Annotated in this window: 46 protein-coding genes, 1 tRNA gene and 1 pseudogene (1 of these 48 running past the window's edge); 15 read left to right on the forward strand and 33 right to left on the reverse strand. The window is 61.0% G+C overall.

Annotation, left to right across the window (positions count from 1 at the left end):
* Positions 1-145: 145 nt before the first annotated feature.
* The 3 genes from ACIPY2_RS06440 to ACIPY2_RS06450 are packed head-to-tail and all read left to right on the forward strand — an operon-like array spanning position 146 to position 4,575.
* On the forward strand, positions 146-487 hold the full coding sequence (locus tag ACIPY2_RS06440; RefSeq protein WP_400265534.1) for a hypothetical protein: 342 nt from the start codon (positions 146-148) through the stop codon (positions 485-487).
* On the forward strand, positions 484-4,047 hold the full coding sequence (mobF, locus tag ACIPY2_RS06445) for a MobF family relaxase (protein WP_400265535.1): 3,564 nt from the start codon (positions 484-486) through the stop codon (positions 4,045-4,047). The genes ACIPY2_RS06440 and mobF overlap by 4 nt, the downstream gene beginning before the upstream one ends.
* A 21-nt stretch (positions 4,048-4,068) precedes the next feature.
* Complete coding sequence (locus ACIPY2_RS06450) at positions 4,069-4,575, forward strand: hypothetical protein (RefSeq protein ID WP_400265536.1); 507 nt, start codon at positions 4,069-4,071, stop codon at positions 4,573-4,575.
* 68 nt (positions 4,576-4,643) lie between these two features.
* Here ACIPY2_RS06450 and ACIPY2_RS06455 read toward each other — a convergent pair whose 3' ends face one another.
* From ACIPY2_RS06455 to ACIPY2_RS06495, 9 genes are all read right to left on the reverse strand, one after another.
* Entirely contained in the window at positions 4,644-4,925 is a 282-nt protein-coding gene (locus ACIPY2_RS06455) for a hypothetical protein (RefSeq protein WP_223948729.1), read from the reverse strand.
* Positions 4,926-5,030: 105 nt separating this feature from the next.
* Positions 5,031-5,537 carry a single-stranded DNA-binding protein gene (locus ACIPY2_RS06460; RefSeq protein ID WP_400265537.1) on the reverse strand — a complete coding sequence of 169 codons (507 nt, stop codon included), beginning with the start codon at positions 5,535-5,537 and terminating at the stop codon, positions 5,031-5,033.
* Between the two features lie 53 nt (positions 5,538-5,590).
* The gene (locus ACIPY2_RS06465; RefSeq protein WP_400265538.1) at positions 5,591-6,736 is read right to left on the reverse strand and encodes an ArdC-like ssDNA-binding domain-containing protein; all 1,146 of its coding nucleotides are present in this window, start codon (positions 6,734-6,736) and stop codon (positions 5,591-5,593) included.
* A gap of 85 nt (positions 6,737-6,821) precedes the next feature.
* Complete coding sequence (locus tag ACIPY2_RS06470) at positions 6,822-7,322, reverse strand: hypothetical protein (protein ID WP_400265539.1); 501 nt, start codon at positions 7,320-7,322, stop codon at positions 6,822-6,824.
* Complete coding sequence (locus tag ACIPY2_RS06475) at positions 7,319-9,112, reverse strand: type IV secretory system conjugative DNA transfer family protein (protein WP_400265540.1); 1,794 nt, start codon at positions 9,110-9,112, stop codon at positions 7,319-7,321. Before ACIPY2_RS06475 ends, ACIPY2_RS06470 begins: the two co-directional genes overlap by 4 nt.
* Positions 9,109-10,566 (reverse strand): ATP-binding protein, encoded by a 1,458-nt coding sequence (locus ACIPY2_RS06480; protein WP_400265541.1) that lies wholly within the window; start codon positions 10,564-10,566, stop codon positions 9,109-9,111. The genes ACIPY2_RS06475 and ACIPY2_RS06480 overlap by 4 nt, the downstream gene beginning before the upstream one ends.
* Positions 10,563-12,041: an SCO6880 family protein gene (locus ACIPY2_RS06485; protein WP_400265542.1), complete on the reverse strand. Its 1,479-nt coding sequence runs from the start codon at positions 12,039-12,041 to the stop codon at positions 10,563-10,565. Before ACIPY2_RS06485 ends, ACIPY2_RS06480 begins: the two co-directional genes overlap by 4 nt.
* A complete protein-coding gene (locus ACIPY2_RS06490) occupies positions 12,034-13,443 on the reverse strand; it encodes a type IV secretion system protein (RefSeq protein ID WP_400265543.1) in 1,410 nt (469 codons plus the stop codon). Before ACIPY2_RS06490 ends, ACIPY2_RS06485 begins: the two co-directional genes overlap by 8 nt.
* A gap of 6 nt (positions 13,444-13,449) precedes the next feature.
* A complete protein-coding gene (locus ACIPY2_RS06495; RefSeq protein WP_056625817.1) occupies positions 13,450-13,749 on the reverse strand; it encodes a hypothetical protein in 300 nt (99 codons plus the stop codon).
* 870 nt (positions 13,750-14,619) lie between these two features.
* On the opposite strand from ACIPY2_RS06495, the gene ACIPY2_RS06500 reads away from it, so the two are divergent.
* Positions 14,620-15,351, forward strand: a complete 732-nt coding sequence (locus ACIPY2_RS06500; RefSeq protein WP_400265544.1) for a hypothetical protein — start codon at positions 14,620-14,622, stop codon at positions 15,349-15,351.
* Positions 15,352-16,090: 739 nt separating this feature from the next.
* On the forward strand, positions 16,091-16,300 hold the full coding sequence (locus ACIPY2_RS06505) for a hypothetical protein (protein ID WP_400265753.1): 210 nt from the start codon (positions 16,091-16,093) through the stop codon (positions 16,298-16,300).
* 733 nt (positions 16,301-17,033) lie between these two features.
* Here the strand turns inward: ACIPY2_RS06505 and ACIPY2_RS06510 are convergent.
* Together ACIPY2_RS06510 and ACIPY2_RS06515 are read right to left on the reverse strand one after the other, a co-directional pair.
* Positions 17,034-19,085, reverse strand: a complete 2,052-nt coding sequence (locus tag ACIPY2_RS06510; protein WP_400265545.1) for an ATP-binding protein — start codon at positions 19,083-19,085, stop codon at positions 17,034-17,036.
* 814 nt (positions 19,086-19,899) lie between these two features.
* Positions 19,900-21,486, reverse strand: coding sequence for a hypothetical protein (locus ACIPY2_RS06515; RefSeq protein ID WP_400265546.1), 1,587 nt, complete (start codon positions 21,484-21,486; stop codon positions 19,900-19,902).
* A gap of 484 nt (positions 21,487-21,970) precedes the next feature.
* Here ACIPY2_RS06515 and ACIPY2_RS06520 point away from each other — a divergent pair, with 484 nt between their 5' ends.
* Positions 21,971-23,734 (forward strand): DUF6119 family protein, encoded by a 1,764-nt coding sequence (locus tag ACIPY2_RS06520; RefSeq protein ID WP_400265547.1) that lies wholly within the window; start codon positions 21,971-21,973, stop codon positions 23,732-23,734.
* A 308-nt stretch (positions 23,735-24,042) separates the two neighbouring features.
* On the opposite strand, the gene ACIPY2_RS06525 is transcribed toward ACIPY2_RS06520, so the two are convergent.
* On the reverse strand, positions 24,043-25,083 hold the full coding sequence (locus ACIPY2_RS06525) for an NlpC/P60 family protein (protein ID WP_400265548.1): 1,041 nt from the start codon (positions 25,081-25,083) through the stop codon (positions 24,043-24,045).
* An 839-nt stretch (positions 25,084-25,922) separates the two neighbouring features.
* Positions 25,923-26,816 (reverse strand): hypothetical protein, encoded by an 894-nt coding sequence (locus tag ACIPY2_RS06530; protein ID WP_400265549.1) that lies wholly within the window; start codon positions 26,814-26,816, stop codon positions 25,923-25,925.
* 180 nt (positions 26,817-26,996) lie between these two features.
* Between ACIPY2_RS06530 and ACIPY2_RS06535 the strand changes: the two genes are divergently transcribed.
* Complete coding sequence (locus ACIPY2_RS06535; protein WP_400265550.1) at positions 26,997-27,320, forward strand: ArsR/SmtB family transcription factor; 324 nt, start codon at positions 26,997-26,999, stop codon at positions 27,318-27,320.
* On the opposite strand, the gene ACIPY2_RS06540 is transcribed toward ACIPY2_RS06535, so the two are convergent.
* On the reverse strand, positions 27,274-27,777 hold the full coding sequence (locus ACIPY2_RS06540; RefSeq protein WP_400265551.1) for a hypothetical protein: 504 nt from the start codon (positions 27,775-27,777) through the stop codon (positions 27,274-27,276). The two genes, ACIPY2_RS06535 and ACIPY2_RS06540, sit on opposite strands and share 47 nt — an antisense overlap.
* Before the next feature lie 195 nt (positions 27,778-27,972).
* On the opposite strand from ACIPY2_RS06540, the gene ACIPY2_RS06545 reads away from it, so the two are divergent.
* Positions 27,973-28,245: a helix-turn-helix domain-containing protein gene (locus ACIPY2_RS06545; RefSeq protein WP_400265552.1), complete on the forward strand. Its 273-nt coding sequence runs from the start codon at positions 27,973-27,975 to the stop codon at positions 28,243-28,245.
* Here the strand turns inward: ACIPY2_RS06545 and ACIPY2_RS06550 are convergent.
* The 10 genes from ACIPY2_RS06550 to ACIPY2_RS06595 form a co-directional block, all read right to left on the reverse strand.
* Positions 28,208-29,152 (reverse strand): alpha/beta hydrolase family protein, encoded by a 945-nt coding sequence (locus tag ACIPY2_RS06550; RefSeq protein ID WP_400265553.1) that lies wholly within the window; start codon positions 29,150-29,152, stop codon positions 28,208-28,210. The two genes, ACIPY2_RS06545 and ACIPY2_RS06550, sit on opposite strands and share 38 nt — an antisense overlap.
* A 253-nt stretch (positions 29,153-29,405) precedes the next feature.
* Positions 29,406-29,861 carry a hypothetical protein gene (locus tag ACIPY2_RS06555; protein ID WP_400265554.1) on the reverse strand — a complete coding sequence of 152 codons (456 nt, stop codon included), beginning with the start codon at positions 29,859-29,861 and terminating at the stop codon, positions 29,406-29,408.
* Positions 29,858-30,871: a hypothetical protein gene (locus ACIPY2_RS06560; RefSeq protein ID WP_400265555.1), complete on the reverse strand. Its 1,014-nt coding sequence runs from the start codon at positions 30,869-30,871 to the stop codon at positions 29,858-29,860. Before ACIPY2_RS06560 ends, ACIPY2_RS06555 begins: the two co-directional genes overlap by 4 nt.
* Positions 30,868-31,359: a hypothetical protein gene (locus tag ACIPY2_RS06565; protein ID WP_400265556.1), complete on the reverse strand. Its 492-nt coding sequence runs from the start codon at positions 31,357-31,359 to the stop codon at positions 30,868-30,870. Before ACIPY2_RS06565 ends, ACIPY2_RS06560 begins: the two co-directional genes overlap by 4 nt.
* 1,593 nt (positions 31,360-32,952) lie before the next feature.
* Positions 32,953-33,297: a hypothetical protein gene (locus ACIPY2_RS06570; protein ID WP_400265557.1), complete on the reverse strand. Its 345-nt coding sequence runs from the start codon at positions 33,295-33,297 to the stop codon at positions 32,953-32,955.
* Positions 33,298-33,398: 101 nt separating this feature from the next.
* Positions 33,399-34,265 carry an amino acid ABC transporter permease gene (locus tag ACIPY2_RS06575; protein ID WP_400265558.1) on the reverse strand — a complete coding sequence of 289 codons (867 nt, stop codon included), beginning with the start codon at positions 34,263-34,265 and terminating at the stop codon, positions 33,399-33,401.
* On the reverse strand, positions 34,262-34,942 hold the full coding sequence (locus ACIPY2_RS06580; RefSeq protein ID WP_400265559.1) for an amino acid ABC transporter permease: 681 nt from the start codon (positions 34,940-34,942) through the stop codon (positions 34,262-34,264). Before ACIPY2_RS06580 ends, ACIPY2_RS06575 begins: the two co-directional genes overlap by 4 nt.
* A gap of 40 nt (positions 34,943-34,982) precedes the next feature.
* The gene (locus ACIPY2_RS06585; protein WP_400265560.1) at positions 34,983-35,819 is read right to left on the reverse strand and encodes a glutamate ABC transporter substrate-binding protein; all 837 of its coding nucleotides are present in this window, start codon (positions 35,817-35,819) and stop codon (positions 34,983-34,985) included.
* Between the two features lie 34 nt (positions 35,820-35,853).
* Positions 35,854-36,582, reverse strand: coding sequence for an amino acid ABC transporter ATP-binding protein (locus tag ACIPY2_RS06590; RefSeq protein WP_400265754.1), 729 nt, complete (start codon positions 36,580-36,582; stop codon positions 35,854-35,856).
* A 68-nt stretch (positions 36,583-36,650) separates the two neighbouring features.
* Entirely contained in the window at positions 36,651-37,337 is a 687-nt protein-coding gene (locus ACIPY2_RS06595; RefSeq protein WP_400265561.1) for an RraA family protein, read from the reverse strand.
* Between the two features lie 453 nt (positions 37,338-37,790).
* On the opposite strand from ACIPY2_RS06595, the gene ACIPY2_RS06600 reads away from it, so the two are divergent.
* From ACIPY2_RS06600 to ACIPY2_RS06615, 4 genes and pseudogenes are all read left to right on the forward strand, one after another.
* Positions 37,791-38,936 carry a pyridoxal phosphate-dependent aminotransferase gene (locus ACIPY2_RS06600; protein ID WP_400265562.1) on the forward strand — a complete coding sequence of 382 codons (1,146 nt, stop codon included), beginning with the start codon at positions 37,791-37,793 and terminating at the stop codon, positions 38,934-38,936.
* Entirely contained in the window at positions 38,933-39,556 is a 624-nt protein-coding gene (locus ACIPY2_RS06605; RefSeq protein WP_400265563.1) for a TetR/AcrR family transcriptional regulator, read from the forward strand. The genes ACIPY2_RS06600 and ACIPY2_RS06605 overlap by 4 nt, the downstream gene beginning before the upstream one ends.
* 155 nt (positions 39,557-39,711) lie before the next feature.
* Positions 39,712-40,156 (forward strand): annotated as a pseudogene (locus ACIPY2_RS06610) (universal stress protein).
* A 262-nt stretch (positions 40,157-40,418) separates the two neighbouring features.
* Positions 40,419-41,864 (forward strand): APC family permease, encoded by a 1,446-nt coding sequence (locus ACIPY2_RS06615; RefSeq protein ID WP_400265755.1) that lies wholly within the window; start codon positions 40,419-40,421, stop codon positions 41,862-41,864.
* Between the two features lie 300 nt (positions 41,865-42,164).
* Here ACIPY2_RS06615 and ACIPY2_RS06620 read toward each other — a convergent pair whose 3' ends face one another.
* The 3 genes from ACIPY2_RS06620 to ACIPY2_RS06630 form a co-directional block, all read right to left on the reverse strand.
* Positions 42,165-42,545, reverse strand: a complete 381-nt coding sequence (locus ACIPY2_RS06620; protein WP_400265564.1) for a hypothetical protein — start codon at positions 42,543-42,545, stop codon at positions 42,165-42,167.
* 527 nt (positions 42,546-43,072) lie between these two features.
* Positions 43,073-44,203: a tyrosine-type recombinase/integrase gene (locus tag ACIPY2_RS06625; protein ID WP_400265565.1), complete on the reverse strand. Its 1,131-nt coding sequence runs from the start codon at positions 44,201-44,203 to the stop codon at positions 43,073-43,075.
* 86 nt (positions 44,204-44,289) lie between these two features.
* A tRNA-Leu gene (locus ACIPY2_RS06630) sits at positions 44,290-44,371 on the reverse strand.
* A gap of 187 nt (positions 44,372-44,558) precedes the next feature.
* Between ACIPY2_RS06630 and ACIPY2_RS06635 the strand changes: the two genes are divergently transcribed.
* From ACIPY2_RS06635 to ACIPY2_RS06645, 3 genes are all read left to right on the forward strand, one after another.
* Positions 44,559-45,164, forward strand: a complete 606-nt coding sequence (locus ACIPY2_RS06635; RefSeq protein WP_021473049.1) for an ANTAR domain-containing response regulator — start codon at positions 44,559-44,561, stop codon at positions 45,162-45,164.
* A 153-nt stretch (positions 45,165-45,317) separates the two neighbouring features.
* Positions 45,318-45,911, forward strand: a complete 594-nt coding sequence (locus tag ACIPY2_RS06640; protein WP_400265566.1) for an RNA polymerase sigma factor — start codon at positions 45,318-45,320, stop codon at positions 45,909-45,911.
* On the forward strand, positions 45,877-46,923 hold the full coding sequence (locus tag ACIPY2_RS06645; protein ID WP_400265567.1) for a CU044_5270 family protein: 1,047 nt from the start codon (positions 45,877-45,879) through the stop codon (positions 46,921-46,923). Before ACIPY2_RS06640 ends, ACIPY2_RS06645 begins: the two co-directional genes overlap by 35 nt.
* Positions 46,924-47,052: 129 nt before the next feature.
* Here ACIPY2_RS06645 and pyk read toward each other — a convergent pair whose 3' ends face one another.
* From pyk to trpB, 6 genes are all read right to left on the reverse strand, one after another.
* Positions 47,053-48,543: a pyruvate kinase gene (gene pyk, locus ACIPY2_RS06650; protein ID WP_400265568.1), complete on the reverse strand. Its 1,491-nt coding sequence runs from the start codon at positions 48,541-48,543 to the stop codon at positions 47,053-47,055.
* A gap of 55 nt (positions 48,544-48,598) precedes the next feature.
* Complete coding sequence (locus ACIPY2_RS06655) at positions 48,599-50,056, reverse strand: glutamate synthase subunit beta (RefSeq protein WP_400265569.1); 1,458 nt, start codon at positions 50,054-50,056, stop codon at positions 48,599-48,601.
* Positions 50,049-54,662 carry a glutamate synthase large subunit gene (gene gltB / locus ACIPY2_RS06660; RefSeq protein ID WP_400265570.1) on the reverse strand — a complete coding sequence of 1,538 codons (4,614 nt, stop codon included), beginning with the start codon at positions 54,660-54,662 and terminating at the stop codon, positions 50,049-50,051. The genes ACIPY2_RS06655 and gltB overlap by 8 nt, the downstream gene beginning before the upstream one ends.
* Positions 54,663-54,922: 260 nt before the next feature.
* Positions 54,923-56,077: a prolipoprotein diacylglyceryl transferase gene (lgt, locus tag ACIPY2_RS06665; protein ID WP_400265571.1), complete on the reverse strand. Its 1,155-nt coding sequence runs from the start codon at positions 56,075-56,077 to the stop codon at positions 54,923-54,925.
* 21 nt (positions 56,078-56,098) lie between these two features.
* Positions 56,099-56,911 (reverse strand): tryptophan synthase subunit alpha, encoded by an 813-nt coding sequence (gene trpA, locus ACIPY2_RS06670; RefSeq protein WP_400265572.1) that lies wholly within the window; start codon positions 56,909-56,911, stop codon positions 56,099-56,101.
* A protein-coding gene (gene trpB / locus ACIPY2_RS06675) for a tryptophan synthase subunit beta (protein WP_400265573.1) crosses the window boundary here: on the reverse strand, positions 56,911-57,671 show its 3' portion. 607 nt of this gene lie beyond the right edge of the window; 761 of the gene's 1,368 nt are visible here — the last part of the coding sequence; its start codon lies off the right edge, out of view; it ends in the stop codon at positions 56,911-56,913. Before trpB ends, trpA begins: the two co-directional genes overlap by 1 nt.

A 57,671-nucleotide genomic window follows, 5' to 3' on the forward strand; every position in this document is an offset into this window, starting at 1 on the left:
TAGACGCTGAATCAGCCAACGACGCTCATACTCGTGTAGTTCCAGGGCCTCACGCAGCTGTCACACCTCTGGCATCCAAGGTCCGGTGCTCCAAATTCGAGGCGTTCCGTCATGCACGGCGTCGATGACTTCACCATGAACGTTCGTGAACAAGAAGAATTCCGGAGCGACCGAAAGCACGAAGCAGGGTGCCTGCGAAGACCGCGTCGATCGCCTCACCACCGAACTGAGGTCCCAATCGACCGAACTCGAGCGCCTCCACGCCATCTACGACGAACTCGACACGCGGAACGGGCTCCTCCACAACGAAGTCCTCCGACTGAAACGGGCCCAGCGCACGAACGTCCAGGATCTCGCTCATGTGGCCGCAGCTCTCGTCCACATGTCGAAAGTGAAGGGCGTCGCCCTCGACCCAACCACTGTCGGCATCCTCCGCCGTCGAGGCTGGCTGCCCAGCAAGAGCAGAACCGGGGCGCTTCGTGCATGACCATGTCCATCGCCCGGCTGTCCGTGAAGTCCGGGCTGAAGTACCTCTTCAAATCGACAATGCTCGACGACGCGCGCCCCACGCCGGCGGACACCATCAGCTACTACATGGCCACCGGCACACCCCAAGGCCGCTGGATCGGTCGCGGACTCGACGGCATCAACCGAACCGCCGGACAGACAATAACGGAATCCGACGCAAGATCAATCTTTCAGGACGCCCAACACCCTGACACAGCAGCGCCCCTCGGCCGCGCTTACGGCGAAGCCACCATCACCCAAAAGAACCGCGGACAAACCACCACCAACCACGCCGTCGCCGGCTTCGACCTCGCCTTCAGCAACCCCAAGTCGGTCTCCGCACTCTGGGCCCTCAGCCCACGCCAACTTCAAGAGCAGATCCTCCAAACCCACCACGAAGCCGTCGACGCAACGCTCCGCTGGTTGGAGGACTTGGTCATCAACACTCGCGCTGGCCGAAACGGCATCGCTCACCTCGGAACACGGGGAGTCATCGCCGCCGCATTCGACCATTGGGAATCACGAGCCGGCGACCCGCAACTCCACACCCACGTCGTGATCGCTAACCGCGTCCAGCGCATCACCGACGGCGCCTGGACCACACTCGACTCGCGAAGCCTCTACAAGGCGGTGGTCGCGGCCAGCGAACACTACAACGGCCTGCTCTTCGACGCGCTGAAACAAAACCTCGGAACCGACACGGACATCCGCGCACCAGCCCAAAACACCCACAATCCTAGCCAACAACTGACCGGAATCGACGACGCCCTCATCCGCGAATTCTCCAACCGATCAAGACTCATCGACGTCGAGACAGACCGACTGGTCAACGAATGGATCGCCGAACACGGCACCCGCCCATCGGCAACCACCACCGTCAAGCTGCGGCAACAAGCGACCCTCTCCACAAGAAACCCAAAAGAAGCCACCCCCACTCCCCTGCGCGAGCTTTCCGCCACCTGGCGCGATCGCTCAAGAGCCAGGGGCTTCGACCCCGAACGAGTCGTCGCCTCCACCATCCGACGGTCCCACAACCGGCCATTCCGCATAGGCAACTTCGACCCTGACTGGATCGCCGCCGTCGGGCACGTCACCCGTCAGCGCGTCGCCGCAAAGCGGTCAACCTGGAACCGCTGGAACCTGATCGCGGAAGCAGAGCGCGTTTGCGCCGAGATCCGTTGCGCCTCACCGGAGGACCGTAACGCGATGATCGACGCCGTCGCCACGGCAGCGGAGCTCCAGTCGGTGCCCCTGAACGAATACCGCTACAGCCTCCCTACCGAGGTTGCCGACGATCTTCGTTTCGCGAACCGGAGCGTCTTCGATTTTCACGGATCGCGCCTCTACACGGACGAGGCGACTCTCGCTTTCGAGGACCAGATGCTTGCGGCAAGGAACGACGACGGCGGCCCGGCTGTCAGTGCAGATGTCGCCATGGCGTCACTTGCCTCGTACAGAAAGGATGGCTCGTCGGAGCTGCACGAAGACCAAAGGGCGGCGGCCGCCGAAATCCTGCTGAGCTCCCATCGACTGGACGCCATCGTTGGCCCGGCCGGCACGGGAAAGACCACAACCCTCGGCGCGATCAAAGCCGCTTGGGAATTGCAGTTCGGTGCAGGCAGCGTTGTCGGCTTGGCTCCGGCAGCTGCGAGCGCGGAGGTTCTTGGCTCGGAGTTGGCTTTGGTTGCCGAGAATGTCTCCAAGTGGCTCTACGAGTCTGTGGGTAGCGGAGCGGCGCAAAGGAGTTCGGCCTTCTTTGATGCGGAGTCTCAGCTAGCCTCACACGGGACGACGAACGCTACGAAGGCACTGATCGAGCAACGGATCACCCGGTTGGCGGCAGAGCAAACGCAATGGACCTTCAGGGCGAATCAGCTTGTGGTGGTCGACGAGGCGTCAATGGTTTCCACCCAGCAGCTTGCGGCCATCGTGGCACAAGCCCAACAGGCCCAGGCGAAGGTGCTGTTGGTCGGCGATCCGGCTCAGCTTGATTCCATCGACGCCGGCGGAGTGCTGGGTTGGCTCGATCGGCAAAGCAAAGCTGCAAGGTTGAGTTCAATTTGGCGATTCCAGCACCAGTGGGAGGCGTCCGCTTCCATGGGTCTCCGTGCAGGCGACTTTTCCGCCATAGCGGACTACGAGCATCACGGTCGGATCACTCACGGCACCTACTTAGACGTGATGGACCGCGCCTATGCCGCTTGGCACTCCGACGTCTTTTTAGGGCACGCTTCGGTCCTGATCGCTCCCGACAACGAGACGGTCAACATGCTCAACCAGCGGGCCCAAGCTGACAGGGTGATTCTGGGCGTCGCCGACGCAGAACAGACACTCATGCTGAGGGATGGGCTGCGGGCGGGTCGCGGCGACATCATCATTGCCCGTCGAAATGAACGATCCCTTGTAGACGGGCAGGGTGCATTCATCCGAAACGGGACACTCCTGGAAATACTCAGTGTCAACGTACGCCAACGATCACTACAAGCTCGGCGGACGGATACCGGAGCGATAGTCGAACTCGGCGCCTCATATCTGGAGTCATCGGTCGAACTTGGTTATGCCACCACTGCCCACCGGTCCCAAGGCATAACGGTGGACTCCGCCCACGTCGTCGTCACACCTGGCCGGCTCACCCGTGAACTCCTCTACGTCAGCATGACCCGGGGACGGCTCTCCAATATGGCCTATGTCAGTGAGAATGACCCCGACGAAGACGAAATCCTAGACCCAACCGCTCGATCCACCTGGCGGGCGATTCTCGGCGAAGTCCTGGCCGCGGAAGGTGCTGAGCGAACCGCCCACGAGGTCCGCGACCGTGAACGTTCCCACGCGGACAGCCTAGAGCGGCTGAGCCGCGAGTACGACTACCTGGCTCAACTAGCTGCGAGCGCGGATCTGGCAAGAACTCTCGAGCCACTCTTACCCGGCCTGGCTGACACACTGCGAGTCTCCCCCGCATGGGGAGCGGCAGTAGCTACATGGCGCCAGGCGACAAACACCAATAGCCCAGGGGCGCATCGCGTACTCTCCGAATCCCTTGCCGCAGGCGCCACGGCCGAGGACCTCACCGCGGTGATCCACTCACGCCTTCGTCGCTACTGCTCCGCGATGCCCCACACAACCATCGAGCCCATGACAGAACGGCTCGTCGTCGAACGTGACGACTTGAATGAGACTCTGGATCAAGTACGACGGCGGATTGGGAACCGCACGGAATATGTCGCCAGAGCTGCACTACTTGAGGAACCTGAATGGAAGACAGCCCTTGCCGCGGAGCTCGGGGTTCAAGTGGATTCGTACGCAATCGGGGCCCTGGTTCGCGAAGTTGCCCTCTACAGAGACCGTTGGGGTATCCACGACTCCCCTCTCCCTTTCGGTGCATCTCCCGCCGATTGGGAGTGGGAACAGCGATCGCAATGGGAACACCTCCAACGGGCAGTCCCAAGAGCGGCCCGGCCACTCCTCGAGGCTCCGGCCATCATCGACTTCAACGAAATGCAAATTCAGCGAAGCCTTATCAGTACGCGTTTGCAGCTTTAAACTGGGAACTGGAGAAAAGGCATGCCAGTAAATCCAGTACTCAAGCCGAAAGTTGCGACACCCACTCTGATCGTCATAAGCGCGGTGACACTGGCACTTGCTATCCCCCTGGCTGCGATGACTTTTTCGTTTCCCACTAACAGCTGGGCCCTGGCAGTAGTCGCGGCGGCAGGTCTCATCTTGTCCTTCGTCTGGTACAGACGAATCCACGCCAACCGCGCGTGGAAGACTTCGAGCCGCGAGCAATGGCAGGTACTGGAATCCTTGAAGAACACCGCCGTGACCACCACGGAGGTGACCGTCCTCAGCGTTGACTCGCCACAGCCAACGGGAGCCTGGATCACAATCCGCTGGAATCGTTTCGATTACATCCAGCCTGCATGGATCGAAGCGCTACCAGAGCCCATTTGGCCCGGGTCGGTGCTCCTCATTCGACCAGACCCTATTCAGGTGCGCCACGGCGCGCCGTGGCCCACGACCTACTCGATAGCAGCTGACCACGTCCTCACGTGGGCCCCGCAGCTCTGATCAATGGAAGCTGCCCGCAACCCTAAGGGCCCGTATGCGTTAGCTCCAGCACATAGGCAGGGTGCAGTTCAGAGCGGCCGCCCCCTCCACGACTCCTGGTCCACCCGCTTGATCTGCCCAGCCGGGAACCACTCCACGTGATAGACCCGCCGGTCATCCACCCACTCCACCAACCCAAACGACCTCGTGTACTTGATGGCCCGACCATAGATTTCGCCAACGCGGACCAACGGCTGCTTACCGAGGTCGAGCTCAATGATCTTGCCGTCGTCCGGTTTGGGGTGATTGTCGTCGGCCTCGATCTGAGCCATCATGCGTGCGAAAGCGATGGAGTCTTGCTTCGGTCTCATACAAACAAGATTAGAACATATATTCGAATGCGTAGATTCGGCCCTAGACAGGGAGCTGCCCACGTCACCAGCCTGGCGAGGTGGGCAGCGAGCTGTAGGAGCAGATCAGGCAGACATCTCACTCCCTGGCGTTCTGCCAAAAGGGGCCGCCACCACCGGGCTTTTCGTCGTCACGTTGTAAGCGGGCCAGCCGGTCGCGGTCGTAGCCTCCGGACCAGTTGCCTCTACCGTGGCTTCCGGTTCCGTGACGGCACGTGCAGAACGCTGGTAGGTGGCTGTCCCAAATCGGAGATCAGGACCAATGGTGTCAGCGATGATCCGCCGAGCCTCGCGGCGCTCGCCGTCCTTGTCGTATGACCGAAACTCCAGTTCGCCAGAGACGGTCACAGGATCCCCCTTCTTGAGTGATGTGGCCGCGTTCTCGGCCAGCATCCGGAAGGCTGACACGTTGTGGAAGACGGGCTCGCCGTCGCGCCAGGTGCCATCTGGATTCTGGATGCGCTGGTTCACGGCGACCCTAATCTTTGCGTGTGGTGTTCCGGACTCCCCTATCGTGAGCTCCGGGTCCGCCACAAGGTTTCCCGCGATGTTGATGGGAATTTTGGTGTTCATGGTCGGTTACCTTTCTTCGCCGACGGGCCTCTCCCATCGGACATCTGAACGGATCAGGGACCTGCCAACTCAGGACCAGGCATCGAAGCACCCGGACCGGGAACGCCAGCGTAGGAGGCAGGAGCCGTGACAGCAGGCGAAGCACTCACGGCCGCGAACTTCCCACCGAACCCAGGAGGATCCGAAACAGCAAGGATGCCTTTGGTTGCAGTCGTTACCCGCCCCAGCACGGACTTGGCGATGTCCACGCGCGACGTCGGAGCACGCCCCTCCTGCAGTTCCTTCTCGGTTCTGATGACCGCGTCGGCCCATCCAGCCAAATAAGTAGCGGATTGTGGCCCACGATCAATGCCATGAGCCCTGAGAACGGTGTAAGCAACCGATTCGGCCTCCACTTCAGCCAAGCCGCGGTGATTCGCGCTGCTGCCATAGAGCCGGCCAACACTGTCATCCGGACCGTGCAACAAGACGTGACCGAGTTCGTGGGCAAGGACGGCCACCCGCTCCTCGCTACTCATCCACAGGCCAATTTGGATCCGACGAGCATCGAAGTCTGTGTAGCCACTCGTGTAGCCGTATTGGACACCCGAGACCTCCACCCGGAAGCTGCGTTCCTTCGCAACATCACACAGGGAACGCCACAGGTCGTCCAAGCCTTCCCCGGATTCAACGCCTCCGCGCGGCACCAGGATCGGTGTTCCTTCCGTTTGTGTAACGTCAAAGACGGCCTGTCCCCGCCACCCGGTGACGACGTTCTTCTTGCCAAGACTGACCGCATCAACCGGAACCGCCTGAGTTACGGGCAGCAGCTTCCGCTGACCATCGGCCATTTTCAACTCCTGCATGGACGCGGTCCGCGGCGCGATCACCCAGAGCGCATGCTCGCCCCGCAGCACGGTCCGCCCATGACGCGCCCACTCTTTGTAGCCGGCAACGAGAGTCGGTTCCTCGGCACCACGCTGCGCCATCTGCGCCATCAGCAAGGCCACGTTGCCCCCTGAATAGCGCCACAAAGTGGCTGAGGCGTCGAGCAATACCTGCCATCGAGCTGGCGACTCAATAGCTTGCTCAAGGGCAGCGTGTAGTCCTTCGGTAAGACTCGCGATGCGCTCTTCAGGTGACATTCGAACGCTCGGCGGAAGGCCGACGTCGTCCGTCCCGCCAGGCAGGTGAGCATTCGATTCAGGTGCAGCGGCCACGACAGCCATCCTTCGTACTTCTGAGTCAGCCCTGAGAAGGGTTCACCTATCCATGTCCGGCCCGGGTCAGGACGCCATGACCTAATCAGGCCCCAAACTGATGAGCGCTCAATTTCCAGTCATCGAAAGCGGGCTCCGCGGGTACAACCCTGGTGACCGGCTCCTTATGGCTCTGCAGACCGACGCACCCTGCGGTTCTCGTGTGGGTTCGGAGACGCTCGACGGCGTGTGGGAGCCGTTCGTGGAAGGCCAACGGACCGAAGCCCGAATCATCGGGAGTGAAAGAAGCCATCTCCGCTCGCTGCAGTGCGTAGAGTTCGGCCACCAATTCGGAATGCCGCCACCAGCAATCGGGCACGACAGAGGTAGTCAGCTGGTAAGTGGCGACAAGCCATCGAACCCATTCAAAGAGGCTCTGCCACGCAACTTCGGCCTGTTCCGGTGACATGTCCCGCCACCGGCGAGTGACGCCAACCGTGCGGGGAGAGGGCTGAAACGACGAGCGAAACAGCTCAGCGGTCAGTTCGTCGTCAAGGTCGGAAACGCGGCCTACTTCGAAGTCAGAATCATCGGCCTGCGTGCTCATGATTCAGCTTCACTGTTCGATTCCTGCCGGGTCAGGTGACCGGCAGCCAACTCCCGCTCCGTCTCAACTTTCGAACGACCCAATTCAGCAGCGTCTTTGCGTTTGTGCCAGTCGCGCAGGTCAAGAAGTATGGGTCGAGTCCTTCGACCAAGCATAAGGGCGGTACCAACCGGAAGACGACGGATCTCGTCCAGGCGGATCACCGGAGTATCGCGGATCTGTTCGCCGTCCTGGCGCCCTTGAGCGGACCAGGACCGCGTGTTCATAATGAGGCTGCGCTCCCCCAGCAGACCTGCCAGCGAGCGCAGGTCACGCTCGTCAGACCCTCCGCCGAAGATGACCTTGATGATGGCTGAGTCCCAAATAGTCGCCGCTTCCTCTATCGACCATCCGCTACGTGCTTGGGATAAGGACTGAAGGACGACAAGAGTCGAGATGCCAATCCCTCCGCCGTCAGAGAGCACAACTGGAAGCCCGGGCCAGGGAGACAGATTGGCGATTTCATCCAGAATCAGAGACAACGGTGGATCCAGTCGTCCGCCGGCCGAAACAAAGGCCATCTCACGGGCTGCGTTGTCTATGTCGTCAATGAGCGCGGAAAGGTAGGGCCCTGCCGCTGCGGCCCCGGATCGGGTGCCGATCAGGTACAGCGTCCCTCGCTGCCTGATGAAGGCCTTTGGGTCGAACTCCTGGGCTTCGTCTTGCGGGTTCAGCGCCGCCAAGACTCGCGGCGAGGATAAGGGTGCGACAGCTGCCGAGACTCCGATCCAAGAGTTCGAGGTGTTGCGAGGATCGTCTTCCAATATTCCCATCAAGTCTGCCTGCCAGCCGAGGGCAGCTCCCGTGCGGCCGAGGACGTCCAATGCTTCGCGTGCCAGGACTGGGCTGGAGGACCAGCGGCGAAAAGCAGCAATACCCTCGCCCGACAGGGCCGCCGCATGGAGGAGACACTGTAAGACGATCAGCGAGCGCTTCTGCCACGCTGCATTCTCACCCTTCATCTCAGTGTCTGCTGTAATCACTAGGGCTCGACGGGTTGCGATATCTGGATCGCCACACCCACGGACAGGCGACCATCGAAGCGTGGACGGCAGTCCGGACATGCCTTGCGGATCGAAGACAGTCACAGGTCGCCCATCGCTCATCCGGGCGCGCATGGTCACGACTAGGTTGTCGGCACGCGTTGACGTCGTGACCACGGCCCCTGGCGCATCGAGAATCGCATTGATGACCACGTACAGGCCCTTGCCCGACCGAGGCGCGCCCTGGATAACCATCGACTCCTCCGTCGAGACATGGATGGTCACACCCCGCGAGCGCCCGAGCGTCCACGAGACGTCTTGGATACTCGGTCGACTAAGCCCGGGACGCGTGTGCAGACCGCGACGTCGAACGGCTCGGGAGCCAAAGTCGCGAACAATCTCCGTCCTTCCAGCCACGCCGTCCCTGCTCAGGATGTCTTGCCGGAGCCACGCACCGGATTGTTTCCACATCCTCCAGCCGAGCACTCCCCCAACGGCGAGCGCCGCGATCAACGCAAGCACACCGCCCACGATCCACCACACCGAAGCCAGGTTCGGCGCACAATCCCGCGAGATCCAGTCCGCGCGGCCAACCACCAGCCCGACGCCGGCCACCGGATTGAAGAACGACGGCGACCTGCCGCCACACTGCCGAGGCGTCACCACAGAGGCAGCGGCCTGGACGAGAAAGCAAAAGACCACATAGCCGGCAATCCCCCACAGACCTACCGAGACCATCGGGGTGGAATTGCCCGCTCGCGTTCTCACAGGTGCATCCGATCATCGGTTCCGAAGACCTCGAGCTCGTCGGTCGTCACTCTGTTCGCGACGATGAACGAGCGGTTCCCCACCTTCCAGAGCCCGACGCCCTTGGGCAGGTTCTCAACGTGGTCGCACTCAGCTTCCGTGAGGCCGAGCGCCTCCTTCGTCAGCCGCATGGCGTCGTGCTTCTGGCGGTAGATGATGCGAGTGTCCGCCTCGGTCAGCAACCCAAGCGCTTTCTGCCTATGGCCGCTGGTGCTGTCGCCGATCTCGTTGAGGTCGGCGACCTTGTGCATGATCAGCAGGTTGGCGATCCCGTAGGTGCGCGCGAGCCGCCACTGCTCGCTCATCTTCACCAACATGTACGGATCGGCCAGCATACGCCAACCCTCGTCGTACACCACAAGCCGCTTACCGCCGTCGGGATTTGTCACCGCGGCCTCAAGCCAGGTCGCGCTGCAAGCGGCAGCCAAGGACAGTGCCTGTTCAGAGGCGCCGATTAGCGCCGACGTATCCATGACCATCATTGGCGCGTCTGCATCGAAGGCCACGGTGGACGGCGCATCGAACATACCTTCCAAGTCGCCGGATACGGTCCTTCGCAGGGAATGGCTGACCGCGACGCCGCCATCCCTACCGACCAAAGCCAAAGTTTCCGGCGACGGGTTGAGCAAGTGATCCAGCACCATGGGGAGCGTCGGCGTCGAGTTCTCCGCGGTCGTTTCCATCAACGCCATATCCAAAGCCGTATGTTCAACGGGATGCAGCGGGGTGCCCTGACGCATGAGTGACACGAGAGCCACGAGCAGTTGCCGGCGCCGCTGCCGCACGACGGCCTTCCACTGTGTGTCCGTCAGCAGGCTCGGCCTCGGTCCAGCATCGAGTGGGTTCACACGCGCCGCTCGACCCGGGCCAACAGAAATGACCTTGCCGCCGACCGCATTGGCAACGGAAACCCACTCGCCCTTTGGATCGGAGGCAACGGCCGCCTTCCTACCCAGGGTTATGGACCTTGCAACCAGCGATTTGCCGCACATCGACTTTCCAGTTCCCACCGTGCCGATGACGACGATCGACGGGCCGCTGATGATCCCTTTGTCGTAAAGGATCCATGGATCATAGGAGAAAGCACCGGAGCCGAAGACATCCGTTCCAATATAGGTTCCTTCATGGCCCAGACCGGACTCCGTGATGAACGGGTACGCAGCGGCGAACGTCATGGTCGACGCGCGGTGCGGCGCGGGTCGCAGCCGATGGGGACCCCACAAGGAACTGGCTTCCCGGCTCCCCCAGTCACCGCGAAGGCGCTCGCGATCTGGTTGTTCGGCGGCCTTGTCTTCGTCTTTCTGGAAGAGCTTTCTCTTAGGTTGAGCCGCCGCTGCCGCTGCCCGTTTGGCATCCTTCCGCTCCGAGCGAGTGCCCGACGGCGTATAAGTCACCTCTTGGTTCTTGAGGCTCATCGCAAACCTCGCCCCAAAGGAAGGCCGCCAGCAATGAACGCTGCCCATTGCTGGCCCGCGAGCAATCGCAATTCGACGAACGCACCGGCGGCCGCAGACTCGAGTTCATGTCGATAGCGGGCCAGGTCTTCCAAAGATTCGGCGGTGATGGTGACGAAAGCCGTAGGCCGAACGTCACCGTGTCCCGCGACGATCTCTTCTTCCCGCTGGGAAACTTCTTCTTCCTCCGCACGTTGTTCGCGCGTTGTGGGTCGATCGAAACGCGCGTTGATCCGCCGTCGTGTTTCGTGTGCCTCCTGTGCGGAGCGAATGTCGCGCAGAGCTTCGATCGTCGGCACGGTCCTGATCACTTGCGTAACCGTGTGCCTGAAGTCGCCGACGTAGACGAGCGGATGCAGGAAGCCCGGGTAGACCTTCTGGCGCGGCCATTCCGCTACCCAGAAGGTCTGGTGGAACCCGGAGTCGCTTCGAAGGAACGACCAGTGCTCTTCGACCGCCATCGGACCGGAACTGTGACGAGGTGGCTGCATCTCGTCTCTGGTCTGACGCTCCGGCTTGGAGGATCCGCGCTCGAGGGTCTCAGGATCAAATGCTCCGCGTAGGACGCCAAGCAGCTTCGACTCAGACAACCATTCATCAACCTTGACGCCGTGGGTAGCCAACGACGTCGTGATCGCGGCAACCTCAAGACGCAGCAAGCGTTCGAGCCCGTTCTTCCCGCCGCCCGATTCCTTGATCCGTCGGCGCGACTTCGATGTGTCCACCACGAGCGACAGCAGCACATCGTGACTCATCGCCGACCCGGCCGCAGAGATAAGATCCTGGTACGCAATTTGCCCCCATGAGCTGCGCTCGCCGTCTGCAACGGTGACAGTCCGATCGTAGAAACCCTGAAGCGCTGACGACGGGTACGGCACGGTGTAGTCCTGGACCGCAATGCGTGCGATGTCAGATCGTTGGGCCAGCCCCGCTTGCACCCTGGACCACGCCTGTGCAGCCCAGGCTTTGTCATCGTCGTCGAGCAGAGCAAACGATCGAGTACTGCAACGGAGCACGACGATGGCTTCCTTGCCCGGGGCGTCGAGGACCACGCATTCCCCACAGGAAAGCGGCTGGACTTTGAGGTTACCCAGGCCCCCAGGCAGCGCAAGCTTTCCTGCTTTGACAGGGCGCTCTGGGCGAGCCAGGTAGCGAGTTTGCCCTAGAACACTCCGTACGAAGAACAGGACGATGAGGCTGCCCCAAATCGGATACGGAATCCGCGAGTACTGCAGCACTCCGACCAGCACCAATGAAATCCACATCGGGGCGGTGACTACGAGGCCGCCGGGACCGCCCGCCGCTGAGGCAATTATCGCTACAAGAACGCCGGTGGCCACCAGCGCGAGCTGATACCACTTCAACCCCATGAAGATTCCACGACGTTCGTACCTGGGAAATTTGACGGGTTCCAGTGCCCGCGATTCATCACTCATTGGACTTGTCCGGTAGTAGAGGCCTGTAAGTGTCCTTGTGCTTGATTGGCGGCAGTTCAGTCGCCGGCAAGGCTGCGTTTGGAGTCCTCACTTCGGGCGCCCGTGGGGTTGGGCGTTGACCGGCGAATGGTGATTTGCCTGTGCCGCCGGAAGTGCGGTTCGTGGGTGCCGAGGGTGTGGAGCCACTTGAGTCAGTGACCACCTGTCCCCTAACGACTGAGGTGCTGGAGTCGGAACGGCCCGACGGAGACCCCTCCAGAAGGGCGACGTCGCCGCCCGAGCGGTGTACCGGCGTCGTGCTTGAAAGACTCCGCGGCAGCGACACGGATGGCGGAAGGGCTCTAGTGGGGATGTCCCGACGGCTCGACGGAACTGGCCGAGAGATTGCGGAACGGGCCATCATGGATGCGATCGTTAGTCGCCCGCCGAGTTGCCGACTGAGTTGTCGCGAGGCAACGCTGTTGCTCCTCGACAGAACGTGACCGCCGCCCGCGGTTTGAGCAGCTGCGGCCAGTTCCCCACCAGCGAAGCTGACGAGACGAAGCGCCATCAATGGTGCTCCACAGGCCAGGACCATCCCGACCGTTCCGGCGGCCAGCCCAGCAAAGGACTTCGAATCGGCAAACAGCTTGATGGCGGTTGCCAGGACAGTCGCAGCCAGAGGTTTTGCAAGGAGAAGGGCGACGACGATTTCACACCAGCGCCCGGCCCACACCTTGGATTTCTCCCAGGGAAGCATCATGAGGGCGACGGGCGCCACTGCGGCAAGGACAGCCAGCGCGAACGTCCGGAAAATCATCGAGCACATGAGGACGAACGCCAAGATCCACACCACGATGACAGCCATGACCGTGACAATGGCTCCGCCTACGGCACCGCCCTGGTTGCCGGGCGCGAGGGAGACAACGTTCCATTCTCGGTCGGAACCAGCCGTTGCTCGTTCGAAGCCGAACAGGCGCATGAACACGACGTAGGGGTCGGTGCCGATCGATTCGAGGAGCGCTGCCGAGGCCTGGTCGCTGGCCCGGGTGAGCTGACGGACAACGTACACGGCCACAGCCACGAGCGGCACCGCGGCCGCTCCCCCGATCAGAGCCCTTAGGAGTCTGCGCGGTTGCTGACTGAGCAGTCCAGACAGGAGCTGGATGATCATCACCACTACGAGCGGTGTCATCATGACGATGACCCACCAATTGGTTAGTCCCCCGATTGCGGTCCACTGGGAGTCGTCGACTTCCGACACGGTGAACGCGCCCGTAATGAAGCCCCACATCCAAGATGCAATGTTCTGAAGGACGTTGGCGAAGATGGATGTGATGGAGCCTTGGATGCCGTCGTTCGCTTGGGAAACGAGGCCGCATCCTGGTGGCCACCAGCCATTGAGGTCGCAGTCGACTGGCATGGCTGCTCAGAAGCCCAGCGGGAATGCCGTCTGCGACCAGAGGATGTAGCCGTTGATCCCTCCGAGAATGGCCGCAACCGGGCCAGTCCACAACAGGATCACGCCACCGCCGGAGGCGAGCCGCGAGGACTGGCTCAGCTTGCCGGCCAATAGCATCGCGGCTCCGATGATCGCCACGATGGCGATGACGATGAAGGCGCCGACGAGGATGCCCCCGCCGATCTGCTTCAACGACTCAAGAAAAGGGAAATTCGCGTTTGGTGTGATCCCAGGATCCACCGCTGCCAGAAACATCTGGTGCTCCATCCAGTCGTCTTCCTATGGGATGAGCTGGTTAGGCTCACGACTTCATGGACCTTCCGCGGCGGAGCAACATGACGACCCGTCACTTCCACGCCGATCCAGTGGCAATGGGTTCAAATCCCACCGTCACCGCCAATGAGAAAGGCTCTGTTTCCCCGTTTTTATGAGGGAGGCAGGGCCTTTTGCTTTACTCGGATCAGGAGCTTGCCCTCATTTTGCCCACACTTGACTGTGAAACGGCGTTATCCAGGGCGTCAGAAACAGAAATAAAATCGCCGTCAAACAGGTCCGCGTACACGTCCAGAGTCATTGCAGCGGAGCTGCGACCGAGCAAACTTAGATGGTGCCCGCTCCCACCAGGAGACACCAAGTCCTCGCGCCCCTTACCCTCACTGGACTGCTAATTGCGCGGCCAAGAACCGCGGGAAGGGCACAGCCCTCCGCTTGTGATTCTTAGGCGTCCCCACCTCGGTCACAGAATCAACCTGCACTGCATTTTCCGGGGTCAGAAAACGCCGCCTAAGCATGTCTAAGTGCTTTACCCGTAGCCCCGTAGCTTCACCCCATCGTTGGCCGCAATAAGCCTTCGTGAGGACCAACACCGGGTACTTGCTAGCGTCGGCTAGCAAGTCGACTTGCTCATGGTTGAGGTAGACGTGCGCTTTCTTGACCTTCCGCCGCAATGTCACTCCCCTCGCCGGATTGCTCAGGGCTCCGCGATCCGCTACAGCATCATCGAGTATCGCAGCCAAGACCCCATACGCGCGAATGACCAAAGCGCGCGATTCTAAATAACTGCACACCTAGTTGCATCATGACTGATTTAGTCGCTCCGTCCAGCACAGCCAGGTTTCACCGCGGTACTATCCACCAATGACTCTCGAAAACGGTGAACAATCGCTTGTATCCCAACAACCTATCCAAGACAGGATCGAGGAGGGCACCAAGGTCTTTGGCGCGGCTGTCCTTTCGGCTGTACCCCTAGTGGGGGGCTCATTGGCAAGCGCATTCACAGGTTCCTTGGCAATAACCGATCGGCATACGCAGGAAAGGTGGCTCGGCCTTCTAGCCCAGCGTGTTGACGAACTTTCGCGGCGTTCCTCCCTGGAGTGGGAGGAAATCGTTGGTGATGCGAAATTCGCGTCTGCTGTCGTGAAAGCCCTGAGGATAGCTAGAGAAACTACCAACGAGCAAAAGCATAATCTTTTGGTGAACGCTGCGTGCAATAGCGGATCTTGGGCCGGGGATGCAGAGGCTGTTACAACTTTCTTCACTCGTCTCCTTGAACGGTACGAACCCGAACATGTTCTCGTTCTGAGAGCGTGCCATGATCCAAACGATTTCTTAGTTACACATTCTGAAAACGTGGGAAACGGACAGCTCCACTGGATATTTGCGAACATCATTTACAAAGGCACGGTGGAGTGGGAGCCACTAGCAAGGGTTGTACTACAGGACCTTCACCAGGACGGCCTGATAACTGACTCAGTCGGGCTTGGATATGACCTGAATGATGCGCCTCATCGCTTGAGTACACCTTTCGCCGCTAGCTTCTTGAGGTTCTGCTCGGAACCGTTTGCGCGGGGTACTGATGACAAAACCTAGAGAGATTGGCTTTTCTCACTCCCGATTCGGCCGAGAATATTTGCCATGCCCTCACCTATGCTTATGCATCACTTAGGCTTGGGGCCTTCTGCTTTTTAGGAGGCGTTGTGCATGAACTCATCATGCAAGCCATGGATTAGGCGCGCAATAGCGTCTCTAGATGCCTGATCGGCACCGTCACCAAGGGGGCCTAACCTGCACGCGGTGCTTATAGCTCAGTGAGACTTTGGCGTGAGCTTCGTTACGCCAGTCATTATCAAAGTCAGGCGGAGCCCTCAGAAGTTCGAGCCCTTGGATATACAAGACGCGAATACCTAGTCCAGCGGCCGCAGCCGCGGGTTTCTGGAGGGAGGCATATCGCAGCCATGGCGCGCATAGAGGGTTTGGCATGCTCTTCGGCGTTGGCCTGTAACCTGCCAAGGGACCACGTCGTGTCCGGTCGATCGGAAATGGCGGAGATTGCTGCTCAGCGGGCGGCTCTCCCCGCCCGCTGAGCAATGATCGGAGCGCTGGATCCCTAGGACTCCGCGGACCTCCAAGTAAGGAAGCACCCCGTGGAAGACCGACCACGGGGTGCTCCGTGCACAATGAATGTGAGGCCTACTGAGCGCAGACGGCACCGAACGCATTGAGGAGTGCGTGGCCCGCGTCCGAGTCGTCGCGCACGTACCGGCACCAGCAGCCGCTGGTACCAGGCCGCGCGCTTCGGGAGAAGCGCGGCCATGTCTCAGTGGGCGGCGTGGATAAGGACGTCGACTTCGCGTTCCTCGCCGACGACGCCGTCATCGAAGAGGTCGACGCGGGCTACAGGGCCAAGTACCGCAACAGCCCCTACCTTCAGCCCATCTTCGGCATTGGCCCCCACGCGGCGGCGGTGCGGCTGGTGCCCAGGGTTGAGGACAGGCGGGAAGAACGCCGGGAGGATCCACTTGGTCGACACAGGCACTGAATTGGACTCGCAGCACTACAATCGCGCCGACTAGCGTGGACGATCGGGCCCGGGGTGGAATCGGTCCCGTCACATAATCTGCGCACACGAATCGGAAGCGCTCGAGCCCGCCATTGCCAGCGCCGACCTTTGACGACAGCAGCAAAGGAAGCGACATGACAAATAGCGACTTCTATCAGATCTCCCCGCTCGGGGGCAGAACGACGCATATGCCCAACACTTCATCGGGCAGAGCTACCTCGCCCCGCTCACGACCGCAGAGAACGTTACCGTCGGAAACGTGACCTTCTAGCCGGGCTGCCGCAACAGTTGGCACATCCACCGTGGCACCGGCGGATGCGGCGACCCGTTCCTGCTGTGCACCGCGGGAGCGGTTGTACCAGGCCGAAGGCCAAGAGCCCGTCAGCCTCGAACCGGGAACGGTAATCCGGATCCCGGCCGGCACCAAGCACTGGTTGTCGCGAAAGCCGACTCGTGGTTCTCCCACCTGCACTCATCACGCCCGGCGAAGGCGTCCGCAACGAATGTCTTGAGCCCGTCACCGACGAGGATTACGACGAACTACCGGAGAACGGAGAAACGCATGACCATCCTCCATGGGACCTGGCCTGGAGGCTGATGCAACCACACGACGCAAAGTTAGGACCGGACTCAAATCTGCAGGCCCTCTCAAGGTTCCTTCAAGTAAGGCAGCCGCCCCATTCAGCTCGAAAAGCATGTCGCTGATCGTCGCCTAGCTCGACGGCAGGCCGAGCCTATCGAAGAACGCCCTGTTCCGCTCTGTGGCAGCATTGACGAGACCGTCAAAGCTTATGACTTCAAGGTAAGCCTTGTAGGGCTCGATGTAGCCGAAGTACCCGAGCCCGTCATGTGTCTTGGTCAAGCCCGACAGCTTGCACATGCGCTCCATCGTCGGCGTCAGGTCCGCGATGACGTAGCAGAAAGCCGGCGGCTCCTGCGCGCTCGACGGGATCGGTCGCCCGGTTGCAGTCGCAGCCTTGCCCTCACGGACGCGCGCGACGTAGTCAAGGCACTGTGCGATGGGGTTCTTATCTTCCGCCGTCGCATCATTGCGCATGGGTCGCTTGAGCTCGACGACAACGATCGACTGCAGCGGCAGCTTCTGCCCTTCGGACGCGAGCACGGGCAAGTCCGGCTCGAGCACGCGGGTTGCCAGAATGTCTGGTCTGTTCGTCGAGGCATCGTCCGTGATGGGCATATTCTTGAGCGTCTTGTCGGACGCAAGATAGTCGTGGAAGACGAGTCGCTCGTCGAGGATCCAGAGGTTTGACGCGTCGACCCCGACCTCGTTCGAGTCCTGCCGCATCGGGAAGAGCAGCTCATGTATACGGTCCTCGCGGGCGTACTTACCGTTGACGTCCGACTCGATGAGTTTCGCGAGGATGTCGAGGGTCGTTCGTCGTCGGGCGACGTAGTTCGCCAGGTCGGACTGGTTGAACTCCTTCACCGTCTCGAGGTACTTGGCTAGGCGCTCGTCGTAGTCTTCGGGCTTATCACCGCTCGAAGCCGCGAATACGGCCTGGCCCTCTGCCAGCAAATCGGTTTCGATCCTCTGGGCATGCTTGTGCAGCTCCATCTCCAGGTCGGCGTCCTTCGTCGACGGGTCCACGACGATCCCGGCTGATTCGATGCGCTTCATGAGCGGGCGGTACTTGGGACCCTTGGTGCTCACGTAATGGTGGATCCGCTCCTTGCTTGCGACCCGTGCCGATGCCAGAGGCCCAGCCAGCGCCTTCGAGACCGCCTGCAGGACGCCTGTACGGATGTCATTAAGCGTCGGCTCGTCGATCAGGGCGTCGCCCGCCATTCGTTCCGGCAGGTCGAAGTCCGTGCGGTCGGCCCTAACGTGGTCGTTGAGGTAGGTCGAGGACAAGTAGCAGACGTAGGTGAACTCGTTTGAGGTGCCGTCTTGCATGCGCGCGTAGAGGCCCGGCAGCTTCCCGGCGATGCTCTCGACTTTCACGACCCGGTTCGCGGCGCACCAGTGCAGGCGCGGCGTCGCGTTGCGGGCAGACGTCTTGAGGCGGAGGTTGAGCATCTCGAACTTCTGGCCCTTTACCTCGAACGACGCTGCAGTTTCGGAGTGCCCAAGCTCTTCGACAAAGTCCTTGAGCGAGAACGTCTCATCGCCGTCAGACACGAACACGTCGGGAGCGCCACCGTCGCGGAGAAAGTACCAGATGCAGTGCTCGAAGATTTCGCGCGCGATGGCCTCAACCGTCTTCGCCGCGCTCTGCTGGTACGGCTTCTTGAAGCCGTCGAGACACACAGAGCTACCGGCATCGGTCAGTCCATCGGGCGCGTCGTCGCGCACAACGTCCTGACGGACCGAGAACCTGAACTGACGTCCCGCAAGAGTCCCACCCTCGTAGTAGGCGCTGCGCACCTCGACGCGGTCGAACGCCACAAGCCAGAGGAGTCGGCCCACGCCGCGGCAGCCGATACCGGCTTTGTAGTCGCTGTCGAGCGTCTCGAAGGACGCCATATTGTCGGGCGTGAACCCGATGCCGTTGTCCTCTACGGTGAAGCCGGTGATGATCTTGAGCGGTGCGCGGCCAGAAGAGCCCGCGCCAAGGTCGAACGCGTCCTGCCGCTCCCGGTGGATCCGGACGGTGAGACGCCCTCGGCCAGCAGCATCGTCGGGGAACCGCGCGTCGATCGCCTGGATACTGTTAACGACCGCCTCGTGGAGCGGGAGAAGCGCATGGGTCTTCGGCAGTGTCGTGTTCCGCACCCGCCCTGCCAGCGAGGTCTTCAGCGCCATAGTCGCTCCTCCGTTCGTTCGATGTTATGGACAGTAGCAGCGACCACTGACGTTGAGCCTGGTAAAGCCTCGTTGCGACAGCCGTGCAGCGAGATCCTCTGGACCAGCCTATGTCGGCGCGCAGGGGGGCAAAATGAAAAGCTGAAGTACGCCAAGGGGGCGGCGACGGCCAAAGCCGAACACGTCATCCACACCGAGCCACGGTGCTTCACCAGAAACGGAGAGTAAGGCGAAGCCCAACAGGGTCTACCCGGTCAGACAGGTCAGCACAGGCCCCGAGACCGTCCAAAAAGGTCGGGATTGGAGGGCCTTCGACACAAACGATGAGGAAGTCTGCGCATGAATGGACACCAAGTGGTCGGGTACTTGCTCGTCAGCGCGGTTGACCAGAACGAGGCGCGGCAGGTCGAGGCTATCGGAGAGGTTGACCGGCCGTTTCATGCTCACGATCCTCGCCGCGGTCGTAGCTAGAGCGGGCAACGGTCAAGGAACGCCTGGCGAAGGCATCGCCATGCCAGGTGAAGGGGGTGTGCCGGCGGAGCGGAGAACTCACCGACGGCCGAATCTTCACCGCGCGCGAACTGATGCCCGCGGTGTCCCCAGGTCGCGGTGGCTCGGGCGCTCGGCGTCAGTCGGCAGACCCTGTACAGCGCTTTGAACGGCCAGGGCGCTACGAATCAATTTCTCCTACCGCCGCACGCCGGCAGGATTCTGAGGTGACGTAGACTCAGACCATCGTGATCAGCCGGTCGCCGTCCCGCGCGGGCTGATTTCCTTTGCCACTGAAGGCTCCCCGTTCTCGGCAGGGCTGCTCTCAGTTCTTCGACTGGTTCGGGACGAGGTGGTGCGGACCGACGAATCCGACGTGAACCTTCTTGGTCGCGCCGCCCGTGTCGTCGTAGAAATAGACTCGCGGGGCGAGGCTGCCGCCACCCTCGGAGATCTTCAGGTGCGCAAGCATCGTGGTCTCGCCCGAGGGATCCACTGCCTGGTCGACTTCGAAGTCACGCGTGCCCTTGAACTTTCCGCCCGTCTGAACGCCCTCGCTCTCGCTCATCGACAGCTTCTTAGTCGAGGCTGGCCAGCCGAGCAAGGGGCCCGAGGCACACCATTCCCAAAACCCGCCCTTGTCCCAGCCGTCGGCCCGCTCCTGGGCGTAGGCCGCGAGGGCGCGCAATCCGCGCCACGTCTTGTTGCCCCAGTTGTAAGCCTCGGGCGCGGTGTCGATGTCCTCAAGCTCACGAACCGCCGACTCCGGCAGAGCGAGCCACTCGGAAAGGTACATCTGGGCCGCCATCACGGCTTCCGAGGCGTACTGCACCTCGTCCGGTACCGACGCCCCATCGGCGTGCTGCGTCCCCCAGAGGACATCAGCCAGTCCGAGTCTGATCAGCTCGTCCTTGAGCCTTGCCAGATGGCCATTGGCGCTTGCCAGCTCCTTCTCCAGCGAGCTCTGCTCGTCACGAGCCAACTCGAGCTCGAACTCCCAGTGATCCTGGGCATCCGCCAGCTCCTTCGCCGGGATCATCCCGTCAAGTCCGTGCGCCGGCGGGCCGCTCTGCACGCCGAAGACACGGAAGACGTCGGGCACGCGACGCCTGGTGGAGAGCTGCGCGACGGAATAGACAATGCGGTCGACTGTACCTCCCCGCGACTCTTCGAACCGCGTCCGGAGGTAGTAGCGGTGACGCCATCCCTCAGCGTCGCTGGCGACGTTGCCGGGCGCGTACACCCGAACTCCGCCGTCCCAGATCGCGAGGGAGCCGAATTCGTTCCTGAAGGCTGCGACGGCATTGCGGTCGAGCGTGATAACCGTGGCGACGCCCTCGGCGCGCGCGGCAAGGCTCCCCGCTACGCGCAACCACGATCCATCATTTTCGCCGTTCGGCTCGGAGCAGACGATGACAGGAAGGGTCCGGTCGGGCTTTGCGAGCATCTCGGCCAGGATGTCGATCCCGTTCGAGGGCACGGGAAGGGGTTCGGTGAGAATTGGGCTCGCGCCGAGGTGGGGCTTCTCGAAGGCGGTCAGCAGGTCGTGCACGATCTTCGGCCGCCCCACTGTGACCCGGCGGGCGAGGTCGTCGGATGACATACTCAATTCGACGAGGGCATAGACCCCGGTCCCGTCGGCCACGACCCGGATCACGGTCGTCCAGTCGGTCGGGTCTTCGGGAAGCTCGTCCGTCACGGAGGCTTCGAAGGCTTCCGGGCCGATCGACCGGAGCAAGACATCACGGTGCCGGCCTTGGGAGACGTCGAACTCGGAGCGCCCCTCGACCAGGGGCACCGGCTCGGAGGTCTCCTGAATCCACCCTGAAACCAAGGTCTTGAGCAGTTCGACCCCCGCCTGAGGATCCGGTCCCGAGGTGTCCGCCCACACCGCTCTATAGAGAACACTCATGCCGCCGACACTCCCGTTTCTGATCGAGAAGCGCCCGGTCGGCTTCTCTTCATTTATGAAATGACTCTATATCCCTGAGATGACACCATTGAGTCTTGGAAGGCATCGGGCCAACGTCTCCTGGTGAAGTGGAGAACTACTCGACGGAGTAGACAATGCGGTCGACCGCGCCTGCCGGCGATTCACTGATCCTCTAAGGTGGAAGATTTGAGCACTCTTAACAAATACCCATATCTATGTAACTGACGTCGATCCAGGATTTCGCGCAAGTCTGCGACGACGTTGCGTGGAGTCACGGGCAAGCTTCACGTCAATGACGAAATCACGAACCGCGATTGCCAGCCGGTGTCCAGCAGCGAAAACGAAAACCTACACGTTCCTTCGCATAACACTAAGTGGCTGCCGACAGCTCTCATCGGGCTTTCCCACGGATGTAATCTGCGCGAACCTACAGCAAGGAAGGCTACGATGGCAGGGAGGGGGAATGGATTCGAAGATGAACGATCGCAAAGTGGCTCGCAAGACAAGTCAAGAGTCTCGAATGACGCTGTATCGACTGACTGGATTAAGATCTCTAAAAGACGCCATCCGCGAGAAGTATCTGGACTCCGATGGCTTCACTGAACAGAGCGTCACAGTGGGAGATCGAGCTGCACTGCTCATCACAGGAAAGACGGATGAACGCGACCCCGGGTGGAGCAAAGTACTCGCCGGAATCAGCGGTAAGCCCGTCGCCCTGAAAAACTCCGTGGCTGCTGCCGCCCTCATTATCGAAGACCGTCGAGACCCTGAGCCATCGAGTACTGATAATCATCCCTCTGCCGGATCCATTAGGGAGGAAGGACGCCAAGCGTGGGCGCTAACGTTTGGAATGGGGTTTCAACTGCTTGATCAGCGTCACGTTGACAATGGTTTCGGTCAGCGAATAGCTGTCCGTTGCGCGGACCCCCTGGGGCTAAACTCCATCAGCAAGACGACGCTCGATGAGCGTCCTCGTATCGAGCGATCAACCATTCCTTCGGGTGCACCGCTACGAAGCTTCGGTTTCCAAGACCTGGGCGATCTTGCCACCCGCCTCGTTGTCGACGGACGAGTTGACGGCATCGGAACTACAACCAAAGCCGTCAAACTTCGCGGTGCAGATGCACTGAGCCTACCCCTGTCCAAGGGAGCCGATCGCCTCATAAGCGACCTCGACCAAATCAAGGCGGCTTTGGCGAAAAAGCCTGCTACGGAAGAACTTGCTGCGCTCGAACAACTTGCGCAGGTTAAGGACAAGAACCAGATTGCAGAACTCGATGCAAAACTTCTGGATGCGATCGGTGCGGATGATAGCCCCTTGCTGGCTTTGTCGTTCCCCCACGAGCTCATTGATGAGTACGGAACTGTGGGAGCGCACAAACTCTCAGGTACTCGCGAACGCAATACGCGCGACTACCTTCCGACGCTTCAAGACATACTCGAACCTGTCAGGGAAGTTGTTAAAGCCGAGCGGCTACGGAAACTTGATCGCTTGGCGGTTCTTCTGTTCGAAAACGCCGACGACGACGCTCCTAGCAGTCCGAAGATCCCGGCCAAGAAGTGGTTGGCATTCCAGACGGAATTGGGCGATAGAAGATACTTCCTGCACAACGGTCGTTGGTTCCAGATGGACCGAATTTATGCGGATGTTGTAAAACGTCGAACCCGAGCAATTTTCGACCGAGGACCCTACCTGAACAAGCTGCCTGATTGGGAGTTGGTAGAGGTTCCCGGAGCCGAAAAGGAACAGAAAAAGCGTAATGCGGAGCTCTATTACAACCAAAAACTAGCGCAGTCGCTGGGCGGGTTGTGTCTTGATCAAAAGCTTGTTACAAGTGAAATCCATAAGCACGGCATTGAAGCTTGCGACGTGCTCCTCAACGATGGAACCTTTATCCACGTAAAGCATGTAGATGCTTCGTCCCCAGCGAGTCACCTGCTCGCTCAAGCGCTAGTATCGACGGAGGTTCTCAGCTACGACAAGACCGCACAAAGCAACCTCGCTGCTCGTATCTCAGAACAAGGGGGAGACCCCGACAAGTTCCAGCTCAAGCCCGCACGAGTGGTGATCATCATGGCGCGGGAAGGAAAGCCACTAAACGCCGACTCGCTTTTCACATTCACGCAGGTGAACCTATCTCGGCAGGTCGCCCAACTCGAGCAGCAACATGTCGACGTATTCATCGCGCCGATTTTGCGAACTCGGCAGGTGCCCCCCAACGAATGAAGCTGTTGGTAAGAGCCACGAAGCCCTTGGGATATAAGTTCCTGCCGTCGGATATGAGTTACAAATCTGAGTTAGGTACAGTCACGACCAGGAGGGAGCCTTGCTGAGCAGGACGAGTCTCTCAAACATCTGGTTACCTATTAGGTCCGCCGCACGGTATGCACTGGCAGGCGCGTTGGGGACAAAGGCCCCCTACTGGATGTTAGTGCGCTTCACAAGTCCTGCACAGGGGCGTGGGATTTGCTTCCGATACGCAACACGACGGTGAGCCTTGTATTGCCAGGCTACCGGCAAAGTTTCATCCACGCCTATTTCCCTAGCAGGTCAAAATACGCTGCACCGGGATTCCAAGCGATTGGATGGAGCAAAGTCCCAGCAGCCGGATTCAGTGCGCTGTACATCATTCCGTTGCCAGCGTAGATCCCCACGTGTCCCCAGTTGTACGGTCCCTGCGGGTTCTGCACCACTAGATCGCCAATCTGCGGGATATCCGTCATCCGCCCCACCCGCCATTGCTCTACGCGGGGCAGCTCGATGCCAACCTGTCGATAGATCCACTGAACGAACCCAGAACAGTCCCACGCCTTGAACGCCGTGCCGCCCCAAACGTACCCGCCACCGACCCCCATCTTGGTGAAGCGAAGAATTTCCTGCCGGATCTGGCTTAATCCTTCAGCTGGGACAACGTCAGAGTCCGCGGCGGGAACGTCCGCGCACACACGAGCGGGCGCAACCCCGCTAAGGGCATCCACGATCGCGGACGCTTGCGGTTCCCATCGGTCGTACAGTTCCGGAAATGCCGAGACCTGCACCGCCTGTGCAGCCTGTCCTTTACTCAAGGAAGCCCAACCGGGGATATCCAACAACCCCCGAGGGCTTCCGTGATTCGGCCCCGACGTCCCTCCATAAAAAGCTCTAGCGTTATAGGTAACATCCATCAATTCCTGGACACTCCCCCACCCAGCGGCAGGGCGCTGCTGAGCCGATCCGACAGAATCGTGATCACTGCCGACTCCATCGTGCGGGTAGTTGAAGGAATCGGGGACGTTGGTATTGGCAAGAATCCGGAGCCTGGACTCTTGCAAAGACATCATGATGGCGATGACAAGTGCCTCTCGAGGCAAGCCGAGTCCTTTGCCGACCGAGACGTACCCCTTGGCGACATTCACCTGGGCCGCCGACAGGCCGGCGACTCCAACTCCGGTCGGCAGGTCGAGCACTTCGGTGTCGCCACGAGCACCAGCCTCAGCGCCAGAGACACAGGCGACAGACACCGTCGGACGATCCCCCACCAAAACAACCGCCACCGCGCTGGCAACGACAGCAAACGCGAGCGCGACCACCGCCACGAACGCCCCGACCAACCTAAATAAGGTGGGTCGTCGGACGAGAACCACAGCAAACCAGGGATGAGGCATCAGTAAACGATTCGCTCGGATGACGCGTAGAACGCGACCATCACACAACGGTCAGCCGGTGCAGTGGGCGCCGGAGGACAGTTCACCATGACGCTGACCGGCGCGGAGTACGAGTTGGTACTTGCCGAGGTGTGTTCCTCGACAGAAAGCTGCACAGTGCAGACATGTAGCCCTGGCCACGGAGCGGGCCGTTCACGCACCTTGACCAGCTGCTCGTCACACGTCAACGACTCCGACTTCGCCTCACGAAAGGCGCCTTGGCCCGCCAAGGCCACGAAGGATCCAGCGTTTACGCCTGTAGCCTCAAATTGCTGAACGAGTACGGTCCAGGGATTGGAACCGTCCGGAAGCAAAATCCAAAGATCGCGCATCCTGCCGTAGACCTCCGAGTAGGACGAGGTCCTCGTATCCCACGTGTAGATAGCCTCGGCAGCGGCAGAGGCAACTGCGCGGAAATCCGTCGGCCCGGGCAGAGGCGATACAGCCGGCGGCTTAGTCGTTACCGAAGGTTTAGCTGGGGGCCGCGGAGCGGCGGCTGACACGGTCGGCGTAGACGTTGAAGCTACGGGAGGGGCCTCCTGCAGCGCCCCAGCGGCTGGCCCCCTGGACGGCAGCGCGATGAGCAGAGTCAAGGAACCGACCATCAGAATGATCGTCAGTCCAAAGACCCATCGACCTAAACGTGTCCGAACCACGTTGGCCTTGCGAATGCTCATGATCACCACCTCAAAGGCATTGGTTGTCAGCTGCGGAGCAAAGGCATACGCCGATTAGAAGGAGGCCGCCCTGCGGACTACGCGCCAAGCGGTTTGGTAGAGCCGTCGCGCGGTGCCGATCTGCACAGCAACATAGCGATCGGTGACGCCAAGCTCCCGGGCCAGCCGGGCAATCGCTGTTTGCCGTTCCGATCCGTGGATGTCGGGAAGAACTATCGCGTTGGCGACCTCACGCAGGAGGACACTTGGGAGGCACTCAACCGCACGCTGACAGAGTTGGCCAATATCGACAATGCTGCCCGGAGTGACATCGAGTGCCAAACTGACTGTCTTCGCCGTCTGGCGGACGGCCGTCACGGCGTTCCAGCGGCGGCGGTCGTGCTGCGTTGGAAGCGCATATTGGCGAGGCGCGGTAAGGCTTTCAATGGCCATCAGCCACGTCGGTGCCGGCACAGCTTCTCGAGTCAACTGCAAGACCATAACCGCCCACTCATGGTCGATGATCTCTTGGTTTTCGGGATTGTCCTGCGCTATGAGGATTGCTGAGAGGCGTCCCCATGAACCCGAAACCTCGTCGCCCGTGGGGGCGAGCAACAGAGGTAGCGTCTTGTGGTTGAGCTCACGGCGGGTGTGGGCAGCGCAGATGTTCGACGTCACGCCCTGGACCCATGCTTCAAAGGGGACACCAGGCAACGCTCGGTAGCTCCCCCGAGCTACGCCATTCCAGACAGCCACACGGATGTCCTGCAGGACGTCGTCAACATCGCATGACCGTCCGATATGAGCCAAGTGAGAAACGACGTAGCGCCGCACTCCTTCAACCGCTCCCATCATCTGGTCAACGGACACGGACAACATCGGCTCCGGCGGACCAGTAAGGGAGATGTCCACCGTTCCGGGACGTGAATGCAGTTGTTCGGCCTGCTGAATCTTGTCGTTTAGGCTCATCGCCCTCACCGCTTCGAATAGCTACTGTTCTCTAGCGTTCGCCGCGAGGTGGCGGCGTTGATACGGCCGAGCCGACTCAGCCACAAACGAAAGCATCTAATATTTATTGTCAAAGATACTTTAAATATCGTCAAGAGTGCGGTTCTTACTTTTTTCATGTTGTTCGGCAAGAATTGAGCCATGCCACGGATTACGCAGCCTCACGACGACGCCTGGTCACCCGACGTCGAAGCGGCCGTGGCCACGTTCGGAAACAGGGCACGGAACGAAATACTGAGGTTCCTCACGACTTTCGGCCCTGCGACGCGCGGCGACATCGTGGAATCCGTCAGCGCTGGCGAGCCGAGTGTCGCAAAGCATCTGGTCGCCCTGGAGCAGGTTGGGGCGATCGTCGTCGACGTTCCAGCCGGGCGCCGCCACGGACGTTCCCCGCGGTACTCAGCGAATCCCGCTCGCATCAAGGAGCTGCTGGACGCTCACCTTCGCTATGTCCTGGAGGAATAGCTGCAGCCTTTTCCCCATGTGGGTGAAGGTCGATGTCCTTGTTCAGATACTCGGTGATAGCGCGCAGTGTCTCCGGGGAGACATCCCCCAGCGTCCTGACGGCAAATGACTTCACTCGGGCCGCCCTCAACGACTTCACGAACTCCAACTGTGAATCTATGCGCTCGGGAATGTCGCCTTCCACCCCGTTCAACAGATAAGAAGGATCGACGTCGAACATCTCGCAGATAGCGGTGAGCAGCTGAGCATCGCTGACCAGACGTCCAGTTCCATCCTTCATGTAGAACCACCTGGCGCGTGAGATCTTGACACCCCTAGCCTGGAGTCCAGCCTCAACTTCCCTGAAAGTAACCGGCGATCCCCTCTCGGCAACAACGACGTCCAACAGGAGGTTCAATCGCCGCGCGAGCGTTGCCTGCGGTGGCTCGCCGTTGCGGCTAGCGTCTTTCGCCGGCATGCTCCACCTTTCGATCGCTTATCTCCCCATTACTATGGCTCCTTCGCCATCAGTATTCCGCGAGCGCCGTACCGACACAATCAATTGCAGCTTGAATCTGTTGTGCGGATGACTGCAGGCGTATCCTATTGCTGTAGACCCGTCTACACCTGTTCCCCACCCTGAGCCGTGGTTAGCATGTCGACATCCCTTCTGATGAACCGAACACGCACGCAGATACTTCGCTTCTTGATAAGGAGCGGGCCAGCCACCCGTACGGTCTTGGCCTTAGAACTCCGGATCTCCGAGGCCACCATTCGACGCCATCTCAAGCTCCTCGAGTTAGCCGGCCTCGTTCATGAATTGGACGGTGAGCGATTCTCCGCACGGTCCTCACTGATTGAGAGCCAGCTCATCGAGTTGGCCAACCAATACTCAGTGCAAATGCCTCCTACGACTCCGCCACCGCTTGTTCGAGACTGGCGTTAGCCAACGTAAGTCCATGGAACCAGCCCTCAACGGATTGTTCCCACTTATCGGGGTCGAAATTCCACTCGAGGGAGTGGCCCACGGACTCAAACTCCACCAAGCTGACGAGGTCGGGCCGCACCGTCGCAGCCTTCTTGGAAGCTTCGAACGGGGTGGTGTCATCCTTCCTGCCATGGAGGATCAAGATCGGCTTCTTCAGCTCCGACGCCCGCGCCAGCCAATCTAGGGCATCCAGGTGTATCGGTTCGGCGAGGCCGGTCACCCACCGAAGCGCTTTCGACTGAAGGATGATGAACCCCAACTGCACGAGCGGACGTGGCAGCCCGGCGGCCTTGGCGTTCGCGCGCAACGTTGAACGCCAGTCAAAGACGGGGGCGTCGAGAACCATCCCCACTATTCGAGGAGCGTGCGCTGACAGGGCTGCCGCTTGTAGGGCTAACGCCGCGCCCAATGACCACCCGAAGATCACGATGCGCTCAGCGCCTTCGGCAACGGCATAATTGATAGCCGCTTCGACGTCGCGCCACTCGGTTTCGCCGAGTCGGTACCGCTTATCGGACGACGGCGGTGCGTCGCCGTCGTTTCGGAACGAGACAGCCAGCGAGGTCAGTCCCAGACGTCTGGCGACTGGTATGCCTCGAAGACAACCAGCTCTCCTGCCCCCCATTCCGTGGATATGGATCGCCCACGTCCCAGCCCTGTCAGAAGGAGGCGAGTCGAACCTCCAGGCCGGAGCCACGCCGTCGTCGACGGTAATCTCAACGTTTCGGTATGGCAGGCCTAGTTGTCCGGGTTCGGAAAAGACGTAACCACTCCAGATCCCTGCCGCCGCTTGTGCAAGGTTTCCGGAGTCCACGCGCTCCACCACGCGGGTGAGTGAGCCTGTGTCCTCGCTGGTTTCAACCACTGGACCCAAGCACGCATGGCCGGTCCCCTGCGCAAACCATAAGCTGTGTCGTCCAGCAGCCTTGGTGTGGGTGGTTGCCGGCAGTTCAATGAAAAGTTGCCCATCGCTGCCGAGATGCACAGAGCGAATGTAAAGGTCCTCGCGCCGGCTGAATTTGGGTACGACTACTCTGCGCGCAAAGTATGCAGATCCACCGAGACCCGCAAGCAACGCGACCAAACCCATCGTCAGCCCGGCACCGATGGACGGCCGCCTATAAGCCGCCGACACCGTTCTCCCCGTTCTGCTTCCTTCGGTCGTCAATCACCTGGCGTAGCTTCTCCAATGTTTCGGGAGAAATCCCTTGCAGCTGTCTGGCGGCGAAATTGCGCACGCGCGACTCCCGCAAGGCCCGAAGAAGCTCCAACTGCGCATCCACTAACCGCGGAATCTCCCCTGCATCGTCGAGGAGGTAGTCGCGGTCAACCCCGAAGAACTCAGCCAGATTTCTTAGCAGTGCGGCATCGGTAGCCAGTGAACTATCTCCGCTGCGCATGTAAGCCCAACGAGATCGCGATAGAGGGGTTCCCCGCTGACTCATGTGCCTACTGATCTTTGGGTAGGTCAGAGTCTCTGTGCTACCTGCTTCATAGAGATCGAGGAGCAAGTTGAGCTTCCGGGCCAGCTTGGACTGCGGCGTCTCGGAGACGTTGGCACCATCATCCGTCATAGCGCCCGCTCCCCTTTTCCCTTCCGCACCTTTGTTCCAGGGTCAACGGGTCCAGCCAGATAATTCTCGGCAGCACTCAATACTCTAAGCTCGCGGATATCCAAGGAGCTCGCCAATCCTGGCTCAACAAGGAGAGCGTCTTGAACCTCCACGAGCATTCTATGGAGCCTGCGAGCGGGCTCTTGTTGGATTAGCGCGTCGACATCTTGTTGCAGACGAACGTCCTTCCGGGTCCCGGCTGTCTTTTCCCAAACCGATCTGAGCCCGTGAACCAACTCGTTCTCAGTCGCGGCCTCCTTGCGGTGAAGGATGCGACGCGAAACAGGCGGGATGGCCAGACCCGCGCAAAGGAACGCCATGGCAGCAACAGCCGTAGCGTCGTACGCAGGCGATATCGCGTGAATAGCATCGATCTGGCCTTGCAAGTGCAGTGCATCCATGACAAGTACAAGCGTTACAAGCAGAACGGCAAACGCGCAGCCAGTCCCAATGAGCGTGAATGCCACGCGGTAGTAGGGCCTAGACATGCCGGGGCGGAATCGGAAGCACGTAGCTCCGGTGACACTCACCACGTAACCGATGTAGACGAACTGGATCGCTGAGTACAACGCAGCAGGGAACTGGTCGCCGAAATCCAACATGAAACGCGTCGAGGTGCCGCCCGTGCTGATGAAGCTGAAGCTAGCGGTTAGTCCAAGAATCACGACGCCCATGACTACGTCGCCCACCGGGTCTCGTCTCTCCCCAACATCTTCTGGGGTCGCTGCTCGGATAATCGCCTTCGAGAGAAAGTAGATGCCAACGACCATTGAGATATTGGCCAGGAGGTCAATGTAGTTCCGTCCGGCAAATGCCGCGTCAAGTCTCGTGTAGACCGGGTCGATGTTGAGGGTCATTGCCACAGCAATCGTGATGGCCGCAGTCAAAACACTGTGGTCCCGCCGTCGTGTTCCTGGCAATAGGGATATGACGAGAAGCCACATCATGGCCGCGGCGACAACCTGGATCATCCGAATACCTTCTCGAAGGACCTTGGCTCCCTCGCGCTGTTCCTAATCGCTGCGGCGAAGAGGTCCGCGAGTGATTCCGCAGTCGCCTCGAGCTCATCACTAAAGCTGGTACGTGCCAGAACACGACGGACCAAACTTGCCGAAAGGTTCGGGAAAAGAACGCCGACATAATCCACCGGAACGACGAGTTCATCGTGGCGTAGGACCATATGCCCCAGTTCGTGCAGCACGAACTGCTGACGGTGCAGCCCGGACGGGCTGACTGCGTGCAAAATGACTTCGACTTCATCCGTCGAAAGCCATAGTCCGCACACGGACCCGCCGTTCAGAAAGCCGGCGACCTCAATCTCGATGGGACGCTGCCGAACGCCTTCGACCACGTTGACTAGACGTTCCAAGCTCAGGTGGCTCGGAAGCGCAAGTGACCCAAAAGCACTCGCTGCCCGCTCAGCCGGCGAACTTCCTGAGGTATATGAGTTGATGTTCATAGTCATCCCCAGTGGTACGACTTGCCCCGATCGCTATTATCAACGCGCCATTGGAATAGCCACAGATAGTTGCGAGCCCTTAGTCACAATTAGACGCCCACACTCTGGACATGTCCAGAGTGTGCGTTGACTCATAGAAAACCTCCGCGTAGCCGGATACGTTGCCTCATTTGAAAACCTCCGCGTAGCGGCGTGGTTGAGGGATGTTGGTGGCGCGTGCAGGCTGTGCCGTTTTCTATGGAGCTAACGATGGCCCAGCGGCAAGCTGTGACGAAGAAGAAGGCCCTCGCCTACTAGGGCGCTGACCGGACAGTGAAGTCCCGCATCCTGGACGAGCTGCTCGATCGCACTGGCTGGCACCGCGACTATGCCAAGGCCGCCCTCAGGGCCGCTCTGGTGCTGAAGATCGTCAGGCCAATATGGCCCCCCACGACACCTCAGCACTATCGCCTAACCTTTCCATCTCGACGCCAAGGAAAGCGGGTACGGTTCGATCCGCTGCTGCGAATGGTGTATTTGGACTTGCACAGCCGTGGAGTGACCAGCGTCGTCGGACAGACGTTGCTGGGGCAGCCGAAAGCCCATAAGCAGGGTCAGTTTCTCCGAGAGGACCTTCAGCGACGAATTGATCAGGCACATCGCGACTGGTCCGGGCTGGATCCCCGCGACGATCGTGTCCTTACTTCACCGACCTCGCTTTGCGGGAGTCCCAGCAGAGCTTCGGGCACAACGCGAAGATCGACCTGCGGGACATCAGCCAGACCTGGTTGGCCCAGTCCGTGGCCGCCTAGGCCAGTCACGGCGGCCCGCTCAACGTCCCCACGCTCTATTTGGCACAGCACGCCTGGACCCTGATAGACGAAATCCTTACTCTCCGGCACGCCGCCGACCGCGTGGACGGGTGAAGAAACAAGAGAAAAGCATCAACGAACTACGCACCCAGCGGCGCCGGTGGCTCGGAGCGGAGTTCCCCGACGCCGGCCATGTCGACCCGGCGGTTCACGCGGAACTGCGTTCCGCCAACGACGGCTCATGTCCGAAAAGGCAGGGCTCACCACCACCATCAACGATCTTCGACTGCCCATCCACGCCCTCAACACGACCTCGCGGCCGCCCGCGAGGCCCTGGCCAGAAGCTTGCAGAACCGGACCGAACAACGCTGACGCTAATGGCACGACCCAGTAGGGATGACCGCGATTAGCGCGATTCAGGGATTGATAGTCTCGTGACCCATGCCAGCCAGCCGTCTCGAAACGCTATAAATTCGAGGCAAGCTGGTTATGAGACACTGGCCGAGGCCCATCGAGCTTGCACTGCTCTGACGAGATGAGGTCCTGCGAGGATGTGGGCTGCTAACGAAATATCTGGCCTGAGGAATGTGCTCGCATCGGTGGCGACAATTCTTTTACGAGAGTCCAAAGCGTGCGGGTACCCTCAAGGGCTGGCATGATCTCCCCCTGCTGTACGTAGCGAAATGGTTGCGGGTCGTCCTCGGGACGCCACCAACCACTGATAGGCGCGTGGTGTCCGGTGGTGGCCGTCGCGGGGGCGTATGGATTGGGAGTGGCGGTGTTGGTCAAGGTCAGCCGTTCCTTAGCTATTCGAAGAGTTTTGGCTTGCTGGCACAGAGGTCCGCTGCTTGCCGTCGTTGGGGCTCTCGAAATTGTCCGGGTGGGACTGCAGCTGGGGATGAAGTGCAGTTCTCGTCATCCGATAGGTGAGGCGGCCTTCCAGTTCGCGCGGTTCCACCCACACCACGTGACCTTCGGCGGCTTCAAAGAGGGCTCGGTTGTGCTGGTCATCAGCGGCTAGCCAGAGCACGGATGAGTCGGGCGTAGCGTCCTCGACGTACCCGCTGCGGAGGGAAATGTGGTTTTGCCTAATTTCGACGAAGGCGCCGATCAGCTGATTCCAGTTGTTGTGGCGGTAGGCGGTCATGGCATTACTTACCTGTTGGTTGTTTTCAATGTTCGCGGGGGTCCTACATGCCCTTCCCGGCTTGGACGGTTGCTCCGCGGGGAAGGGCATGTGAGCCGGGACTAGAGCTGGGGAACGGCGACTTGTTCTGGCTTGACGATGGACTTCCGGCCCTTGCGGAGGCGGTTTTCGACTGTTACTGCGAGCTGGGACAGGGCGAAGTTGATGGCGATCATTACGGCCGCAACCACGAGAAGAGCCGGAATGTAGTTGGAGTATGCGGATCCGGCCTGCACACCTTGCCGAACCGCTTCGACGTAGGTGATCTGGTAGCCCAGGGCGGTGTCTTTCAGTGCCACGACCAACTGCGAAACGATCGGGGGGAGCATGGCCGTGATGGCCTGAGGGAGCAGGATCATCCGCATCATCTGTCCACCGCTGAAGCCTAACGCCATCGAGGCCTCGCTCTGTCCGCGGGGGAGAGAGTGAACACCTGCACGGACGATTTCTGCGATGACCGCGCCGTTGCACAGGGTCAGGCCGGTGACGACTGCTGCCATCGCCATCTGGGTTGAGGGGAACAGCGAGTAGTTGGCGAACACCTGAAAGCAGAAGATCATGAGGATGAGCAGCGGCATGGCGCGGAAGAATTCCACGACCGCGCCGCAGCTGTAGCTGAGTAATTTGATCTGGGACATGCGCCCGACGCCGAGAAGAATGCCGAGGACGGTAGCCAGGACAACGGCTAGGCCTGCTGCCTGCAGAGTGCCTTGGATCCCTGGCAGCAGATAGGTGCGCCACATATCTGCGCTGAGGAACGGCTGCCACTTTTCCGGTGCGAGCTGGCCTTTATCGTTTAGCGCGGTCACCACCCAGAAGATGCCACCTGCGATGCCGGCGAGGCAGAATCCACTGATGATGACGTTCAACGCCTTACCGCGGGGACCGGGCGCGTCGTACAGAGTTTTAAGTGCGGGTTGCGTGCTCATTTTTGTACCGCCATTTTCTTGCTGAGGAAGCCAAAGACAGCGCCGGTGGGGATGGTCAGGCACATGAATCCGAAGGCGAAGATGAGCCCGACAATGATGAGGGCCGAGGTGTTTTCGATGACTTCTTTCATGAGCAACGACGCCTCTGCGACGCCGATGACGGACGCCACCGTGGTGTTTTTTATGAGTGCGATCATGATGCTGCCCAGTGGGGCGATCACGGAACGGAATGCTTGGGGCAGGACGATGTACCGCAGCCCTTGGGTAAAGCCCAGACCAAGGGAACGGGCCGCTTCGGATTGACCGATCGCGACGGTGTTCACGCCCGCACGGAGCGCTTCGCAGACAAACGTGGCCGTGTAGGTGCTGAAGGCCAGGACCGCCAGGCGGAAGGAGCTGTCCGTGATGGAGGTGGGCGAGTTGGGGTCAACGAGGGTGATGCCGAGCTGCTGGGCGAGCCCGAAGGAGGCAAACAGCACCACCAGTGTCAGGGGCGTGTTCCTGACGATGTTGACGTAGCCGGTGGCCAAGGTTCGCAGTGCCCATACCGGGGATACGCGCATTCCGGCGAGGATGGTGCCGACTGCGAGCGCCCCCACGGCCGAGAGCCCGGCGAGCTGGATCGTGCGTATGAACGCGGTGATCAGCTGGTCACCATATTCTGTGAGTATTTCCATGGGTTAACTTTCGGATTCCGTAGGGGCGGCTCTGTGGGCCTTAGTACCGGTTGACGGTCGGGGCCGCAGGCATCTCGTAGCCGGAGGGGCCGAGGTTCTTCTCGAACGCCTTGGCCCAGGAACCGTCCTTGATCATTTCCTCGATGGCGTCGTTGATCTTGTTGCGGCCCTCGGTGTCGTCCTTTTTGACGCCGATGCCGTAGGAGTCCTTGGTGAACGGCTTGCCAACGACCTTGAGCTTGCCCTGGTTGACGGCGGCGTAGCCGGCCAGAACACTGTCATCGGTGGTCATCGCGTCGATGGCCCCGGCTTTGAGCGCCTCCACACACGCGGAGTTGGTGTCGTATTCCTGGAGCTGGACGTCCTTGGCGTAATTCTTCTTGATGTTCTGGGCAGGTGCGGAACCGGCCACCGAGCAGAGCTTCTTGCCGCCGGTCAGGGATTCGGGGCCGGTGATCGCGGTTTCATCTGCACGGACCAGCAGGGACTGGCCGACGGTGAGGTATGGGCCGGCGAAGCCGACCTTTTCCTTGCGCGCGTCGTTGATCGTGTACGCGGCCACGACATAGTCCACCTGGCCGTTCTGGATCAGGTTTTCACGCTGCGGCGTGGGGGCTTCCAGCCAGGTGATTTTGGATTCGCCTACGCCGAGCTTGCTGGCGACGTATTTGGCGACGTCGACGTCGAAGCCGCTGAAGGAGCCATCCGGGTTCTTCATGCTGATGCCGGGGCGGTCGAAGGCGATGCCGACGGTCAGGCCGTCTTCGGCACTGGCCGTGAGGCCTTTGGCGCCCGCGCCTGCTTGCGCGCCGCAGCCGGTGGCGGCGAGAACGACGGCAAGGGCAGGAACTGCGATAAGTGCTTTGAGCTTTTTCATGGGGAACACTCTTCTTTTGGGAGGTTTGAGGGGGCTAGTGGCTGAGGATTTTGCTCAGGAAGTCCTGGGCACGGGGCGTGGCGGGGTTCGAGAAGAACTCGTTGGGGGTGGTGTCTTCGAGGATCTGGCCGTCCGCCATGAAGACCACCCGGTCGGCGGCCCGGCGTGCGAATCCCATCTCGTGGGTGACAACGAGCATGGTCATGCCACCTCGGGCCAGGGATGACATGACTTCGAGGACTTCGGTGACCATCTCCGGGTCCAGTGCCGAGGTTGGTTCGTCGAAGAGCATGACTTTGGGTTCCATAGCCAGGGCACGGGCGATGGCTACGCGCTGTTGCTGGCCGCCGGAGAGCTGGGCCGGCAGCTTGTCTGCCTGGTTGGCGATGCCGACCCGTTCCAGCAGGACCATCGCACGGTCCCGGGCTTCAATCTTGGAGAGCCTGCGCACTTTTTGGGGAGCGAGCATTACGTTCTCGAGGATTGTTTTGTGTGCGAAGAGGTTGAATGACTGGAACACCATGCCGACGTCCGCCCGGTAGCGGGTCAGGGCTTTGCCCTCGGCGGGCAGGGCCTGGCCGTCGACGGCGATGGTTCCGGTATCGGTAGTTTCCAGCCTGTTGATGGTGCGGCAGAGCGTTGACTTGCCCGAGCCGGAGGGGCCGAGGACGACGACGACCTGACCACGGGTTACTTCGAGGTTGATGTCGCGGAGGACATGGAGGGGGCCGAAGTGTTTGTTCACGCCTTTCATGGAAATCATGGTCGTCGTGGTGGACGTGCCGCCATCCGGGATCAGGGCTTTTGCTGGGTTCTGGGAGGGAGCCATGGTTACCATCCGTAGCGTTGAAGTGTCGGGATGAGGCCGAGGAGCTCTGCGGTGGAGGCGCCTTCGTCGAGGATCCGGCGCCGGTACTCCTCTTCCTTGGCTTCTCGGGCTTCTGCGCTTGCAAGGGAGTCAAGGACGTCAGCGGCCTTGACGACGACGAGCCCGTCGCGGTCACCGATGATGACGTCGCCGTGGTCTACCACTGTCCCAGCGAGGTTGATGGTCCCGCCGATTTGGCCTGGGTCGACCTTGGTGGTTCCGCGGATTGAGATGCCGCGGGAGAAGACCGGGAAGCCGGCGTTGATTATGGCTTCGGAGTCACGGACGGAACCGTCAATGACAAGTCCTGCGATGCCGGCCTGCTGTGCGGCCAGGGTCAGGACGTCGCCCCAGGGGCCGGCATCGGTGAATCCCTTGGCGTCCACAACCAGGACGTCGCCGGGTCGAGCCATCAGTACCGCCTGGTGGAACATGAGGTTATCCCCCGGTGTGGTGCTCACAGTGAGGGCGGTGCCCACCAGCTTCATCCCGGGGTCCAGGGGCCTGAGTTCGGAAGCAATGGATCCGCGCTGGCCCTGGGCTTCGTAGACGGTCGCGGTGCCGAGTTTCAGCAGCCGCTGCAGGTCTTCGTCGGTGAGGTCTGAAGGCTTGGTCTTTGGTTGGCTGGCGTGTTCTTTGGTGTGGGTCATTTGGATCGGCGTGACGCCTGGTCTCCTTCGGAATTGCTGTGTTGGCCGGGGGCCTGCGGAAGACGGGAGGCTGCGGTAGCCATCCCTGTCCGGGGAGAGAGGCTGGCCGGTGCCGAATGGCGGTCCGCCTCGTAGCGAGTGTTGTTCCTAAGCTCGACGAGCGATCTGCGCTTCATCCTGGCCTTCTCCTTGTAATGGGGTTCTGGCGAGCCCCGCACCTCTCTGTGCCTTGAATCACACTAAAGCACATTGAGAGCGTAGTCGCAAGTACGAGTCTTGTCGCAATCTTTCGGACGAGTCAATGGTTCAGACAAGTTTTTACACGATGGAAACAGTGGAACCTCGGGAAGTATCCCCGAAATCAAGCGAGATCTCACGAAGCTGAGCGCTCCACTTGTGAACTTGCGATCAATGTCTTACTTTTGAAAGCAACCCCTACATTTCGGAGCAATCATGAATCTCTACAGGCCTTCTGCAGCCATCGCCCGCGTCACAGCGGCCTCACTGCGCCCCACCGGTGCCGCCACTCCGACGGGGGCAGTGTCGCTCTCAATGGGTGAACCGGACTTTGAAACACCGCGGGAAATCATCGACGCCGCTGTCGGCGCGCTCCATGAAGGCTGGACGCACTACGGAGATCTGAACGGTGACCCGGAACTACGCCAGTGCATCGCAGAACTGGTGTCGGAAGAAGCCGGGCGTGGTGTCGGGCCTGAGTCGGTCCTGGTGTCTCACGGCGGGGCTGCAGCGATCACCGCGACCATCCTGGCCACCGTGAACCCGGGGGAAAACGTCGTCATCCCCGAACCCACGTACTCTCTCTACCCGGACGCGGTGCGGCTCGCCGGTGGGGAACCTGTTTTCGTACCAACGCGAGCGGATAACCAGCTCGACGTTCCGGCGCTTCTTGCCGCGGCAAAGAACGCGCGCCTGATTACTTTCTGCAACCCTGTCAACCCGACCGGGGCGGTGTTCAGCAAGGAGTCGCTGGAGCAGTTGGCCGAAGGGCTTCAGGGAACGGACACCTTGGTCCTGGCCGATGAGGCGTACGCTCACATGGTCTACGACGAGGGCTTCGTCTCCTGCTTGGCAATTCCCGCCCTGCAGGAACGCTTGGTGTACTGCCAGACTCTGTCCAAAACCTACGCCATGACCGGCTGGCGGGTCGGCTACGTCGTGGCACCCGAGGACATAGCTGAATCAATTCGGGCAGTTCACCGCACCATGAACAGCTCCGTGAACGCCGCCGCGCAGCGCGCTTCCCTCAAGGCCCTCCAGCTCGGGCCTGGTATTTCCGCAGGCATGCTCGCTGCCTACCGGGAGCGGCGGGACTACGTGGTGGAGCGCCTGAAGAACATCCCCGGAGTGGAATTCACCGAACCAACCGGTGCCTTCTACGCATTTTTCCGCTACCCCCAGGCGCTCCCTGCCAGGGTCATGCTCGACCGATTCAAGGACCACGGCATCGTTCTTCGTGCCGGAAGCGAATACGGCCCGTCCGGTGAAGGGCACCTGAGGCTGTCTTTCGCCGCAAACCTCGATACCCTAAAGACTGCCCTTGATCGCATCGAACAAGGCATTCGCGAGATACAGGGGTGACCATCCTGGCTACCGAACAGCTCAACGGGACAGCAGTGCGCGGGCGGCGCGATACCGTACGCAACAAGCGCCGGCTACTCAACGCCGCCGGCGAACTGCTGCGGGAAGATCCCCAAAATGCTTCGATGCCGGCCATAGCGGAAAAGGCCCAGCTCTCGGTTGCCACTGCCTACCGGTACTTTCCCACCATTGAGGAACTGCACAGCGCCTACCTGCACAGTGTGCTGGTGAATCTGCGCGACTACACCCTCCTCTCCCCGTTGCACGGAACCGCGCTTTTCGAAGACGTCATCGACCGCTGGGTGAAACTGCTCGAAACGTACGGTCCTGCCATGATCCAGGTTCGTTCCAAAGAAGGCTTCCTCACCCGCCTGCACGCAAACGATGAGGTCATCAAGACGGTTCACGAGGCCTGGGAACGGCCCATCCGGGAGGTTCTCAGGGAACTCGGCGTTCCGGAAAGCCGCTTTGACTTCGCCCTCATGTTGTACAACGCCATGTTTGACCCCCGAGAAGTCAACGACATGCTTCACAACCGCGGTGAACTCTCCAAGGACGAGGCAATCCACACGTTGGTTCAGGCATATTACGGCGCTCTCAAAGGCATGACCGCGGTCTAACCCTGCTGACCTACCCAAAGCCGAGGCAATACAACAGCTTTGAGACTGGGGCATGGCGGATGCCCGCCAGCAACCATATCCCCCGACGACCGCAACTTGCGCGCTGGCTGCCATCGGTGCGTCTGAGACGACGTTGGGTGCCGCATAAGGAAAAAATGACAGGCATCATTGTCGACGGCGTAAAAGGCAGCGAAACTGCGCAAGCAGCAGCGGTCGCGGCACGTGACCTGGCTTTGGCCCTCGGCAGCACCCTGCACGTGGTTACTGCATCCGAAAGCGACCGAACCGAAGTGCCCGGTAGTGGAAGTGAGAGGAAGATCGTCAGTGGGGCCCACGAAGCAGAGGAAGTTGCCCGCAGCGTAGCGGACCGGCTACGCAAGGGAAGCCTCCAAATCGAGCATTTCGGCGTCAAGGGAAGCCCCGCCCACGCCCTGGTAAAGCAATCCGAAACCCACCGGGCACGCATGATTTGTGGTGGGAAACAGGCGAATGCAAGTGCTGCGGCGTGTTCTCGGAAGCGTGGCCAGCCACGTCGCCCACCACGCGCCGTGCGATGTCCTCATCGCCAAGACCGATGACGTCCTCTCGACCCAGAAGTGACAAATAGTGGACTATGTTACAACTCTCTTCCACGATCCTCTTTCGGAAAGTCAGTATGCTGACTTCAGCGGCAAAGTTGATAGTCATCCAAGCTCTGACTCTCCCGAGCGTCAGGTCGGCTCCCGGTCCGGCCGTCGGACGAGCGGTTGCACTGGACCGGGTCGTCAACGATCTGAAAAGACTTTCTATCCAGAACGCCCACACCAGGGTGACCCTTTTGGGCAACAATGAATTCCCAACACATCAAAGGATGGTGTCCAAGATGAGCCCTTCACCCGCCAACGAGGCCAACGGGAGGACTGGTCTTGATTCATCCGGGCACAAGGAAACCCACCTGAAGCGGGCCATAGGGCCCGGCTTGCTCCTTCTTTTCATCGTCGGCGACATGCTGGGTACCGGCATCTACGCGCTCACCGGACAAGTAGCGAAGGAAGTCGGCGGCGCCGCATGGTTGCCGTTCATCGTCGCATTCATCGTTGCCTACGTGACCGCCCGCTCCTACCTTGAACTTGTCACCAAGTATCCGCAGGCAGCAGGAGCCGCCCTGTACGTGCACAAGGCATTCGGGATTCACTTCTTGACCTTCCTCGTCTGCTTCACGGTGATGGCATCGGGAATAACCTCCGCATCCGCCGCGGCGCGGTCCTTCGCCGCAAACTTCGTAAAGGGATTCCACCTCGATGTCGGCCCCAGCGGGGTCATGGCAGTGGCGCTCGGCTTCATGATCGTACTGATGATCATCAACCTGCGCGGCGTAAGCGAAAGCGTCAAAGTCAACGTCGTGCTGACCCTCATCGAGCTCAGCGGCCTGCTAATGGTCATCGGCGCTAGCATCTATTTCATCAGCGGGGGCGAGGCTGACTTCAGCCGAGCGGTCGCCTTTGAAACGCCCGAGGATAAGAACACCTTCCTCGCCCTGAGCACGGCAACTTCCCTGGCGTTCTTCGCCATGGTCGGCTTCGAAGATTCGGTCAACATGGCGGAGGAAACGAAGAACCCCTCCAAGATCTTCCCCCGGATCATGCTCACCGGGCTCGGAATCGGCGTGGTCACCTACACGGTCGTTTCTATTTGTGCCGTGGCCGTGGTGCCTGTCGCCGAACTTGCCGCCACGGAGACCCCGCTAACCACCGTTGTAAAGACCGCCGTCCCGGGCTTCCCCATCGATCAGGTCTTTCCGTTCATCGCCATGGTCGCCGTCGCCAACGGGGCACTGCTCAACATGCTGATGGCCAGCCGCCTGCTGTACGGCATGAGTAAGCAGAACGTCCTGCCTCCTCTCCTCGGAAGGGTGCTGCCGAAGCGGCAAACTCCCTGGGCCGGAATTTTGGTGACCACCGGTATCGCACTGGTACTGATTACAGTGCTTTCTCTCGATGATCGCGGGTCTACAATCTCGCTGCTTGGAGGGACAACCTCGCTGCTTCTGACCGGGGTATTCACCATCGTGAACATCGCCGTCCTAGTTCTGCGCCGGGATCGCATAGACCGGCAACACTACTCGGCCGGACGCATCACGCCGGTAATCGGCGTGGTTGCCTGCACCTATCTGACCCTCCCCTGGTCTTCAGGTCGACCAATAGCACAGTACGAGATCGCCGGTTTCCTACTGCTTCTGGGCGTCGTACTCTGGGCCATCACATATGTCGTGAATCGGGTGGTCCGGGATCAGCGGACCGAAGTCCGCGATCCCAGCAAGCTGGGCTGATCGGTGGCAGTGCAGGCGTCTCCTAATCCTTCAGATACGAGACGTCTCAACGAGAGAACGGCCGCCTCACCTGCACTGTTACCGATTCCAGCCGAAGTTGTGGATCAACGATGGCAACGGCACTTCTCGTACTATGTTTCGTAACCTCCAGGCAAGAATGGAGTGCTCATCGTTAGTTATGAGACAAGTGGCGCCCAACCTGTGGCTAAAGGACTTCGGTGTCCTCCAACGCGGCTCCCAGTTCTTCTTGGTCTTACAGCTTCGCGTGAAGTTCCTGAATGTCGTTCTACATCCCACCGATCACATTGGTGACTGACAATGGCTGACACAAGCAAAAGGCTCAAACAGTTGTCCGCTACAGCCCCCAGCTTCTCTAGGGTTACATAACGCCTGGGTGTGATCGAATTGCGGAACTATTTGATTCCACCAATCGAGGACGTCAACACGTGCCACGTCGTGAACCACGCCTGTCCTCTCATCAATCCCAATGATGTAGATCTCCGGATCTCCTCCGGCGCGGTTCAGGCAACCGGCCAACTGCCGGGCCTTATTTTCTTGCGGCCAGCTAAGTTTACTCTCGATCAAGTCATTCTCGACTTGATGCCCGGCGCGAATTCTGTCCACAGCAGCAAGGGCTTTGGCTTCAAGTTCGACGGAACCGTGAGACGGCTGTGCCGTCATTGCTCTAGCACACAACAACCAGATCGACGAGCCAGTAGCGCTTGGGGAACAAGAGATGATTGCACAGATGAAGGCATTGGGGACTGAGATCACATCGAAACTGTGCTAACTAAACGCTTTTCAGTTAGGGCATAGGCATTTGGATAGCTGACCAGTAGCTGTACCGGGCCGCATTCAACGGTCATGTCCTACTCCAGAGCTGCCGCTATGAAAGGCACAGGTATTGGACAACGTTGGAGGGACTTGTGAACTTGGAATTCTTCGAACCCGCTGAAGCCGCAGCACTCATGCGTTGTAGTGAAGGGTGGCTGCGGGATGGCGCTGCCACCGGTCGATTTCCGCACGCCTGCTGGGGCAAGGGAAAGATCGTGTTCACCTCAGAGCACATTGCTGAGATAGCCAGGCTCAGCGAGATCCTTCCAACGTCCCAACCGTCATCTTCGGCGCACGGAGCGAGTACAACCAGCACTCGCCTCATTGGCACACGAGCGCGCAATCGACTCGTCTCCTGAAACGGCAGAAAAGCCTCAGCGCATGAACGCCGCGACCTGGCGCTCCGTCGCATCCGCCCCAACCTGCAGTGCCTCGGGCATGAGGTGCCCGTAGACCTGCTCAGTCGTCCTAATGGAAGCGTGCCCCAGCCGACGCGAGATCGTGAAGATTGGCACCCCATCCTGGATAAGCCACGACGCATGGGTGTGCCGTAAGTCGTGAATTCGAGGATCTTTCCGCAGTCCTCGAAGCTGGGCGGCTTTGACCGCCGGCACCCAATAATGGTGCCAAAACAGCTTGTGGACGATCCGCTCCCCCTTGGGCGTCGTAAACAGCAGCTCGCTACTCGGCCTGCCTGCAACCAACGGAACCAACAGATCCACCAGCGCAGGATTCAGCCCGATCGTTCGCTTCCCAGCTCCAGTCTTCGTGGGCCCAATGTAGAACTGATTCTGACCATCACGCTTCCACGCCTTGTTGATGCGAGCCGTAGCCGGCTTCCCCAGCAAATCAATGTCAGCGACAGTCAGCGCCGTCGCTTCCCCAAATCGTGTTCCGGTCATCACCAGGAAGTTCGTAAAGTCTCGGTACCGCTCCCCCATGTTCTCCATGATCAGGCCAAACTCCGCATGGGTGAGGAACATCATCTCGTCCTCGGCCTTCTCCACGCTCGGAAGCTGCACTCCCCTGCACGGATTTCGGTTGATGTAGCCGAGCATCTCTGCCGTATTCATCGACGCGGAGATCAGCCCATGCACGTTCTTGATCGTCTTCGGCGAGCGTCCCTTGGCAACCATCGACTTCACCCAGAAGGCAATCATCCGGTAGTCCAGCTTGTCGACAGGGACATGGCCGATGACGAGTTTCACGTGCAGATCCAGCATGGTCTGGTACGTCTTCACAGTGCCACTAGACGGTCGAACCAGGAGGTCGATGTGCTCCTGAATGACGTCGGCAACTGTCGGCATGCGCTTCGAATTGTCGAGGAGTGCCTGCTGCGCAATTTCGAAGGACTGCCCGTTCGCATCGAGCAACCGTTTCAGGGTTTCGGCCTCGCGCTCGGAGTCGACAGTGATGCCCTGTTGCTTCCGGATTTTGGGGTCACGCCAGACCACCATGAACGACGATGAGCCGTCTTTTCTGACGCGTTTCCGGATACTAGCCACATAAAAATGCTAGTTCCGTGTCAACAAATTTGGGGGTTTTGTCAACAGTCAGGGGCCATATAGGCCCCTGACCTGCGACAATACGGTGCCCGAGGTGGGACTCGAACCCACACACCTTTCGATACCGCATTTTGAGTGCGGCGCGTCTGCCAATTCCGCCACTCGGGCGCGGAGATACCAGGTAGAAAGCAGCTGCATTCTGTGAGCAACGCGATCCGTTCCCAGCACGCGAAACTACTCTACATGCAGATAGGCTGTTTCAAAGAACCGGGCGCGCCGGGTGCAACAAAACCTGCCCCGGAAGCGTCCGCACTAAGATGGACTTGAACCCGCCGAACCTTTGCAAGGAGATCCCGTGACTGAACAGACGGAGTCCGCACCCGCAGCCCAGCCGGCCCGACGCGTCGTCGTTGCCGAGGATGAGACCCTCATCCGACTGGACATTATCGAGATTTTGAAGGGCGAGGGTTACGACGTCGTTGGTGAGGCGGACAACGGCGAGAAGGCCGTCCAGCTGGCCGAGGAATTGAAGCCGGACCTCGTCCTCATGGACGTGAAGATGCCTGTCATGGACGGCATTTCAGCGGCGGAGAAGATCGTGAAGGCACGTATCGCGCCCGTCGTCCTGCTGACCGCTTTCAGCCAGAAGGAACTCGTTGAGCGCGCCCGTGACGCCGGCGCCATGGCGTACGTCGTCAAGCCCTTCACCCCGGCTGACCTCGTCCCCGCGATCGAAATCGCCCTCTCCCGCCACGAGGAGATCAAGGCCCTCGAGAACGAAGTTTCCGACCTCCAGGAGCAGTTCGCCACCCGCAAGCTCGTTGAGCGCGCCAAGAGCCTCCTGACCACCAAGATGGGCCTCACGGAGCCTGAGGCCTTCCGCTGGATCCAGAAGACCTCCATGGACCGCCGCCTCAGCATGCGCGAGGTCGCCGAAACCATCATCAACCAGGTCAACTAACACCTACAAAGAAGGGCGGCTTCCATGCGGAGGCCGCCCTTTTTGTTTGTGCATGCAAACTGAGGCGGGAATCAATGATCTGGGCTTTAGATCCCTTGCCAGGAAAGTGGGCCACTCCGTGAACTCTTTTCCGGCCGGCGGTCAATACATAGTGTGAGCACAGACAGCGAGATCATCAGGCGGGCCCGGGACAGCCCCACTCATTTCGGGGAGTTGTACGACAGGCACGCCTCAGCTATCTACAGATATGCGGCCAGACGTGCCGGCGGGTTCGCAGCGGACGACGTCACTTCGGAAACCTTCCTGGTCGCGTGGGAGCAGCTGGAGAGCTACGACCTTGGCCGGGATGACGCCCGGCCCTGGCTGTTCGGCATTGCCACCAACCTGCTGAGGCAGTATCACCGCGCTGAAGCCAAAATCCTAAGAGTGGCCGCCAAATCAGCCGCGCGTGAGGCCATGGCCGACGACTCGGACCGCATCGCCGCCGCCGTCGATGCAAAGGTGGCCACCGGGCGCATCGCCCGCGCACTCAACGGCATGGCCGCTATCGACCGGGAAACCCTGCTCCTCTACGCATGGGCGGACCTGACCTATGAAGGCATCGCCTTAGCCATGGATGTACCGGTCGGAACCGTCCGCTCTCGCTTGAACCGTGCGCGGCAAACCCTTAGAAGCCAGTTCAACCTCGAACCGAGCGAAACGGAGAACCCCCATGGACGACCTGCAACTGCTCCGCGAAATGCGTAGCGACGTCGGCTCTGCGCCTCCGGCAGCCCTCGCCCGAGGCCGCAAGAGCCTCATGTCCAGAATCAGCCACTCCTCCCCCAAGGAAGCCCAACCGACTTTGCGGCCCATACGCCTCCGCCGGCGCCTCCTGTTCGCCTCGGCAGCTGCTGCCCTGATCGCGGGCGGCGTTGTTGTTGCAGACGTCGTACGCCCCGGCGCCCCGGGAGCGACTGCCGACGCGGCCGAAGTCCTGAACAATGCTGCCGCCGTGACCATTCGAACCACCGACCCTGTGCTGGCACCTGGCCAGTACTTGAAGATCGAGACGAAAGAACTGACCGCATCCGGTGCTCAAACATCGGACGGAGACCAAGTGAACTGGCAGGAAACGACCGGCGGCCAAGTTTACATTCCAGCCAACCGGGACGAAGAATGGGTCTGGCACCGCGAACCGAGGGTGCCTGTCGAATCAGCCTCTGCGAAGGCCAAGGCCCTTGCAGCCGAGATGGCAGCGACCATGCAGCGCATGCCGGAGGGACAACCGCCGGTTGTTGGCATTGTGCGCGCCAAGGGCGGTGCCTTCTACGGCAACGACCCGGTAGCCATCATCGGTACGCCCTTGAAAGACGCCAACGAACTGCCCAAGGACCCCCGGGCCCTCCTCGACGTTATTTATGAACGGACCAAAGGCGCCGGGAAGAATCCCGGTAGTGAAGCCTTCGTGACCATCGCAGACGGCTTGCGGACCGGGGTCGTCCCGGCGGGACTTCGTGCCGCTCTTTACAAGGCCGCTGCGCTCATTCCCGGCGTCACACTCAGTGACCGGCGAGCGACCATTGACGGCAGGACGGGCACGGCAATCGGCATCCCATCACCTGATGGCGCGGAAAGGACCGAGATCATCATCGACCCGGAATCAGGGCTGGTCATCGGCGAACAAAGCGTCTTGCTGAAGGACTACCCAGGCTCTCCCGCGGGGACCGTCGTCGGATGGACCTCGGTACGCACGTCGGTGGTGGACTCAGCACCATAAGCTCTAGCTCCAGTCACCCAACCACGACGCCGCCCCTCACCTACCCAACGGAGCCACCACCCGCCGTCGTACTTAAACGAAAAGCAGGCCCCGCCAACCGGCGGGGCCTGCCTAACGAACAAGCGAGGACTATGCCTTCGACTTGGACTTCTTTTCAGGCCACGGACCAACGGGTTCCTTGCGGGAAGCGTCGATCTTGGAGGTGTCGGCGAGGTCGCCTACCTTGTGGACCTTGAGCGAGTTGGTGGAGCCCGCCTGTCCTGGAGGGGAACCGGCAGCGATGACCACCAGGTCGCCTTCCTCCACGAGCTTCATGTCCAGCAGGCTCTTGTCCACCTGGGCGGTCATCTCGTCGGTGTGGCCCACCATGGAGACCAGAACGGGGCGGATACCCCAGGTCAGTGCCAGCTGGTTCCACACGTGCTCCACCGGAGTGAAGGCGAAGACGGGCTTGACCGGGCGCAAACGCGAAAGGCGACGGGCGGAGTCACCGGACTGGGTGAACGCACAGATGTACTTGGCGTCCAGCTGGTCGGCGATTTCCACTGCGGCACGTGTGATGGCGCCACCACGGGTGCGGGGCTTGGTGCCCAGCGGGGGCACGCGCTCCAGGCCGTGCTCTTCGGTGGATTCGATGATCCGGGCCATCGTCTTGACGGTCTCGATCGGGTACTGGCCCACGGACGTTTCACCGGAGAGCATGACTGCGTCGGCGCCGTCGAGCACTGCGTTGGCGCAGTCGGAGGCCTCGGCACGGGTCGGACGCGGGTTGTCGATCATGGATTCCAGGACCTGGGTTGCCACAATGACGGGCTTGGCCCAGCGGCGTGCCAGTTCGATGGCGCGCTTCTGGACGATCGGCACTTCTTCGAGCGGCAGTTCAACACCGAGGTCGCCACGGGCAACCATGATGGCGTCGAACGCATCGATGATTTCGTGGAGCTGGTCCACGGCCTGCGGCTTTTCGATCTTTGCGATAACAGGCACGCGGCGGCCTTCTTCATCCATGATTTCGTGGACGCGCTTGATGTCGGCTGCGTCACGAACGAAGGAGAGAGCAACCAGGTCCACGCCACGCTTGAGGGCCCAGCGGAGATCGTCCTCGTCCTTTTCGCTCAGGGCGGGAACGTTGACGGCGACACCGGGAAGGTTGATGCCCTTGTTGTTGGAAACCTTGCCGCCAACGGTAACGGTGGCAACAACCTTGACGTCGTCGACCTCGATGGCGCGCAGCGCCACCTTGCCATCGTCGATGAGCAAGGCGTCGCCAACATTGACGTCCTCGGTGAGGCTCTTCAGCGTGGTGGAGCAGATGTCCTTGGTGCCGGGAACATCTTCGGTGGTGATGGTGAAGGTGTCACCAACGGCCAGTTCGTGCGGACCGTCAACAAACCGGCCCAGACGGATCTTGGGCCCCTGGAGGTCGGCCATGATGGCCACCGGCTTCTGCAGCTGAGCAGAGGCCTTGCGGACGTTCTCGTAGGTGTTGTCGTGCACGGAGTAGTCCCCGTGGCTCATGTTCATACGCGCAACGTCGACGCCGGCTTCCAGCACCGCGAGGGTGTTGTCGTAGCTGGAGATTGCCGGGCCGAAGGTTGCCACAATTTTCGCGCGTCTCATATACCTACCCTAAGTAGTGTTCTGCTGATTGAGTAAAAGAACATTCCTGCCGGCGCTATAAGACCGCGATCGCCCGGTCGGTGGGGGCGACCGGAGCCGGGAGGATCGTGCTTCCCATGAGGAACTTATCGACGGCGGCCGCGCAAGCACGGCCTTCCGCGATGGCCCACACAATCAGTGACTGGCCACGCCCGGCATCGCCGGCAACGAACACGCCTTCGGTGTTCGTCATGTAGTAGCCATCGCGGGCGACATTGCCACGACCGTCAAACTCTGCACTTACTTGTTCGGTGATTCCTGCCGGCTCGGCGCCGGTGAAGCCAAGGCTGAGGAACACGAGGTCCGCGGGGATCACGCGTTCGGTCCCGGCCTTGGGCAGGCGCTTGCCGTCAACAAACTCGGTTTCGGCAACCTTGACACCGGTCAGCTTGCCGTTTTCGCCAACAAACTCGACCGTGGATGCAAGGTAGGTACGCTCGCCGCCTTCTTCGTGGGCGCTTGCAACCTCGAACAGGGTGGGGAAAGTCGGCCACGGCTGGTGCGCGGCGCGCTCCAACGGCGGCTGCTTGCCGATCGCCAAAGTGGTCACGGAGGCTGCCTGGTGGCGGTGAGCGGTACCGATGCAGTCGGCACCGGTATCGCCGCCGCCAAGGATCACCACGTGCTTGCCGCGCGCGTCGATGTGGTTTTCCGGGCTCTCCCCCGCAACCACGCGGTTGGACGGAACGAGGTAGTCCATGGCGAAGTGGACGCCATCAAGGTCGCGTCCCGGGATGGGCAGGTCGCGCGGAACCGTAGCTCCCGTGGCAATGACCACGGCGTCGTAACGGCGGCGGAGCTGCTCCCAGGTCACGTCCGTACCCACGGCAACGCCGGTCCGGAAGCGCGTGCCTTCAGCCTTCATCTGCTCCAGGCGGCGGTCAACCTGTTCCTTCTCCATTTTGAAGTCGGGGATACCGTAGCGGAGCAGGCCACCGATCTTGTCGTCGCGCTCGTACACGGCAACCGTGTGGCCGACCCTGGTCAGCTGCTGGGCAGCAGCCAAGCCGGCAGGGCCGGATCCGACCACGGCCACGGTCTTGCCGGTGAGGCGCGTCGGAGGCAGCGGCTGAACCCAGTCATTGTCGAAGGCTTCATCGATGATGGAAACTTCAACTTGCTTGATGGTCACGGCCGGCTGGTTGATGCCGAGAACACACGAGGCCTCACACGGCGCCGGGCACAGACGGCCCGTCCACTCGGGGAAGTTGTTCGTGGCGTGCAGGCGTTCGATCGCTTCCTCGCCCTTGTCCCGCCACACGAGGTCGTTCCACTCGGGAATGAGGTTGCCGAGCGGACACCCTTGGTGACAGAAGGGAATGCCACAGTCCATGCAGCGGCCGGCCTGGCTCTTCAGGACGCCCTTCTCCTGGGCTTCGTACACTTCCTTCCAGTCCATGATGCGGACGGGAACGGGACGGCGTGGCTGCGTCTCGCGCTGCCGGACTTTCAGAAATCCGCGTGGATCAGCCACCGGTTACCTCCAGGATTCGTGACCATACTTCTTCGCCGTCGGGGTCGAGACCCTCTTCGATGGCGCTGAGGCGGGTTTGCAGGACTGCAGCGTAATCGCGCGGCAGCACCTTGGTGATGCGGGCAGCAGTGTCGTCGAAGTTCTCGAGCAAACGGCCTGCCAGGACGGATTCGGTTTCCTCAACGTGCTTGGTCAGCAGGCCGTGGACGATGTCGCGGTCTTCGGCATCCAGCTCGAGGAGCTGCAGTTCGCCGGAGTCGAGGGCATCCTTGTTGACACGCTCCGGCTGCAGGTCCAGCACGAAGGCAGTACCACCGGACATGCCGGCACCGAAGTTGCGGCCCGTACGGCCGATGATGAGCGTCTGGCCGCCGGTCATGTACTCACAACCGTGGTCGCCAATACCTTCGACGACGGCGGTCGCGCCGGAGTTGCGGACCAGGAAGCGTTCGCCAACCTGGCCGCGCAGGAACATTTCACCGCTCGTGGCACCGTAACCGATGACGTTTCCGGCAATAACGTTGCGCTCGGCCTGGAATACGTTGGTGCGGTCCGGGCGAACAATGATGCGTCCACCGGAAAGGCCCTTGCCGACGTAGTCGTTCGAGTCGCCGAACATGCGCAGGGTGATGCCTGCGGGCAGGAACGCACCCAGGGACTGGCCGGCCGTGCCGTTGAGCGTCACGTCGATCGTGTCGGTTGCCAGCACGTCCGTGCCGAACGTCTTGGTGACCACGTGGCCCAGCATCGTACCAACCGAGCGGTCGGTGTTGATGACGTCAAGGGTGATCTTGACAGGCATCCGGTCGCTTAGGGCTTCCTGGGCCATGGTGATAAGCCGCTGGTCGAAGTGCTTGTCCAGCTCGTGGTTCTGGCCCACCATGTTGCGCAACGGAACGTCGTCGTCGAATTCAAGGCCGTGCAGGATCGGATCGAGATCCAGTCCGTCAGCCTTCCAGTGGTCGATCGCATCGCGGGTGTCGAGGACCTCAGCATGGCCGATTGCCTCTTCAATGCTGCGGAATCCGAGCTCGGCGAGGATCTCGCGGACTTCTTCTGCGAGGAACTCGAAGAAGTTGACCACGAATTCGGGCTTGCCGTTGAACCGGGCACGCAGCTCAGGGTTCTGGGTGGCAACACCGACGGGGCAGGTGTCAAGGTGGCAGACGCGCATCATGATGCAGCCTTCCACCACCAGCGGAGCGGTCGCGAAACCGAACTCCTCGCCACCCAGCAGCGCAGCAATCACTACGTCGCGGCCGGTCTTCAGCTGGCCGTCAACCTGGACCACCACGCGGTCGCGCAGTCCGTTGAGCATCAGGGTCTGCTGGGTCTCGGCGAGGCCGAGTTCCCAAGGCACACCCGCGTGCTTGAGCGAGTTCAGCGGCGAGGCACCGGTACCGCCGTCGTGACCTGAAACAAGCACGACGTCGGCCTTGGCCTTGGTGACGCCGGACGCCACGGTGCCGATCCCGACTTCCGAAACCAGCTTCACATGGACGCGGGCCGATGGGTTCGCGCGCTTGGCATCGTAAATGAGCTGCGCGAGGTCTTCGATCGAGTAGATGTCGTGGTGCGGGGGCGGGGAGATCAGTCCGACGCCGGGGGTCGAGTGACGTGTCCGGGCAACCCAAGGGTAGACTTTCTGCGCCATCAACTGGCCGCCCTCGCCGGGCTTGGCGCCCTGTGCCATCTTGATTTGGATGTCGTCTGCGTTGGTCAGGTACAGACTGGTGACGCCGAAGCGGCCGGAAGCGATCTGCTTGATGGCGGAGCGGCGCTCCGGGTCCAGCAGGCGGTCAACGTCCTCGCCACCTTCACCGGTGTTGGACTTGGCGCCCAGGCGGTTCATGGCAATGGCGAGTGTCTCGTGCGCTTCCTTGGAGATGGAGCCGTAGCTCATGGCACCGGTGGAGAAACGCTTGACAATGCTGGAGACCGGCTCGACTTCCTCGAGCGGGAGCGCAGGGCGGATACCGTTCTTGAACTTGAGCAGGCCGCGCAAGGTCATGAGGTTCTCGGACTGGTCGTCAACGCCCTTGGTGTACTGCTTGAAGATGTCGTACCGGCGCTCACGCGTGGCGTGCTGCAGGCGGAACACCGTCTCGGGGTTGAAAAGGTGCGGTTCGCCGTCGCGACGCCACTGGTACTCGCCGCCGCCCAGGAGCGGACGGTGAGGGTGCTCGATGCCGCCCTCGGGGTAGGCCATCTGGTGGCGCGCTGAAACCTCGGCCGCGATGACATCCAGGCCTACGCCACCCAGCTGGGAGTGGGTGCCGGAGAAGAATTCGTCCACGAGTTCCTGGGACAGGCCCAATGCCTCGAAGGTCTGCGCGCCCGTGTAGGAAGCAACGGTGGAGATGCCCATCTTGGACATGATCTTCAGGACACCCTTGCCGAGGCCCTTGATGAGGTTGTACACGCCGTCCTCGGGCGTGACACCCACAACGTCGCCGTTGGAGATCAACTGTTCGACGGATTCCATGGCCAGGTACGGGTTCACGGCGGAGGCACCGTAACCGATAAGTACAGCCACGTGGTGCGTCTCGCGTACGTCACCGGCTTCGACCACCAGCGCGGTCTTGGTGCGGTTGGCGCTGCGGAGCAGGTGGTGGTGAACGGCGCTGACCAGCAGCAGCGACGGGATCGGTGCCCACTGGGCGTTGGAGTCACGGTCGGACAGCACGATGTACTGCACGCCGCGGTTGATGGCACCGGAAACCTGCTCGCAGATTTCGGTCAGGCGGGCACGGAGCGCTGCTTCTCCGCCCTCGGGGCGGTAGAGGCCACGGACCTTCATGGCAATGCGGTCGCCGTCGGGGTTTTCGATGTTCGCGATCTTGGCGAGCTGGTCGTTGTTAATCACCGGGAACGGGAGGGAGATCTGCGGCTGGCGGACCTGCTTGCCGTCCAGGAGGTTGCCGTTGGGGCCAATGGCACACTTCAGCGACGTAACGAGTTCTTCGCGAATGGCGTCCAGCGGCGGGTTGGTCACCTGCGCAAAGGACTGCACGAAGTAGTCGAACAGCAAACGGGGGCGCTTGGACAGCACGGCAACGGGGGTATCGGATCCCATGGCGCCCAAGGGTTCAGCACCGGTTCGGGCCATCGGGCCAAGGAGGATCTTCAGTTCTTCGGTGGTGTAGCCGAAGGTCCGCTGGCGGATGTTGACTGATGCCGCCGTGTGGAGGACGTGCTCGCGTTCCGGGAGCTCGTTGATGTCGATCAGGTTATCCTTGAGCCACTCGGCCCACGGATTCGCTGCGGCGACCTCCGCCTTGACCTCGGCGTCATCGATGATGCGGCCGGCCTCGGTGTCCACCAGGAACATCTTGCCCGGGGCAACGCGACCCTTCTTGACCACGTTCGACGGCTCGACTTCGATGACGCCCACCTCGGACGCGAAGATGATGAGGCCTTCTTCGGTGATCCAGTACCGTCCGGGGCGCAGGCCATTGCGGTCCAGCGTGGCACCGACGAGGTTGCCGTCCGTGAAGGAAACAGCAGCAGGACCATCCCACGGCTCCATGAGCAGCGAGTGGTATTCGTAGAAGGCGCGGCGGGCGGGATCCATGGTGGCATGGTTCTCCCAGGCCTCCGGGATCATCATCATGATCGAGTGCGTGATGGGGCGGCCGGAGAGCCAGAGCAGCTCAGCTACCTCATCGAAGGAGGCCGAATCGGAAGCACCGGGAGTACAGATCGGGTACAGCTCTTCGGGAGTGTCACCGAGCAGCGGGCTTGCCAGCTGCGACTGGCGTGCGCGCATCCAGTTGCGGTTGCCCTTGACCGTGTTGATTTCGCCGTTGTGCGCGATCGTGCGGAACGGCTGCGCCAGCGGCCAGGACGGGAACGTGTTGGTGGAGAAGCGCGAGTGGACAATCGCGAGCTTGGTCTTGAAGCGCTTGTCCGAAAGGTCGGGGTAGAACGGCTCCAGCTGGGCCGTCGTCAGCATGCCCTTGTAGACAATGGTGCGCGAGGACAGCGACGGGAAGTAGACACCGAACTTGTTCTGCGCGCGCTTGCGGATCCGCCAGGCGCGGGAGTCGAGCTCGTTGCGCTCCAGCTGTTCCCCGTTGGCGGAGGCAAAGAACGGCTGGGAGAAGTAAGGCATACAGGCACGTGCCATGGCCCCCACGAGGTCGGCAACCACAGGAACCTCACGCCAGCCGAGAACCACCAGGCCCTCGTCGGCGGCAAGTGCTTCGATGCCGGCCTTGGCCGTTGCGGCCTCCCGGGCTTCGGCAGGAAGGAAGGCAGTTCCTACAACGTATTGTCCTGGTGCGGGAAGCTCGAACTCGGTAACAGCCCGGAAGAACTCATCCGGCACCTGCATCAGCAAACCTGCACCGTCACCGGTACCTTCATCGGCGCCCACGGCACCACGGTGTTCGAGATTGCGGAGCGCGGTGAGGGCCGCCTCCACGATGTCGTATCCCGGTTCCCCGCGGAGCGTGGCGATAATGGCCAGGCCGCAGGCGTCCTTCTCCGCGTCAGGGTTGTACAGACCCTGGGCCTCCGGAAGCGCGGCAAAGCGCTTGAACGGAGACATGGCACCCTGGGGTTCGATTTTTTCGGACCAACCGGGGTTATGAAGATGGGTCATGGGAGACGTCCTTCCTCGAGATCGTGCGTATGGAAGGGACAACGTTGGCCCCACCTTGCTTGCCTGTGACGGGCACAACAAAGCGCTAGTAATTGGAAATTGTAGGCCAGCCAGCCTTGCGCGACTAACAGTTACGCAGACCACTGGCCCCGGCGGGTCCGGTGAACATCGGTATGTTCCGATCCGGTTTTCCGGGGTGCCACGACGCTGTGGACTGGGCCCTACGAGCGGTGACTCTGTTGCCCCTTTGCCGAACGCGACTACTTGGTGTCGTCACCCTCCGGCGAGGATCCGGGAGCCTTCCTTGCGGCAGTTGCGGCAGGCTTCGACTCCTGGGCGGCTTGTGTTGCCCCTACGGAATCCCCTGCTGCTTTCTGCGGCTCGTCAACGTGGCCCGGATCGCTTTGGTTATCAGGGAGATTATCACGGGAACCACTATCTGAGACAGATGGGTCCACATCATGACTAGTGACGCTCGTCACCGAACCGTCACGTACTGCAGGCTCCTCCTTCGGCTCCCGACCCGGCAAATACGGGCTGTCCGGCACGGGACGGCCTCCCCTGCCCAGCAGCAGGAAAATCACCAAAGCCACGAGGAAGACGAGGATGCTCGTCCAAACATTAAGCCGGGTGGTCAGCCCAAAGAGGGTGATTTGCTCGGCATCGTCTATCCTCAGCGCTTCGATCCATACACGCCCCACCGTGTAGTACATGGCATAGAGCCAGAACAGCCGCCCACGCCGGAAGTGGAACCTCCGGTCGAGAACCAGAAGCAGGGCCACGCCCAGGAGGTTCCACAGCGATTCGTAGAGGAAGGTCGGATGGAACAGGGTGTCTGCAGGCATCCCGGCGGGGAAGTTGGCATTGGCCGGATCAATCTGGAGGCCCCACGGCAGGTTGGTGGGGGCGCCGAACAGCTCCTGGTTGAACCAGTTGCCCCATCGTCCGATTGCCTGGGCCAACAGGAGCCCTGGCGCGGCTGCGTCGAGGAAGGCGGTCAATTTCAGCCCTGCACGGCGGCAACCGATCCACGCGCCAAACGCACCCAGGACCACGGCGCCCCAGATTCCCAGGCCGCCGCGTTGGATCTGCGGGATCAAGGAGAGGTCGCCGGTCCCGTCGAAACCTGGCCCAAAGTAGGCATCCGGAGAGGAGAACACATGGTAAAGCCGTCCGCCGATGATGCCTAAGGGAATCGCCCAAATGGCAATGTCCCACAGGCTGCCCTCAGGGGCTCCCCGGCGCTTCCAGCGCACTGACGTCAACCACAGCCCAACAATGATGCCCGCGAGGATGCAGAGGGCGTAGGCGTGAATGCGCAACGTCCCCCACGGAAGCGGAATGTCGAATCCGGACCAGGAAGGACTCGGAATGCTGAGGGGGACCATTGCCGCTGCGTGGAGGACGGGCTGCATGTGCTTCGCTGTTTCCTTTTCCTAGGCGTCCGCAGCCGCTCGGCCCAGGCCGGCGCTGAGGTTCTTGGTGAGTTGCCCGACGGCGTCAACGCCGCCGTCGCGAAGGGCTGCCACGAGGGCCGTGCCCACGATGACGCCATCAGCGTAGGCCGCGATCTCCCGGACATGGTCCGGATTGGAAACGCCGAGGCCTACGCAGACGCGTTCGGCACCGGCGGCGTGGGCGCGGGCCACAACATCTTCGGCGCTGCTGCTGACCGATTGTCGAGCGCCGGTCACACCCATGATCGAAACTCCGTAGACGAAGCCGCGGCTGGCCTTCACCGTCATGTCCAGGCGTTCCGGCGTGGATGACGGGGCCACCAGGAAGACCCGGTCCAGGCCGTACTTGTCCGAGGCTTCGAACCATTCGGAGGCTTCGTCGGGAATAAGGTCAGGCGTGATGAGGCCCGCTCCCCCGGCCTCGGCAAGGCGACGGGAAAATTCGTCGACGCCCATCCGCATGACCGGGTTCCAATAGGTCATCACCAGAACAGCCGCGTCCGTCGCGGCCGTGATGCCGGCAACGACGTCGAAGACGTTCGCCACGCGGAAACCATTGGAAATGGCCTCTGTGGTGGCGGCCTGGATGACCGGTCCGTCCATTACCGGGTCAGAGTACGGAATGCCGATTTCGATGAGGTCGGCACCGTTACGGGCCAGCGCGATACCGGCCTCAATGCTGTCCTGGACCGTCGGGTAGCCTGCCGGCAGATAACCGATAAGGGCCGCGCGGCCTTCGGCCTTGGCGCGGTCGATCGCTGCGGCCGACTTGCTGTTGAATGGTTCGCTCATTAGTCCTGGTCCTCATTGACGTCCACGGCGGTCCGCTCACTTGGACCCTTGGGCTTGCGTGTGGAGAGAGTAGTGCCCTTCACGTGGCCTTCCTCATCCAACATGTTGAACCAGGCGGCGGCAGTTTCCACATCCTTGTCGCCGCGACCCGAGAGGTTCACGATGATGGAAACCTCCGACGGGTCTTCCTTGCCCTCGGTGAGGCGCAGGCCCACCTTGATGGCACCGGCCAGGGCGTGGGAGGACTCGATCGCGGGGATGATGCCTTCCGTCCGGCACAGCAGGCTGAAGGCATCCATCGCTTCCGTATCGGTAACGGGCTCGTAGGTAACCCGCCCGATGTCAGCGAGGTAGGAGTGCTCCGGACCAACGCTTGGGTAATCCAGGCCGGCGGAGATCGAGTGGGATTCGATCGTCTGCCCGTCTTCGTCCTGCATGAGGTAGGAGCGGGCTCCGTGCAGCACACCGGGGCGTCCCAGGGAAATGGCAGCAGCGTGGCGGCCGGTGTCCACGCCTTCGCCGCCGGCCTCGAAGCCGTAGATCTTCACGGACTTGTCGTCCAGGAACGCATGGAACAGCCCGATTGCGTTGGAGCCGCCTCCGATGCACGCGCAAATGGCGTCAGGCAGCTTCCCGGTTTGCTCCAGGATCTGGGCGCGGGCTTCCTCGCCGATGACCTCGTGGAAGAACCGGACCATGGCCGGGAACGGGTGTGCTCCCGCTGCGGTGCCCAACAGGTAGTGGGTGTTGTCCACGTTGG

The sequence above is a fragment of the Paenarthrobacter sp. NPDC089675 genome (assembly GCF_044749185.1).
GTDB lineage: Bacteria > Actinomycetota > Actinomycetes > Actinomycetales > Micrococcaceae > Arthrobacter.

Bases quoted from the DNA above. Each gene is read 5' to 3' on its own strand.
- ACIPY2_RS06510 (WP_400265545.1), bottom strand. From the start codon at position 19,085: ATGGCGCTGAAGACCTCGCTGGCAGGGCGGGTGCGGAACACGACACTG.
- gltB (WP_400265570.1), bottom strand. From the start codon at position 54,662: ATGACCCATCTTCATAACCCCGGTTGGTCCGAAAAAATCGAACCCCAG.
- ACIPY2_RS06615 (WP_400265755.1), top strand. From the start codon at position 40,419: ATGAGCCCTTCACCCGCCAACGAGGCCAACGGGAGGACTGGTCTTGAT.
- ACIPY2_RS06530 (WP_400265549.1), bottom strand. From the start codon at position 26,816: ATGAGCCTAAACGACAAGATTCAGCAGGCCGAACAACTGCATTCACGT.
- ACIPY2_RS06490 (WP_400265543.1), bottom strand. From the start codon at position 13,443: ATGCCAGTCGACTGCGACCTCAATGGCTGGTGGCCACCAGGATGCGGC.
- ACIPY2_RS06470 (WP_400265539.1), bottom strand. From the start codon at position 7,322: ATGAGCACGCAGGCCGATGATTCTGACTTCGAAGTAGGCCGCGTTTCC.
- ACIPY2_RS06515 (WP_400265546.1), bottom strand. From the start codon at position 21,486: ATGAGTGTTCTCTATAGAGCGGTGTGGGCGGACACCTCGGGACCGGAT.
- ACIPY2_RS06540 (WP_400265551.1), bottom strand. From the start codon at position 27,777: ATGCCGGCGAAAGACGCTAGCCGCAACGGCGAGCCACCGCAGGCAACG.
- ACIPY2_RS06545 (WP_400265552.1), top strand. From the start codon at position 27,973: ATGAACCGAACACGCACGCAGATACTTCGCTTCTTGATAAGGAGCGGG.
- ACIPY2_RS06520 (WP_400265547.1), top strand. From the start codon at position 21,971: ATGGATTCGAAGATGAACGATCGCAAAGTGGCTCGCAAGACAAGTCAA.
- ACIPY2_RS06485 (WP_400265542.1), bottom strand. From the start codon at position 12,041: ATGAGTGATGAATCGCGGGCACTGGAACCCGTCAAATTTCCCAGGTAC.
- pyk (WP_400265568.1), bottom strand. From the start codon at position 48,543: ATGAGACGCGCGAAAATTGTGGCAACCTTCGGCCCGGCAATCTCCAGC.
- lgt (WP_400265571.1), bottom strand. From the start codon at position 56,077: ATGCAGCCCGTCCTCCACGCAGCGGCAATGGTCCCCCTCAGCATTCCG.
- ACIPY2_RS06590 (WP_400265754.1), bottom strand. From the start codon at position 36,582: ATGATTTCCATGAAAGGCGTGAACAAACACTTCGGCCCCCTCCATGTC.
- trpA (WP_400265572.1), bottom strand. From the start codon at position 56,911: ATGAGCGAACCATTCAACAGCAAGTCGGCCGCAGCGATCGACCGCGCC.
- ACIPY2_RS06580 (WP_400265559.1), bottom strand. From the start codon at position 34,942: ATGGAAATACTCACAGAATATGGTGACCAGCTGATCACCGCGTTCATA.
- ACIPY2_RS06570 (WP_400265557.1), bottom strand. From the start codon at position 33,297: ATGACCGCCTACCGCCACAACAACTGGAATCAGCTGATCGGCGCCTTC.
- ACIPY2_RS06535 (WP_400265550.1), top strand. From the start codon at position 26,997: ATGCCACGGATTACGCAGCCTCACGACGACGCCTGGTCACCCGACGTC.
- ACIPY2_RS06620 (WP_400265564.1), bottom strand. From the start codon at position 42,545: ATGACGGCACAGCCGTCTCACGGTTCCGTCGAACTTGAAGCCAAAGCC.
- ACIPY2_RS06460 (WP_400265537.1), bottom strand. From the start codon at position 5,537: ATGAACACCAAAATTCCCATCAACATCGCGGGAAACCTTGTGGCGGAC.
- ACIPY2_RS06450 (WP_400265536.1), top strand. From the start codon at position 4,069: ATGCCAGTAAATCCAGTACTCAAGCCGAAAGTTGCGACACCCACTCTG.
- ACIPY2_RS06585 (WP_400265560.1), bottom strand. From the start codon at position 35,819: ATGAAAAAGCTCAAAGCACTTATCGCAGTTCCTGCCCTTGCCGTCGTT.
- ACIPY2_RS06565 (WP_400265556.1), bottom strand. From the start codon at position 31,359: ATGAACATCAACTCATATACCTCAGGAAGTTCGCCGGCTGAGCGGGCA.
- ACIPY2_RS06575 (WP_400265558.1), bottom strand. From the start codon at position 34,265: ATGAGCACGCAACCCGCACTTAAAACTCTGTACGACGCGCCCGGTCCC.
- ACIPY2_RS06645 (WP_400265567.1), top strand. From the start codon at position 45,877: ATGGACGACCTGCAACTGCTCCGCGAAATGCGTAGCGACGTCGGCTCT.
- ACIPY2_RS06480 (WP_400265541.1), bottom strand. From the start codon at position 10,566: ATGAGCCTCAAGAACCAAGAGGTGACTTATACGCCGTCGGGCACTCGC.
- ACIPY2_RS06595 (WP_400265561.1), bottom strand. From the start codon at position 37,337: ATGACCCACACCAAAGAACACGCCAGCCAACCAAAGACCAAGCCTTCA.
- ACIPY2_RS06495 (WP_056625817.1), bottom strand. From the start codon at position 13,749: ATGGAGCACCAGATGTTTCTGGCAGCGGTGGATCCTGGGATCACACCA.
- ACIPY2_RS06560 (WP_400265555.1), bottom strand. From the start codon at position 30,871: ATGATCCAGGTTGTCGCCGCGGCCATGATGTGGCTTCTCGTCATATCC.
- ACIPY2_RS06555 (WP_400265554.1), bottom strand. From the start codon at position 29,861: ATGACGGATGATGGTGCCAACGTCTCCGAGACGCCGCAGTCCAAGCTG.
- ACIPY2_RS06600 (WP_400265562.1), top strand. From the start codon at position 37,791: ATGAATCTCTACAGGCCTTCTGCAGCCATCGCCCGCGTCACAGCGGCC.
- ACIPY2_RS06455 (WP_223948729.1), bottom strand. From the start codon at position 4,925: ATGAGACCGAAGCAAGACTCCATCGCTTTCGCACGCATGATGGCTCAG.
- mobF (WP_400265535.1), top strand. From the start codon at position 484: ATGACCATGTCCATCGCCCGGCTGTCCGTGAAGTCCGGGCTGAAGTAC.
- ACIPY2_RS06500 (WP_400265544.1), top strand. From the start codon at position 14,620: ATGACTCTCGAAAACGGTGAACAATCGCTTGTATCCCAACAACCTATC.